Origin of the sequence: Micromonospora sp. WMMD975 (assembly GCF_029581215.1) — a bacterium.
Lineage (GTDB): Bacteria > Actinomycetota > Actinomycetes > Mycobacteriales > Micromonosporaceae > Micromonospora.
Genome location: NZ_CP120739.1, coordinates 6,744,104 through 6,793,026 on the forward strand (window position 1 = coordinate 6,744,104; position 48,923 = coordinate 6,793,026).

42 protein-coding genes and 2 pseudogenes (1 of these 44 cut by a window edge) are annotated in these 48,923 nt (G+C 71.9%); 21 read left to right on the forward strand and 23 right to left on the reverse strand.

Going from position 1 to position 48,923, the window contains the following annotated elements:
- From O7613_RS30505 to O7613_RS30530, 6 genes and pseudogenes are all read right to left on the reverse strand, one after another.
- On the reverse strand, positions 1-449 hold the 5' portion of the coding sequence (locus tag O7613_RS30505) for a GNAT family N-acetyltransferase (protein ID WP_282291262.1). Its footprint begins 61 nt before the window's first position; only the first 449 of its 510 coding nucleotides appear in the window; the start codon lies at positions 447-449; the stop codon falls past the left edge of the window.
- On the reverse strand, positions 446-1,375 hold the full coding sequence (locus O7613_RS30510; RefSeq protein ID WP_282291263.1) for a ribonuclease Z: 930 nt from the start codon (positions 1,373-1,375) through the stop codon (positions 446-448). The genes O7613_RS30505 and O7613_RS30510 overlap by 4 nt, the downstream gene beginning before the upstream one ends.
- 303 nt (positions 1,376-1,678) lie before the next feature.
- Positions 1,679-2,863 carry an osmoprotectant NAGGN system M42 family peptidase gene (locus O7613_RS30515; RefSeq protein ID WP_282291265.1) on the reverse strand — a complete coding sequence of 395 codons (1,185 nt, stop codon included), beginning with the start codon at positions 2,861-2,863 and terminating at the stop codon, positions 1,679-1,681.
- Positions 2,860-4,698 carry an N-acetylglutaminylglutamine synthetase gene (gene ngg / locus O7613_RS30520; RefSeq protein ID WP_281584895.1) on the reverse strand — a complete coding sequence of 613 codons (1,839 nt, stop codon included), beginning with the start codon at positions 4,696-4,698 and terminating at the stop codon, positions 2,860-2,862. Before ngg ends, O7613_RS30515 begins: the two co-directional genes overlap by 4 nt.
- Positions 4,699-4,700: 2 nt before the next feature.
- The gene (locus tag O7613_RS30525; protein ID WP_282291266.1) at positions 4,701-6,491 is read right to left on the reverse strand and encodes an N-acetylglutaminylglutamine amidotransferase; all 1,791 of its coding nucleotides are present in this window, start codon (positions 6,489-6,491) and stop codon (positions 4,701-4,703) included.
- A 363-nt stretch (positions 6,492-6,854) separates the two neighbouring features.
- Positions 6,855-7,107 (reverse strand): annotated as a pseudogene (locus O7613_RS30530) (IS1380 family transposase); the annotation flags it as partial.
- Positions 7,108-7,308: 201 nt separating this feature from the next.
- Here O7613_RS30530 and O7613_RS30535 point away from each other — a divergent pair.
- Positions 7,309-7,962, forward strand: coding sequence for an SLATT domain-containing protein (locus O7613_RS30535; protein ID WP_282291269.1), 654 nt, complete (start codon positions 7,309-7,311; stop codon positions 7,960-7,962).
- A 218-nt stretch (positions 7,963-8,180) separates the two neighbouring features.
- Positions 8,181-9,677, forward strand: coding sequence for a reverse transcriptase domain-containing protein (locus O7613_RS30540; protein WP_282291271.1), 1,497 nt, complete (start codon positions 8,181-8,183; stop codon positions 9,675-9,677).
- 328 nt (positions 9,678-10,005) lie between these two features.
- Here O7613_RS30540 and O7613_RS30545 read toward each other — a convergent pair whose 3' ends face one another.
- The 5 genes from O7613_RS30545 to O7613_RS30565 all read right to left on the reverse strand — a co-directional run bounded on the left by O7613_RS30545 (position 10,006) and on the right by O7613_RS30565 (position 13,014).
- Entirely contained in the window at positions 10,006-10,599 is a 594-nt protein-coding gene (locus tag O7613_RS30545; RefSeq protein WP_282291275.1) for a hypothetical protein, read from the reverse strand.
- 111 nt (positions 10,600-10,710) lie between these two features.
- Positions 10,711-11,370 carry a peptide-methionine (S)-S-oxide reductase MsrA gene (gene msrA / locus O7613_RS30550; protein ID WP_282291276.1) on the reverse strand — a complete coding sequence of 220 codons (660 nt, stop codon included), beginning with the start codon at positions 11,368-11,370 and terminating at the stop codon, positions 10,711-10,713.
- Between the two features lie 76 nt (positions 11,371-11,446).
- Positions 11,447-11,860 carry an HIT family protein gene (locus tag O7613_RS30555; protein WP_282291277.1) on the reverse strand — a complete coding sequence of 138 codons (414 nt, stop codon included), beginning with the start codon at positions 11,858-11,860 and terminating at the stop codon, positions 11,447-11,449.
- A 132-nt stretch (positions 11,861-11,992) separates the two neighbouring features.
- The gene (locus tag O7613_RS30560) at positions 11,993-12,685 is read right to left on the reverse strand and encodes a nucleotidyl transferase AbiEii/AbiGii toxin family protein (RefSeq protein ID WP_282291279.1); all 693 of its coding nucleotides are present in this window, start codon (positions 12,683-12,685) and stop codon (positions 11,993-11,995) included.
- Positions 12,686-12,687: 2 nt separating this feature from the next.
- Positions 12,688-13,014, reverse strand: a complete 327-nt coding sequence (locus tag O7613_RS30565; protein ID WP_282291282.1) for a hypothetical protein — start codon at positions 13,012-13,014, stop codon at positions 12,688-12,690.
- 94 nt (positions 13,015-13,108) lie between these two features.
- On the opposite strand from O7613_RS30565, the gene O7613_RS30570 reads away from it, so the two are divergent.
- The 3 genes from O7613_RS30570 (at position 13,109) to ilvA (ending at position 16,957) form a co-directional block, all read left to right on the forward strand.
- Positions 13,109-14,251 (forward strand): cystathionine gamma-synthase, encoded by a 1,143-nt coding sequence (locus O7613_RS30570; protein WP_281584889.1) that lies wholly within the window; start codon positions 13,109-13,111, stop codon positions 14,249-14,251.
- Positions 14,252-14,268: 17 nt separating this feature from the next.
- Positions 14,269-15,675, forward strand: coding sequence for an amidase (locus O7613_RS30575; RefSeq protein WP_281584888.1), 1,407 nt, complete (start codon positions 14,269-14,271; stop codon positions 15,673-15,675).
- 61 nt (positions 15,676-15,736) lie between these two features.
- A complete protein-coding gene (ilvA, locus tag O7613_RS30580) occupies positions 15,737-16,957 on the forward strand; it encodes a threonine ammonia-lyase (RefSeq protein ID WP_281584887.1) in 1,221 nt (406 codons plus the stop codon).
- A gap of 133 nt (positions 16,958-17,090) precedes the next feature.
- On the opposite strand, the gene greA is transcribed toward ilvA, so the two are convergent.
- Both greA and O7613_RS30590 read right to left on the reverse strand, forming a co-directional pair.
- Complete coding sequence (greA, locus tag O7613_RS30585; protein ID WP_278107678.1) at positions 17,091-17,591, reverse strand: transcription elongation factor GreA; 501 nt, start codon at positions 17,589-17,591, stop codon at positions 17,091-17,093.
- A gap of 145 nt (positions 17,592-17,736) precedes the next feature.
- Complete coding sequence (locus O7613_RS30590; RefSeq protein WP_281584886.1) at positions 17,737-18,171, reverse strand: DUF4307 domain-containing protein; 435 nt, start codon at positions 18,169-18,171, stop codon at positions 17,737-17,739.
- A gap of 240 nt (positions 18,172-18,411) precedes the next feature.
- Here O7613_RS30590 and mca point away from each other — a divergent pair, with 240 nt between their 5' ends.
- The 3 genes from mca to O7613_RS30605 all read left to right on the forward strand — a co-directional run bounded on the left by mca (position 18,412) and on the right by O7613_RS30605 (position 22,337).
- Complete coding sequence (gene mca / locus O7613_RS30595; protein ID WP_281584885.1) at positions 18,412-19,293, forward strand: mycothiol conjugate amidase Mca; 882 nt, start codon at positions 18,412-18,414, stop codon at positions 19,291-19,293.
- Between the two features lie 48 nt (positions 19,294-19,341).
- Entirely contained in the window at positions 19,342-19,626 is a 285-nt protein-coding gene (locus tag O7613_RS30600; protein WP_281584884.1) for a hypothetical protein, read from the forward strand.
- Between the two features lie 221 nt (positions 19,627-19,847).
- Positions 19,848-22,337, forward strand: a complete 2,490-nt coding sequence (locus O7613_RS30605; RefSeq protein ID WP_281590492.1) for a bifunctional diguanylate cyclase/phosphodiesterase — start codon at positions 19,848-19,850, stop codon at positions 22,335-22,337.
- A gap of 229 nt (positions 22,338-22,566) precedes the next feature.
- Here the strand turns inward: O7613_RS30605 and O7613_RS30610 are convergent, their stop codons facing one another.
- Together O7613_RS30610 and O7613_RS30615 are read right to left on the reverse strand one after the other, a co-directional pair.
- Complete coding sequence (locus O7613_RS30610; RefSeq protein WP_281590490.1) at positions 22,567-22,764, reverse strand: DUF397 domain-containing protein; 198 nt, start codon at positions 22,762-22,764, stop codon at positions 22,567-22,569.
- A gap of 17 nt (positions 22,765-22,781) precedes the next feature.
- Complete coding sequence (locus O7613_RS30615) at positions 22,782-23,504, reverse strand: DUF5753 domain-containing protein (protein ID WP_282291285.1); 723 nt, start codon at positions 23,502-23,504, stop codon at positions 22,782-22,784.
- 70 nt (positions 23,505-23,574) lie between these two features.
- On the opposite strand from O7613_RS30615, the gene O7613_RS30620 reads away from it, so the two are divergent.
- From O7613_RS30620 to O7613_RS30630, 3 genes and pseudogenes are all read left to right on the forward strand, one after another.
- On the forward strand, positions 23,575-23,874 hold the full coding sequence (locus O7613_RS30620; protein WP_281590645.1) for a hypothetical protein: 300 nt from the start codon (positions 23,575-23,577) through the stop codon (positions 23,872-23,874).
- A gap of 68 nt (positions 23,875-23,942) precedes the next feature.
- Positions 23,943-24,092 (forward strand): annotated as a pseudogene (locus O7613_RS30625) (hypothetical protein); the annotation flags it as partial.
- A 62-nt stretch (positions 24,093-24,154) separates the two neighbouring features.
- The gene (locus tag O7613_RS30630; protein WP_282294659.1) at positions 24,155-24,313 is read left to right on the forward strand and encodes a type I restriction enzyme endonuclease domain-containing protein; all 159 of its coding nucleotides are present in this window, start codon (positions 24,155-24,157) and stop codon (positions 24,311-24,313) included.
- Positions 24,314-24,358: 45 nt separating this feature from the next.
- Here the strand turns inward: O7613_RS30630 and O7613_RS30635 are convergent, their stop codons facing one another.
- Positions 24,359-25,384, reverse strand: a complete 1,026-nt coding sequence (locus O7613_RS30635) for a phosphatidylinositol-specific phospholipase C domain-containing protein (RefSeq protein ID WP_282291286.1) — start codon at positions 25,382-25,384, stop codon at positions 24,359-24,361.
- Positions 25,385-25,525: 141 nt separating this feature from the next.
- Here O7613_RS30635 and O7613_RS30640 point away from each other — a divergent pair, with 141 nt between their 5' ends.
- The 3 genes from O7613_RS30640 to purE all read left to right on the forward strand — a co-directional run bounded on the left by O7613_RS30640 (position 25,526) and on the right by purE (position 29,331).
- On the forward strand, positions 25,526-27,562 hold the full coding sequence (locus O7613_RS30640) for a thioredoxin domain-containing protein (RefSeq protein ID WP_282291288.1): 2,037 nt from the start codon (positions 25,526-25,528) through the stop codon (positions 27,560-27,562).
- A gap of 64 nt (positions 27,563-27,626) precedes the next feature.
- Entirely contained in the window at positions 27,627-28,787 is a 1,161-nt protein-coding gene (locus O7613_RS30645; RefSeq protein ID WP_282291290.1) for a 5-(carboxyamino)imidazole ribonucleotide synthase, read from the forward strand.
- 52 nt (positions 28,788-28,839) lie between these two features.
- A complete protein-coding gene (gene purE, locus O7613_RS30650; RefSeq protein WP_281584878.1) occupies positions 28,840-29,331 on the forward strand; it encodes a 5-(carboxyamino)imidazole ribonucleotide mutase in 492 nt (163 codons plus the stop codon).
- Between the two features lie 16 nt (positions 29,332-29,347).
- Here the strand turns inward: purE and O7613_RS30655 are convergent, their stop codons facing one another.
- Both O7613_RS30655 and O7613_RS30660 read right to left on the reverse strand, forming a co-directional pair.
- Positions 29,348-34,255: a permease gene (locus O7613_RS30655; RefSeq protein ID WP_282291292.1), complete on the reverse strand. Its 4,908-nt coding sequence runs from the start codon at positions 34,253-34,255 to the stop codon at positions 29,348-29,350.
- A 160-nt stretch (positions 34,256-34,415) separates the two neighbouring features.
- Positions 34,416-35,843 carry a UDP-glucose/GDP-mannose dehydrogenase family protein gene (locus O7613_RS30660; protein ID WP_281584876.1) on the reverse strand — a complete coding sequence of 476 codons (1,428 nt, stop codon included), beginning with the start codon at positions 35,841-35,843 and terminating at the stop codon, positions 34,416-34,418.
- Positions 35,844-36,085: 242 nt separating this feature from the next.
- Between O7613_RS30660 and O7613_RS30665 the strand changes: the two genes are divergently transcribed.
- Positions 36,086-37,249, forward strand: a complete 1,164-nt coding sequence (locus tag O7613_RS30665; RefSeq protein ID WP_282291294.1) for an acyl-CoA dehydrogenase family protein — start codon at positions 36,086-36,088, stop codon at positions 37,247-37,249.
- Positions 37,250-37,345: 96 nt separating this feature from the next.
- On the opposite strand, the gene O7613_RS30670 is transcribed toward O7613_RS30665, so the two are convergent.
- On the reverse strand, positions 37,346-38,008 hold the full coding sequence (locus O7613_RS30670; protein ID WP_282291295.1) for a hypothetical protein: 663 nt from the start codon (positions 38,006-38,008) through the stop codon (positions 37,346-37,348).
- Between the two features lie 23 nt (positions 38,009-38,031).
- Here O7613_RS30670 and O7613_RS30675 point away from each other — a divergent pair, with 23 nt between their 5' ends.
- Positions 38,032-38,547, forward strand: a complete 516-nt coding sequence (locus O7613_RS30675) for an acyl-CoA thioesterase (protein ID WP_282291296.1) — start codon at positions 38,032-38,034, stop codon at positions 38,545-38,547.
- A gap of 171 nt (positions 38,548-38,718) precedes the next feature.
- A complete protein-coding gene (locus tag O7613_RS30680) occupies positions 38,719-40,689 on the forward strand; it encodes an acetoacetate--CoA ligase (protein ID WP_282291297.1) in 1,971 nt (656 codons plus the stop codon).
- 1 nt (position 40,690) lies between these two features.
- Here O7613_RS30680 and O7613_RS30685 read toward each other — a convergent pair whose 3' ends face one another.
- The gene (locus O7613_RS30685; protein ID WP_282291299.1) at positions 40,691-41,380 is read right to left on the reverse strand and encodes a TIGR03089 family protein; all 690 of its coding nucleotides are present in this window, start codon (positions 41,378-41,380) and stop codon (positions 40,691-40,693) included.
- 150 nt (positions 41,381-41,530) lie between these two features.
- On the opposite strand from O7613_RS30685, the gene O7613_RS30690 reads away from it, so the two are divergent.
- Together O7613_RS30690 and O7613_RS30695 are read left to right on the forward strand one after the other, a co-directional pair.
- Entirely contained in the window at positions 41,531-42,676 is a 1,146-nt protein-coding gene (locus O7613_RS30690; protein WP_281584868.1) for a glycosyltransferase family 1 protein, read from the forward strand.
- Between the two features lie 63 nt (positions 42,677-42,739).
- The gene (locus O7613_RS30695) at positions 42,740-43,831 is read left to right on the forward strand and encodes a sugar phosphate nucleotidyltransferase (RefSeq protein ID WP_281584867.1); all 1,092 of its coding nucleotides are present in this window, start codon (positions 42,740-42,742) and stop codon (positions 43,829-43,831) included.
- 36 nt (positions 43,832-43,867) lie between these two features.
- Here O7613_RS30695 and O7613_RS30700 read toward each other — a convergent pair whose 3' ends face one another.
- Entirely contained in the window at positions 43,868-44,440 is a 573-nt protein-coding gene (locus O7613_RS30700) for an NUDIX hydrolase (protein ID WP_282291301.1), read from the reverse strand.
- A gap of 39 nt (positions 44,441-44,479) precedes the next feature.
- Between O7613_RS30700 and O7613_RS30705 the strand changes: the two genes are divergently transcribed.
- Both O7613_RS30705 and O7613_RS30710 read left to right on the forward strand, forming a co-directional pair.
- Positions 44,480-45,523 (forward strand): hypothetical protein, encoded by a 1,044-nt coding sequence (locus O7613_RS30705; protein ID WP_282291303.1) that lies wholly within the window; start codon positions 44,480-44,482, stop codon positions 45,521-45,523.
- 242 nt (positions 45,524-45,765) lie between these two features.
- Complete coding sequence (locus O7613_RS30710) at positions 45,766-46,764, forward strand: winged helix-turn-helix domain-containing protein (RefSeq protein WP_281584864.1); 999 nt, start codon at positions 45,766-45,768, stop codon at positions 46,762-46,764.
- A gap of 50 nt (positions 46,765-46,814) precedes the next feature.
- Here O7613_RS30710 and O7613_RS30715 read toward each other — a convergent pair whose 3' ends face one another.
- Both O7613_RS30715 and cofD read right to left on the reverse strand, forming a co-directional pair.
- Positions 46,815-47,900, reverse strand: a complete 1,086-nt coding sequence (locus O7613_RS30715; protein WP_281584863.1) for a coenzyme F420-0:L-glutamate ligase — start codon at positions 47,898-47,900, stop codon at positions 46,815-46,817.
- The gene (gene cofD, locus O7613_RS30720; RefSeq protein WP_281584862.1) at positions 47,897-48,844 is read right to left on the reverse strand and encodes a 2-phospho-L-lactate transferase; all 948 of its coding nucleotides are present in this window, start codon (positions 48,842-48,844) and stop codon (positions 47,897-47,899) included. The genes O7613_RS30715 and cofD overlap by 4 nt, the downstream gene beginning before the upstream one ends.
- Between the last annotated feature and the right edge of the window lie 79 nt (positions 48,845-48,923).

Genomic DNA, 48,923 nt, shown 5'->3' on the forward strand with positions numbered 1-48,923 from the left:
TGGCCGCCGGTGGCGTGCCAGCCGCCGCGCTCGTAGAAGCGGCGTGCGGCGGCGTTGTCCCGCAGCACCCACAGCGCGGCCCGGGTCCAACCACGGGCCCGGATCGCGTCCAGGGCGTCCACCATCAGCGCCCGGCCGGTGCCCCGGCCCCGCTCGTCCGGCTCCAGGTGGATGGCGTGGAGCAGCCCGGTCGCCGGGTCGCCCTCGTCGTCCGGGCCCAGATAGCTGAAGCCCACCAGCCGCCCGTCCCGCTCGGCCACGGTCATCCGGTGGTCCACGCCCTCCCAGGTGAGCCGTTCCACCCAGTATCGGCCCATCGCCTCCGGGGTCGGGTCGGCAAGCGCCTCCGGCGGCAGGAACGACGAGTACGCCGCCACCCGGGAACGCTGGTGCAGAGCGCCGACCGCCATCAGGTCGGCCTCGGTAGCGGGGCGTAGGGAGAGCGTCACCCGGGCGACGGTACCCGTCGGGGTGGCACCGGCACCGTGCCCAGGTCCTCGGCGATCACCAACTCCCCGGTGAAGTGTCGCCGGGCCTCGTCGTGGAACCGGCGCGGGTCGGCGTACCGCTGGGAGAAGTGGGTGAGCACGAGCGTGCGTACCCCCGACTCGGCCGCCACCCGCGCGGCCTGGCCGGCGGTGAGGTGGCCGACCTCGGCGGCGAGCGCGGCCTCCGACTCGCAGAACGTCGACTCGATGACCAGCAGGTCGGCGTGTTCGGCGAGGGCGTACACCCCGTCGCAGAGCCCGGTGTCCATCACGAACGCGAATCGCTGCCCCGGTCGGGTGACGCTCACCTCGTCGCGGCTGACGCGACGCCCGTCGAGGTCCAGGTGGCCCGCGCGGAGCAGCTCGCCCACGGCCGGACCGGCGATGCCGTACGCGGACAGCCGCTCCGGGAGCAGCCGGCAGCCGTCCGGCTCGACCAGGCGGTAGCCGTACGTCTCGACGGGGTGCCGCAGCCGGCGGGCCTCAAGCGTGCCGACGCCGAGCGCGATCTCCTGCCCGTCGGCGTGGATCGGCTCGACGGCCAGCTCGGCGGTCTCGTGGAAGCTCGACGCGTGGCGCAGCCGGGCGAAGTATTCCGCGCCGCCGGCCGGGAAGTGGACGGCCACCGGGTGTGGCACCCGGTCCAGGGAGAGCCGTTGGATCATGCCGGGCAGCCCGAGGCAGTGATCGCCGTGGAAGTGGGTGACGCAGATCCGGGTCAGGTCGGTGGCGGTGACGCCGGTGTGCAGCATCTGACGCTGGCTGCCCTCGCCCGGGTCGAAGAGGATCACCTCGTCGTCCCAGCGCAGCAGGTAGCCGTTGTGGTTGCGGGCCCGGGTCGGGGCCTGGCTGGCCGTGCCCAGGACCACCAGTTCACGCATGGACAAGGCCGCCTCCGGACATGAAGCGACCCCCGGGGCTTCCGCGCTCGCGCGCGGGCCGGCTGGACTGTGGCCGGCACCCCGGGGGTCGGGTGGCTGTCGTGGTTTCGCCGCACCGCTGCCACACGGTCTCGACGATCGTGCTGTGCCCGCCTCGCGGCGGACGATGGTCACTGTCGAGGACAGCGGCTAGCGGACAGCCACCTCACGAGTCCGATTGCTATACAAGTCTGGACCACCTCCTTTCCCGTGTACCGCCACGCTATCCACTTCCCGGCGGCCTCGGCAACGGATTTCGATCACAGACGCCTACTCCACGCCGATCGGGCCCTCGCGCGGGCCGTCGACGTGGGCGGGCTGCACCGCCAGCGACGGGAAGTCGGCCAGGTCGCCCTCCGGCTCGGCGTCCCACTCCGGGAACACCAGCGGGCTCTGCAGATAGAGGCAGAGCAGTTGGGTGAGGTGGTGCAGGCCGTCCAGGTGGGTGCGCTCGTGGCCGTGGGTGGCGTCCACGCCGAAGCCGAGCAACGCCACCCGGGCGTGCGCCCCGGCCTCGACCGCCGACGCCGCGTCCGAGCGGTAGTAGTCGAACACGTCCCGGACCAGGTCGACGCCGTGCTCCTTGGCGATCGAGGCCAGGTTGCGGGTCAGGTGGTAGTCGAACGGCCCCACCCCGTCGCCCATGGCCAGGGTGGCGGCGTTCTCCCGGGACTGCTGGCCGGGCGCGACCACCGCCGCGTCCACCGAGACGATCTCCGCCACGTCCGGGTCCAGCCCGTGGCTGGCGCCGTGGCCGATCTCCTCGGTGACGGTGACCAGCAGGTGCGCGCTGACCGCCGGGGTGACACCGGCGTCGACCATCGCCTTGAACGCGGTGAGCACCGCGGCCACGCCGGCCTTGTCGTCCAGGTGCCGGGACTTGACGTACCCGCTGGGGGTGATGGACGGGTTGGGCAGCAGCGCGACGAAGTCTCCGGTGTCGATGCCGAGCGCCCGCAGGCCGGCCTCGTCGGTCACCGGTTCGTCCACCCGGACCTCCACCAGCTCCCAGCCGACGCCCTGGAGATCGACCGCCTCGTTGTAGCGGTGCCCGCTCGCCTTCAGCGGAAGGATCTGGCCGGTGACCACCCGGTCCAGGTCGTCGGTGAAGACCCGCACGTGCGCGCCCTCGGCGAAGCGGGCACTGTGCGTGCCGATCGGGTTGATCTCCAGCCGGCCGTTCTCCTTGAGCCGCTTGACCATGCCGCCGATGGTGTCGGTGTGCACCACGACGGCCCGGTCCGCCCCGGTCGACCGGGGCCCGGGCAGGCAGGCGCTCAGCGCCCCGCGCCGGGTCAGCGTGGAGCTGATCCCGAGCGCGGAGAGCCGTTCGCCCACGTACTGCTGGATGTGGTCGGTACGCCCGGACGGGCTGGGGATCTCCAGCAGTTCCACCAGCACCTGGCGCAGGTATTCGAGGTCGAGCTTGAGCGGTTCGGGTTTCCGTGCGGTCATGCCCCAGAGCCTGCCGCACCGGCCGGCGACCAGAGTCGCTGCGGTGCCCGCGTGCCCGGGAAGAGCAGGTCGACGAACCGTTCGGCGGTCGGCTGCGGCTCATGGTTGGCCAGACCCGGCCGTTCGTTCGCCTCGATGAAGACGTGTTCCGGCGCGTCCGGGGCGGGCACCAGCAGATCCAGCCCGGTGACCGGGATGTCGAGCGCCCGGCTGGCCGTCACGCATGCCTCCGCGATCGCCGGGTGCAACTCGGCGGTCACGTCGTGGATGGTGCCGCCGGTGTGCAGGTTCGCCGTCCGCCGGACCGCCAGCACCTGCCCCTCGGGGAGCACGTCGTGCATCCGGTAGCCGGCCTCGGACACCACCTCGCGGGTCATGCCGTCGATCGGGATCCGGGACTCGCCGCCGGTGGCGGCGGCCCGGCGGCGGCTCTGCCGTTCGATCAGCTCGGTGACGTCGTGGACCCCGTCGCCGGTGATCTGCGCCGGCCGGCGCACCGCGGCGGCCACCACCTCGTGGTCGATCACCACCACCCGCAGGTCCTCGCCCGCGCGCAACTCCTCGATCAACACGTCCGGGCAGAACCGCCGGGCCAGCTCGACGGCCGCGGTCAGCGCCTCCGGCGTCCGCACGCCGACGGTGATCCCGTTGCCCTGCTCACCCCGCGCCGGCTTGACAACCACCGGGCCGACGTCGGCCAGGAACGCCACGTCGTCGGGCTCGCCGGTGGCGGTGCGCCCGCGCGGCACGGACAGCCCCGCCTCGGTGAGGATGCGCCGGGTGACCCGCTTGTCGTCGCAGCGGCTCATCGCCACCGCCGAGGTCAGCTCGGACAGCGACTCGCGGGTGTGGATGGTCCGGCCGCCGCTCGTCAGCTTCAGCTCACCCCAGTGCGGGTCGGTCACCTCCACCCGGATGCCGCGCCGCATCGCCTCGTCCGCGACGATCTTCGCGTACGGGTTCAGCTCGTCGTACCCCTCCGGCATGGCGGGCAGGAAGAGCCGCTCGTTGATCGGGTTCTTCCGCTTGACGCAGAGCGTGCCGGTGCGGTGGAAGCCGAGCCGCTCGTAGAGCCGGATCGCGCCGGAGTTCTCCGCCAGCACGGACAGGTCCACGTACGCCCGGCCGCGCGCGTCGAGCCGGTCGGCGAGCGCGGTGAGCAGCGCCTGGCCGGTGCCGGGCGGCGCGGTGTTGAAGTCCACCGTCAGGCACCAGAGGCTGGCGCCGTTCTCCGCGTCGGCGAAGACCGCCACGTGGTCCACGCCGGTGATGGTGCCGACCACCTCGCCTGTCGCGTCCTCGGCGACCAGGTGCAGGAACCGGTCGGTGGCGGCGTTCTCCACCAGCACCTCGACCGGGGCGGTGACCATGCCGTTGCGGGCGTAGATCCGGTTCACCGCGTCCGCGTCGGCCGCGTCGCGCAGCGGCCGGATCGCCAGCCCGGGGATGTCCTCGCCCTCGGTGGCCGCCGGCCGGCGCTCGCCGAGCGGCAGCCGGTAGGTGAGCGACGGGTCGATGAACAGCTCGTCCGGCAGCCGGGAGACAAGCACGTGCGGGTCGCGCAGGTAGATGCAGATGTCCCGGGCGCCGTTGGCCTCGGAGCGCAGCACGTCGGCCACGTGGAGCTGGTCGGTGAAGGTCTGACCGAAGACCAGCCGGCCCCAACCGCAGTCGAGCACCACGCCGGAGGCGTCCGCGGACTCGGGCGACGGCCGGCGCGGCTCCGGCGTACCGGGGGCGACCGGGTCGCCGCCGGGGCCGGTGCGTTCCCGGCGCCGGCCCAGCACCCGTTCCCGGTCGGTGCGTGCCGTGCCGGTGGCGAGGGTGTCGGTCACGGTCAGTCGATTCCGTGGCTCTGGAGCCACATTTCCAGGAGTCCCAGTTGCCACAGCTTGTTTCCGTTCAACGGGGTCAGTTCGGCATTCGGGTCGGCGAGCAGCGCGTCGACGTAGTCGGCGCGGAACAGGTCGCGACGGCGCGCCTCCGGGGCGCTGAGCGCGTCGCGTACCCGGTCGAGCAGCTTGCCCTCCAGGTGGGTGAGTCCGGGTACGGGGAAGTAGCCCTTGGGCCGGTCGATGACGTCGTGCGGCAGGACCCGCCGGCCGATCTCCTTGAGCACGCCCTTGCCGCCCTGGGCCAGCTTCAGCTCCGGCGGGCAGCTCGCGGCCAGCTCGACGAACTCGTGGTCGAGGAACGGCACCCGGGCCTCCAACCCGTGCGCCATGGTCATGTTGTCGACCCGCTTCACCGGGTCGTCGGTGAGCATGACCTGGGTGTCGATCCGCAGGCCGGCGTCGACGGCGGTCTGCGCGCCGGCCCGGCCCAGGTGCGCGGCCACGAACTCACGCGCCGGGTCGCCGTCGGCCAGCCACGCCGGGTTGAGCACCCGGGCCAGTCCGGCCGCGTCGCGGTCGAAGAACGCCTTGGCGTACGTGTCGAGCGCCGCCTCCCGGTCCACCCCGGCCAGCGGCGGGTACCAGTGGTAGCCGCCCAGGATCTCGTCCGCGCCCTGGCCCGACTGGACCACCTTCACGTGCCGGGCGACCTCCTGGCTGAGCAGCCAGAACGCCACGCAGTCGTGGCTGACCATGGGCTCGCTCATGGCCGAGACGGCGGCCTCCAGCGGCGGCAGCAGGTCGCCGGTGGGCACCCGGATCTGGTGATGGTCGGTGCCGAACGTCTTCGCCACCAGGTCGGAGTAGACGAACTCGTCGCCCTCCCGGCCGCCCACCGCGTCGAAGCCGATGGAGAACGTGGCCAGGCCGGAGCGGCCCTGCCCCTCGCCGGCGAGCAACGCGACCACCAGGCTGGAGTCGAGGCCGCCGGAGAGCAGCACGCCCACCGGCACGTCGGCCACCATCCGGCGGCGCACGGCGGTGGTCAGCGAGTCGAGCAGCGCGTCCTGCCAGTCCCGCTCGGACCAGCCGGACCGCTCGTCGGCCCGGCCGAACGACGGGTCCCAGTAGACCCGCTCCCGGCTGGTGCCGTCCGCCTCGTACACCTTGACGGTGGCGGGCGGCAGCTTGGTGACGCCGCGCAGGATGGTGCGCGGCGGCGGCACGATGCTGTGGAAGCTGAGGTAGTGGGCGAGCGCCACCCGGTCGATGGTGGTGTCGACGCCGCCGCCGGCCAGCAGCGCCGGCAGGGTGGAGGCGAAGCGCACCACACCGGGGCTCTCGGCCAGGTAGAGCGGCTTGATGCCGAGCCGGTCCCGGGCCAGCACCAGACGGCCGGTGTCGCGCTCGCTGATCGCCACCGCGAACATGCCGATCAGGTGGTCGACGAAGTCGAGGCCCCACTCGGCGTACGCCTTGACCACGACCTCGCTGTCGCCGGCGGAGAAGAAGCGGTGGCCCTTCGCCTGAAGCTCCGCGCGCAGCTCGCGGTAGTTGTAGATGCAGCCGTTGAAGACCCCGGTGAGGCCCGAGCCCGCATCCACGATCGGTTGGCCGCTCGCCGCCGACAAGTCGATGATCTTGAGGCGCCGGTGTCCCAGCGCGGTCGGGCCCTGCGACCAGACGCCGCTGTCGTCGGGCCCTCGGTCACTCATCGTGGCCGCCATCCGCTCCACGGCCGAAACGTCGGCACGTGAACCGTCACGGCGGAACTCTCCCGCAAGTCCGCACATACGAGCCAATGCTGCCAGAGCTTGTTGCAGTTCGCCTGTTGAGACGATGACGAACGTGTGACAGCTTGCTACAGTGCGCCGTCACCGAGGGTGGTTGCCCGTCACGCCTTCGATTCCTGCCCTGCTGTCTCGGATGCCGGAAACGCGCCGGGCCCACGGTGTGACGAACACCGCAGGCCCGGGGTCCGCCAGCCTAGCTTCCGGTACGGGCCACGCCGACCGGGCAGCTCAACCCGTTCGGAACGGGCTGGCTATATGTGACCCTTCAACTCGGCCGCACCAGCCTCGCATAGCTCTCCTGCGAGGCCTCTTGTCTAGCGGCTCCCGCCGTTAGACAAGCGTGGCCCGTCGGCGCCGGAGCGGCGCTTCGCCGCCATCGGCGATCATCACCGGCAGGTCCACCGCGGCCCGGCTCGTGGCCGCTCTGCCGTTGCCTCAATGCGGCCAGGGCCTCGCCGAACGTGCCGGTCAAACCGGTCACATCAGGAACATCGGCCAGCAGCCAGACGGCGGCGTGTCCGACCACGCCGCGTCCCTCCGCGCTCACAGTGATCTTAGGACGGGTTCCGGTAGCCTTAACCTGGCAAGTGCCTTCCGTGACGGGCGATCTCGACAAACCGAATCATCTCGGATCAGAAGGTACTTCCTCATTCTCGATCATGAAACCAGGAAGCCTTTAACGAAGGGCCCAGGTTAGCTGCATCCTCATCTGCTGGAGCTGACTGATCAACTGGATCGGGACGTACGAGGGTGTGGGATGCACTCAGTGGTCAAGCACTTCGCGTACAGTGATGGCACGATTGGCTAGGATCCGTGATTGGGCGCGCGCCGTGCTGATTTAGTGAAAGTCAATTCCTCTGGGGAGGATATGAGTAATGCTGGCACCTGGGATCAACGCCTGGCCCAGTTGGAAGACCGAGCATATAGGACATACAAGGCTCGACTTGAGGCGTGTAAGCGCCTTGAGTCAAGATCGCGAGCGATAAATGGCCTTGTCGTGGCGCTATCGCTTTCGAGCCTTATCGCGGCCAGTGGCATGATCGCCGATAGCAACATTTACGGGCCTCATGGTGATGTCCTTTGGCTGTTCATCGCAATTCTAACTTTCGCTGGTTCGCTGACATCATCAGCCATGGGCTATGCCGCTAGAAGTCGTAACATGTTTCAGAACTATCGCAAGATACAACGTCTATCAGTCCGGGTGGAAAGCGCTAAAGGTGACCCTGCTCAGTTCACGAAGGAAATTTTCGAGAAGCTGAGTTCTGAGTATGACGATCTACTCGATGAGAGCGAGAATCACACTACCGCTGACTTTTTGCGCGCTCGATCGCAGTTTGCGCCGGCAACTAAGCCGAAGAAGTCTGAGCGCTTGCACGTTCTTGCATCCGGGACTCTTACTGGGATGCCTTGGCTCGCAGCCCTCGCCCCCGCGGCACTTGTGGTGCCGGCCATTAAAGCTTTTTGGCCCTAAGCCTGTACAAGCCCTGGACCTTACGTCTCTGCTCCGCTAGAATACTCTGCATCGTTCAAGAGAACGTAGGCTTTGACCCGGAGCTGGACGGCGCAACCGTCCTTTTGGATCATTGGTGAACGCCACCTGTGATCTGCATGCGAATGCAACTCTTTCAGGGTTCGACCAGCCGCACAGGACCCGCCTTGAGCGGGTCCTGTTGTTTCGAGGGGGTAACCGTGGAAGATTTCGCGACCACTATGACTCGTATAGCTCAGGCACGTATTCGTCGCTTCGAGCGTGCCGCAAAGCGGCACTACGATGAAATGGAGCGCGAAGCTCGCCGAGTGAATGCGGGTATTTCGAGAACCTCTTACTCTAAGCCTAAGTCGTGGTCGTTCAGGAAAGATTTTGATCCCTTTATTGTGAGAGCCCGCGCAGGTATTTATGCTCACGGGATCGGGCAATCCTTGAAGAACAAGACCTATACAGTGGGCGCGCCGTATGTTTTTAATGTCATGAAACCGCAAGGCGGTTCAAGAATGATTACATCATTTGGTATACCTGACGAAGCTCTTTCGAGGCGGACGTACAGGTCGCTGATGAGTAAGAATATGGGCGCACTCAGTGGTAGATCTTACGCCTACAGGGCCGACATCAATGTTTTCGATGCTATTACTTATATTTCAAGCGAGTGGCGCGATCATCCTCGCCTGTTTGTGGCAGAATATGACTTACAAGATTACTTTGGATCGGTAGATCATCGATACCTGTTCCGGCAGATGGAGATGCTAAATCTGCGTATGACCCCGCGTGAACGACTAATAATGGAGGCGTTTCTGCGGGTGCCTAACACTGATCGCTCAAGTGGCTTCCCGCAAGGAACCTCTATTAGCCTATTTCTGTCAGGCATTGCACTGTCGCCGCTAGACCGCTCTCTTGAGCGACTTAACGTGGGATTTGCAAGGTTTTCCGACGACATCTTGCTTTGGGGTGCCGACTACGCGGCAGTTAGAGCAGGGGTGGACATGCTCTTCGAGTGGTCAAATGAATCTGGAGTTGGCATCAGCAAGTCTAAGAGTCGAGGGCTCCAGATCCTTTCTCCAGCCGGCGTAATCGGCGGGTCGGAAATCCGAGACGTGGACTCAGTTGAGTTCTTGAGTCACAAGATATCACTGCGAAGCGTAGGGCTCGCAAAGCGGCCAGAACGCGATATTCGGCAAAGGATTTCGAGGCTCATCTATGCAAATCTTTTGCGGCAGCCGCTCGCTAAGACGCAGAACTTGGCACGACTTTCTAATGGAGTGGACCGCGACTATCTAACGTTGCTCTCACAGTTGCGGCGTCTTTTGTACGGTGGTCTAAGTGAACACCAGGTTCTCAGGTTCTCCTGTTCAGGTTATGTGCCACTCACCCATTTGACGGGATTCGTTGCTCGGCACCCGGTTGTAACTGAGGAAGGTAACTGGCGCGATTTGGACAGATGGCTTCGGCGGCAGATTTGGTTAGCTTTGAGGCGTCGCACCTCGCTTCTTCGGGAGGCTGGCTTTGCGGGATCATGTATCCCTTGGGGCGTTTCCGTTCATATGCTCAGTATTCAATCTTATCGCTCCAAGCGTACGTCTTCCCTTTTGAGTATGAGGGTTCCAAGCACTACACGGATGGCGCGCGTGGTTCGTAAAGCGACAGAATTGCATGGAACGAGGGTCACTGAACGACCGCGCGGAATTTATTAGTGGGCACCGAGTCTGTATGCTGAGCCATTTTCATCGTGACGGCGCAGGTCATGGGCGGTGCGGGAGGCGGGTGTCTAGTGCTCCAGCGGAGACGAACCTGGCTGCCGCTTCCGGTAAGACAGCAGGATTAGTGCCCCAACCGGGAGCCCGACAGCTATAGAAGCATCTCAATGTAACCGCATATTTGCGTCAGGTATCCCGGCCTGGCCGGGTCAATCTGACAGGGTGCGGCTGACGAAAGTAGATGTGTGTCTGCCTCTCCTGGGGCATGTATTGCCTGTCGCCCGTGGTTTTGCGATCTTGGCGAACGGGTTAGTGCTTCTCCGGCTCACGCGATGAATTTCGGGTCCGTGTAGCCCATCTGGCGCATCTTCGAGGCCGTGAACGCGACCACGATCTCGTCCCCCGGAATGAATACCCTTTGCGGGTCCGGGAACTGCGGCATACCGGCGACGAACCACACTGGGCCACCGTCGAAGTCCAACCGCAGAGCGGTGGGGACGTCTACGTCATGCGGTCGGCCGGTCACTTGACCGTTCGCCCGCATGACGGGCCCGATGGTGAAACGTTCCCACGACACCTGTGCATCGCGTACCGGCTGTCCCAGCACCGCTGTCCAGCGCGAATTGGGACTCGGGCCGACCCGTTCCGTCCCGTCCCGGTTAACATGGCGGTCAATCGGTTGCAGGAAGACCTCGACGCCGTACGGATAGAAGGTTGCAGTCCACGTCACCGTCACCGGACCGGCATCGGTTGCCAACTGGACGCCCATCACGGCGTGGTGCCAGTCGCCGAAGTCCCACTCGGTGTTCGGCCCCATGCCGCTCAGATCCCAATATCCGACAGAAAGGACGCGGCGGCCCCGCAGCGAGCCGACCCGGCGGTCGAAGTTGGCGCGCACCTCGGAATCTTGGACGGTCATGGGCTGCAGGATCTCCCCGCAAGTCTGGGCGCGACAACACCGTTTACGACCGGTGACGCGAGGGCCGCCGGTCGGGAATCCGGCGGCCCTGCGACGGTGGGACCAGAAGGATCAGGCAGTCTTGGCTACACCAACTGGACAAGTCATGCCATTAGGGCCATGATTACAATAACCACCCGGATTTTTGGTCGGGGCCAGGTACTGCTGGTGGTAGTCCTCGGCGAAGTAGTAGTCGCCAAGCGGGGCGATCTCCGTGGTGATCTCACCCTTGCCGGCCCGCGCCACGATCGGAGCGAACGCCTCCCGGGACGCCTCCGCCGCGGCGCGCTGCTCGTCCGTGGTGGTGTAGATCGCGGAGCGGTACTGCGTGCCCACGTCGTTGCCCTGGCGCATGCCCTGGGTCGGGTCGTGGTTCTCCCAGAAGACCTTGAGCAGGTCCTCGTAGGCGATCTTCGACGGGTCGTAGACCACCTGGACCACCTCGGCGTGCCCGGTCATGCCCGAGCAGACCTCCTCGTACGTCGGGTTGGTGGTGAAACCGCCCGCGTAACCGGCCGACGTGGTGATCACGCCGGGAAGGGTCCAGAACAGGCGCTCGGCGCCCCAGAAGCAGCCCATGCCGAAGACGGCGACCTGCGCGCCCTCGGGGAAGGGGCCCTTCAGCGAGGCGGGCAGCACCTCGTGCCGGTCGGCGACCGGCATGGCGAGCGGGCGGCCCGGCAGGGCCTGGTCAGGAGCGATCATCTCGGCCTTCATGCGGCGGAGGAACACGGTGGGACTCCTCTCGTGGCTTTCCCAGCGTGTGCAACAGCGCCGGTCCCCGGTTCCTTACCCGCCCGTCCCGCGCTCAGGCCAGCGCGGCCGAGATCCGTTGCGCGTAGCCGGTGGCCTCGTCGTCGTCGGCGTAGCGGGTGCGGGGCCAGAAGAAGCCGCGCAGCCCGTCACCCTTCGTCCGGGGCACCACGTGGGTGTGCAGGTGCGGGACGGATTGAGACACCTTATTGTTCATCGCCACGAACGTTCCACCGGAGCCGAGACCGGTCTCCACCGCCGCCGCGATCCGCTGCACCAGCCGGAAGTAGCCGGGCAGGGCGTCGGCCGGCAGGTCGGTCAGCGCCACCAGGTGGGTACGGGGCACCACAAGGACGTGCCCCTTGAACACCGGCCGGGTGTCGAGAAACGCCACCCCGTCCGCCTCGTCCGTCACCGTGAAGCTCGGCACCGCACCGCCCACGATCCCACAGAACACGCACCCGCCCATCCGCTCAGGCTAGCCCGAACCCCCTCCACGTTGCCCTCCTCCACCAAGCCCCGTCGATCATGAAGTTGGCAGCGAAAATTGGGACGCCAGCCGCCGTCAACTTCATGATCGAGGGCAGAGCAGATGGGGTTCTCAGAGGGCGTCCAGGTAGGTGTCCCAGTCGTCGTCGGGGATGCCCGGCGGGCCGGGTTCGCCGTTGGCGAGACGCGCCCGGATGTCGGCTTCCCACCGCCGCGCCCAGTGCCGCAGTTCTGCGATGTCGTCCTCACCGAGGCCGTAGGCCGCGAACGTCTCCACGTCGAGTTCGTCCACCCCGCCGAGCCGGTCGGCGAGTTCGTGAAGCGAGAATTCGGCGGTGTGCCGGGCGGCCAACGTTTCCAGTTCGGTGCATGCCAACAACGTGTTGGCGGCCCTGGCGTCGATGTAGTCGCGATGTGCGGCGCGATCGTGCAATGCCCTGATCTTGAGACCCACCGCGTCCTCTAATGCCAGCACCGGCCCGACGTGCAGCGCGGCCGGCGGACCGATCGCCTCCTTGAGCAGGTCGACCTCACAGTCGCCGGACGAACTGCTGACCAGCAGCCGGGCCATCCGCGGCGTCGCCTCGACCACACGGCATTCGAAGCCCGCGGCCCGGTACGCCGCCGCCAGGCGCCCCGCCACGAGAGGCAGCGGTAGGGCGGTGGCGGTGGCAAAGTCGATGTCGCGCGAGGGGCGGTGAACAAGATCATGTGCGACGAGAGCATAGCCGCCCGCGAGGACCAAGCCGAGCTCGTCCCCGGCGCGGAACCCGATGCTTAACAGGTGCGCGTGCAGATCGTCCACGGCTACGCGGTCAATCCCGGCATCCTGCTCTCCCACAGGGCGATGACACGCCGAGCGGTCAGCCGGCGGATGCGGGCCCAATCGCCGCGCAGGAGGACAGGGTTGACGAATCTGGCGATGTCCTCGCGCTGTCCGCAGTCCATCAGAGTGCGGTACAAGGTCAGTCGCTGCCCACTGTCCTCGATATCGAAAGTGGTCAGCCCGGTCCAGGCGAGTCTGATCGGCAAGCTGACCCGGCCGCGTTCGGGCCCCTTCAGCTCGTCGATGGACGTGGGGATCCGCTCGGCGACGCCGTGCAGGCGGGAGGGCAGCGCTTCGGTCGAACTCACCGGCCCAGTATGGCCGACCGGCCGACAACCTCGCGGTTGTGACCCGCGCCGGGTTCTCCGCGCCGCAGCGGACCGGCGGACTAACGTCTCGGTAATGAGTCACGGCTTCGAGACGCTCGCCATCCACGCCGGCCAGGACCCCGAGGCCCGCACCGGCGCGGTGATCCCCCCGATCTACCAGACCAGCACGTACGCCCAGGACGCCGTCGGCGCGCCCCGCGAGGGCTACGAGTACAGCCGCTCCGGCAACCCCACCCGGGACGCCCTGCAGGAGTGCCTGGCCGCGCTGGAGGGCGGTCCGGTGGGGCTCGCCTTCGCCAGTGGCCTGGCCGCCGAGGACACGCTGCTGCGGACCGTCTGCAAGCCCGGCGACCACGTCGTGATCCCGGACGACGCGTACGGCGGCACCTACCGGCTGTTCGCGAAGGTGGCCGAGCGGTGGGGCCTGGCGTACACCCCGGCGAAGGTCTCCGACCCGGACGCGGTCCGGGCCGCGGTCCGGCCCGGCGCCACCCGGATCGTGTGGGTGGAGACGCCGACGAACCCGCTGCTCGGCATCGCCGACATCGCCGCCCTGGCCGCCGTGGCGCACGACGCCGGCGCGCTGCTGGTGGTCGACAACACGTTCGCCTCGCCGTACCTGCAACAGCCGATCGCGTTCGGCGCGGACGTGGTGGTGCACTCCACCACGAAGTACGTCGGCGGTCACTCCGACGTGGTCGGTGGCGCGCTTGTCGCCGCCGACCGGGCGCTCGGCGAGGAGTTGCGCTACCACCAGAACGCGATGGGCGCCGTCAACGGCCCGTTCGACGCCTGGCTCACCCTGCGCGGTCTCAAGACCCTCGGGGTACGGATGGACCGGCACTGCGACAACGCCGAGCGGATCGCCGCCTGGCTGGACGGCAACGCGAAGGTCGCCCAGGTCCTCTACCCGGGCCTGCCGTCGCACCCGGGTCACGAGGTGGCGGCCAAGCAGATGCGTCGTTTCGGCGGCATGATCTCGTTCCGCGCGGCGGGCGGCGAGGAGCACGCCGTCGAGATCTGCAACCGGGCCCGGCTGTTCGTCCTCGCCGAGTCGCTGGGCGGGGTGGAGTCCCTGATCGAGCATCCGGGCCGGATGACACACGCGAGCGCCGCCGGCTCGCCGCTTGAAGTTCCCGCCGATCTCGTGCGACTGTCTGTCGGCATCGAGACGGTCGACGACCTGCTCGCCGATCTGGAGCAGGCACTGGGCTGACCGCTGGACGACGGAGGGTGGCAGTGCCGGACATCTTGCCGACGACCTGGGTCGGGGCGACCGCGAAGCAGATCGCCCGCGCGGTACGCCGCGGCGACGTCTCCGCCACCCAGGTGGTGGCCGACCACCTCGACCACGTGTCCCGGGCCGACGCCGAGCTCGCCGCGTTCCGCACGGTACGCGGCGGCGAGGCGATCACCGAGGCGGAGAAGGTCGACGAGCAGGAGGAGTTGGCCGACCTGCCGCTGGCCGGGGTGCCGGTGGCGGTCAAGGAGAACACGCCGGTGGCCGGCCTGCCCACCTGGAACGGGTCGGCCGCGATGCGTACCGGCGTGGCGGAGGCCGACCACGAGGTGGTCCGCCGGTTACGCGGCGCGGGCGCGGTGATCCTCGGTGTGACCCGGATGCCGGAGCTGGGCCTGTGGGCCCTCACCGACGACGACAGCGGGGTGACCCGCAACCCGTGGGACCCGGCGCGTACCCCCGGCGGCTCCTCCGGCGGCGCCGCCGCCGCGGTGGCCGCCGGGATGGTGCCGATGGCGCACGGCAACGACGGGTTCGGCTCGATCCGGATCCCGGCGGCCTGCTGCGGCCTGGTCGGGCTCAAACCCGGCCGGGGCGTGGTGCCCTGCCAGCTCGGCGCGGACGACTGGTTCGGCCTCACCGAGCACGGCATGCTCACCGGGACGGTGGCCGACGCGGTGGTCGGCTTCTCGGTGCTGGCCGGGCGCCGACCGGCCACGCTGGTGCCGCCGCCGCGGCTGCGGGTGGGCGTCTCGCTGCGTTCCCCGGTGCGCGGCGTCTCCGCGGACGCGGCGAACCGGGACGCGGTCGCCGCCGCCGGCCGGCTGCTGGCCGGCGCCGGGCACGACACCGTCCCCGCCGACCCGGTCTACCCCACCCGGCTCGGCCTCCAGGGCATCGCCACCTGGTTCGCCGCCGCCGCCGCGGACGTGCGGGCCGCCGGCGTGGCCCCGCGCCGGCTCCAGCGGCGCAGCCGCCGGCACGTCGCGCTCGGCGAGTGGGCGCAGCGCCGCGGGTACGTCCGGGAGGCCGACCGGGCCGCCTGGCGCGAGCGGTCGGTGCACTTCTTCGCCGACCACTCGGTCGACCTGCTGCTCACCCCGGCGCTGGCCGGGCCGCCGCCGGAGGCCGCCGGCTGGTCCGGCCGCTCCTGGCTGGCGAACATGACGACGAACATCAGGTACGCCCCGTACGCCGCGCCGTGGAACATCGCCGGGCTGCCGGCGATCACGATCCCGGTCGGCCGTCGCCCGGACGGGCTGCCGGCCGCCGTGCAGTTCGTCGGGCCGCCCGGCTCGGAGCTGCTGCTGCTCGGCGTGGCCGGCCAGTTCGAGATGCAGGCGCCGTGGGCGCGGCACGCACCCGGCTATCCCCGCGTCGGGACGCCGGCCGCCGCCTGAACGCGGCTGTGGGTCCGACGTCGGCGCAGGTCCCGCCGGGGGCGAATGGCACGATCGGGGCATGACGGAACTGGTCGGTCTCGCCGACGTACAGGCCGCGCGGGAACTGCTCGCCGGCGTCACCCGCACCACCCCGCTGGAGCCGTCCCGGCCACTCAGCGCCGAACTCGGCGGGCCGGTCTGGCTCAAGTGCGAGAACGTGCAGCGCGCCGGGTCGTACAAGGTGCGGGGCGCGTACGTGCGGATCTCCCGGCTCTCCGCGGCGGAGCGGGCCCGCGGCGTGGTGGCGGCCAGCGCCGGCAACCACGCCCAGGGGGTGGCGCTCGCCGCCGACCTGGTCGGCACGCACGCCACCGTCTTCATGCCGGTGAACGCGCCGCTGCCGAAGGTCGCCGCGACGAAGGGGTACGGCGCCCGGATCGAACTCGTCGGCAACACGGTGGACGAGTCGCTCGTCGCGGCGCAGACCTTCGCGGAGCGCACCGGCGCGGTGTTCATCCACCCGTTCGACCACGCGGACGTCATCGCCGGCCAGGGCACGGTGGCGCTGGAGATCCTGGAGCAGTGCCCGGACGTGCGCACCATCGTGACCGGGGTGGGTGGTGGCGGGCTCGTCTCGGGCATCGCGGTGGCGGCCAAGGCGCTGCGCCCGGACGTACGGGTGATCGGGGTGCAGGCGGCGAGCGCGGCGGCCTTCCCACCCTCGCTTGTGGCCGGCGAGCCGGTCCGGCTGCCCTCCTTCGGCACGATCGCCGACGGCATCGCCGTCGGCCGCCCCGGCGAGCTGACCTTCACCCACGTCCGCAAGCTCGTCGACGACGTCGTCACGGTCACCGAGGAGGACATCTCCCGGGCGTTGCTGATGCTCCTGGAGCGCGGCAAGCAGGTGGTGGAGCCGGCCGGCGCGGTAGGCGTGGCGGCGCTGATGGCCGGTGCGGTGGAGGTGTCCACGCCCGTGGTGGCGGTGCTCTCCGGCGGCAACATCGACCCGCTGCTGATGCTCCGGGTGATCGAACACGGCCTGGCCGCGGCGGGGCGTTTCCTGCGCGTCACGGTGCGCTGCACCGACCGGCCGGGACAGCTCGCCTCGCTGCTCAGCGAGATCGCCGAGCACCGGGCGAACGTGGTGGACGTGGTGCACCAGCGGGCCAACCCGCACCTGCGGCTCGGCGAGGTGGAGGTGGCGCTCTCCGTGGAGACCCGCGGGGTGGCGCACTCGGACACACTGATCAGCGCGTTGCGCGCCAGCGGCTACCAGGTGGTCTTCGCGGGCGAGGGGTGACGGTCGGCCATGACCGCGAACGCCCCGACCGGAGGAACCGGTCGGGGCGTTCGGCGGTGTGGCTCGGGTCCGAGGAGCCTGTCAGCCTCGGTCGGGTCGGACCCGAGCCGGCCGGCGCGGGTCCGCCGGCGGGTCAGCCCGAGTAGGGCTCGAAGGAGACCACGGTCACCTTGATGTCGGCGCCGCTGGGCGCGGTGTAGGTGCAGGTCTGGCCCGCCTTGCCGCCGAGGATCGCCTTGCCGAGCGCGGACTCGGGGCTGTAGACGGTGAGGTCGGTGGTGGAGGCGATCTCGCGGGAGCCGAGCAGGAACGTCTCGGTGTCGTCGGCGTCGTCGTCGAAGTAGATGGTGACGACCATGCCGGGCGACACCGCGTCGGCGTCCGGCGCCTCACCGACCTTGGCGGTGCGCAGCAGCTCCTTGAGGTAGAGGATGCGCCCTTCCGCCTTGCCCTGCTCCTCGCGGGCGGCGTGGTAGCCACCGTTCTCCCGCAGGTCGCCCTCCTCGCGCCGGGCGTTGATCTCGGCGGCGATGACCGGCCGGTTGGCGATCAGCTCGTCGAGCTCGGCCTGGAGGCGGTCGTGAGCGTCCTGGGACAGCCAGGTGGCGGGCGCCTCGTTTCCGTTTGTGGACACAGGCGATCTCCTCGGTTGGTGCGAACTGGCTGACAGGTGAAACCACCAAGTTACCAGTGCCGCACCCGTCCGGGTGTGGTCCAGCGCCCCGGGTGCCGGCGATGGGACCCGGGGTGTGGGTGCCGGCGGCTCGCCGGCGTCCGGCTCAGCCGGCCGGTCGGCAGCGCAACACCTCGCCGATGAACGGTCGCGCGCTCGTCGGCACCTCCTGCCGGGCGCGGACGTGTCGTCGACCCGGTTCGGCGGTCACGGTGGCCTCGACGTGGCCCACCTCGGCGCCGTCGTGGGAACGGGCCCGCAGCAGGCAGGTGGCGGCCCCGCCCGGTGGCACGGTGACCCGGAAGTCGACCACGACCCGGGAGTCGGTGATCCCGGTGTAACTGATCATCTCGCCCCGGTAGTCGGGGTCGCCGTACTGCTGGTAGAGCTTCAGCGCGCCCAGCCCGAGGAGGGCCAGCACGGCCGTCACCGCCAGGGCGAGCGCGAGCGGCCGGCGGCGACCCGGCTCCCGGCGACGGCCGTAACGGCCCGGCGGGAAGACCGGCGCTTCCGGTGCGACTGTGGCGTGCGTCTCGCTCACCGGCGGGCATCTCCTGGCGTTGTTGTCGGCGGCATCGGCAAGAATGGCAGGGTCCATCTTCCCAGCCCGGTGCTGAGTCAAGGATGGCAGGTCGGCCCCGACGGGTCCGGGTGGTCCTCGCCACCCCGGCGGCGGTCCCGACCGGCCAACACGGGGGCTTTCGCGGGCGCGGGGGGAGATTCCGGCAGGTCAGCCGGCCGACGCATGTCGGTCGGCGGGCACAGACGAGGAGCGCCGAAGGTGGCAGAGCAGCTGCGTCTCATGGCGGTGCACGCCCATCCCGACGACGAGTCGAGCAAGGGCGCCGCCACCATGGCGAAATATGTCGCCGAGGGGGTGGATGTCCTGGTCGTCACGTGCACCGGCGGTGAGCGGGGCAGCGTGCTCAACCCCAAGATGGACCGACCGGACGTGTGGGCCAACATCGGCGACATCCGCCGGGCCGAGATGGACGCCGCGCGCGCCGTCCTCGGCGTCGAGCAGGCATGGCTCGGCTTCGTCGACTCCGGGCTGCCCGAGGGCGACCCGCTGCCGCCGCTGCCCGAGGGCTGCTTCGCGCTCCAGGAGGTGGAGGTTGCCGCCGCGCCGCTGGTCCGGCTGATGCGACAGTTCCGCCCGCACGTGGTCACCACGTACGACGAGGAGGGCGGCTACCCGCACCCGGACCACATCATGACCCACAAGGTCACCGTGGCGGCCTTCGCGGCGGCCGGCGACCCCGACCGCCACCCGGAGCTGGGCGAGCCGTGGCAGCCGCTGAAGCTCTACTACGACGTGGGCTTCTCCCGCGCCAAGATTCTCAGCCTGCATGAGGCGATGCTCGCCGCCGGCTTCGAGTCGCCGTACGGCGAGTGGATGAAGCGGTGGGAGGAGCGCCCCGACAAGGGGGAGCGGATCACCACCCGGGTCGACTGCGCGCCCTACTTCCCGGTCCGCGACGACGCGCTGCGCGCCCACGCCACCCAGATCGACCCGGACGGGTTCTGGTTCCAGGTGCCGATGGACCTGCAGCAGCGCGCCTGGCCGACGGAGGACTTCCAACTCGCCCGCTCGCTCGTCGACAGCCCGCTCCCGGAGTCCGATCTCTTCGCCGGGGTGCGCGAGACGTGCCGTGCCGGCTGACACCCCCGAGGGCTACCCTGGTGGCCAGCCGCACATCGGAGGAACACCATGCTGACCACCGCCCAGGTGCTCGCGGAGAACAACTTCGGTGACACCCGCACGGGTGGTCTGGCCGGCCCGATGGGCCTCTTCCTCATCATCGCGCTGGCCACCGTCACCGTTCTGCTCATCCGCAACATGAACGCCCGGCTGCGCCGCCTGCCGGACCGCTTTCCGCGCCAGGCCGAGCCCGGCCGGGCCGAGGCGGCAGTCGTCGATCCGACAGATGGACCCGACGGGCAGGATTCACCGACGAATGCTCCCACCGGCCCCCAGCAGCGCCGCAACAGCTGAACACCGCATGAATCACGCCCAGACCGGTCCTCGACCCCTGTTGCGGCCACCGGGTTTGGCTTAGCCTTCCGCCGGGGGGACCGTCAGGCCCCGGACCCTGCGTGGAAGGGGGCGCCGATGTCGAAGGCAGCAACGGCCCCCGACCGTGCCCCGATTCCGCGTCCCACCGGGGCGGGGCCGTGACCTCCGAGCCGGCCGACCGTCCCCCCGACCGGCTCGGCCTGCGCGGCACGCCGCTGAGCGTCGTGCTGCTGACCGCCGCGGTCGCGGTCACCGCGTTGCTGGCCGCGGTGCTCGGTCTCGCCGCACCGGCGCACCTGCCGGCCGGGGACCCGCTGCCCGGCCCGGCCCGCTTCGGCCTCGCGGCGGTCGCGTTCGCCGTCGCCCAGCTCGCGCGGCTGCGCTTCCGCACCGCGGCGGGCATGGTGAGCATCACCTGGGGTGAGGCCGCGCTCGTGGTCTGCCTCTGGCTGGTGCCCGCCGGCTGGCTTCCGGCCGCGGCGCTGCTCGGCGCCGGCACCGCCTGGACCGCCATGTCCCTGGCCGCCGACCGCCGCCCGGCGCTGGAACTGGTGCGCATCACCACCTCACTCACCGCCGCCACGGCGCTGGCCGGGGCGGTCGCGAGCGCGCTCGGCCGGCCGCTGCTCGCCGCGCCCACCCCGGAGCTGGCCCTCGCCCTGAGCGTCGGCGCCGTGACCTACCTGCTCACCACCGCCTGGCTGGGCGCCGCCACGATCGCGCTGCGGCACGACATCCCGATCGGGCCGCCGCTGCTGGCCGCGCTCCGCGGCAAGCTGCTCATGTTCGTCGGCAACGTCGCGGTCGGCCTGGTGGTGGTCACGCTGCTGGAACTCGACCCGCGCTGGCTGCTGCTCCTGCCGCCGCCACTGTGGCTGCTCCAACAGACCTACCGGCACCGGCTCCGGGCCGAGGAGGAACGGCGGACCTGGCGGGCGTTCGCCGAGGCCACCGCCGCGCTCAACCAGCTCGACGAACGCGGCGTGGCGACCTCCGCCGTGTCCGGCGCCCTCGCCCTGTTCGGAGCCGAGCTGGTCGAGGTGGACGTGGCGCGCGGGGACGGGCGCTGGCGTCGCTACCGGGCCGACCTCGGCGGGCAGGTGCGCGACTGCGAGGTGACACCCGCGGCGGGCGACGGGTCGGGCGAGCACGAGCTGGTCCGGCGGCTCGCCGTGGGCGCCGTCGAGGTGGGACGGTTGCGGGTGCGCTTCGCCCGGTCCGCACCGCCCAGCCAGCGCGAGCACGACGGCGTGGCCGCCTTCGGCGACGCCCTGGCCGCCGCCCTGCACGACGCCGCGACCCACCGCGAGCTGCGGCTGGTCACCGCCCGATCGTCGTACGACGCGGTGCACGACCAACTCACCGGGCTGCTCAACCGGGCGGCGTTGCTGACCCGCGGCGACCAGGCACTGCGGCAGCGCCCGCACGACCATCCGGTGGCGCTGCTGCTGCTGGACGTGAACCAGTTCAAGGAAGTCAACGACACGCTCGGGCACGCGGCCGGCGACCAGCTGCTGCGGCTGACCGCCAACCGGTTGGCCGTGCTGACCCGGCCCGGCGACCTGCTCGGGCGGCTCGGCGGCGACGAGTTCGCGCTGCTGCTGACCTCGGTCCCGGTGGTCGAGGACCGGACGGCACCGCTCGCGTACGCGCTACGCCAGGCCCGCGAGGTGGCCGAACGGCTCGCCGCCCCGACCGAGGTGGCCGGCGTGCGGATGTCCGTCGAGGTGGCGGTCGGCGTGGTGGTGGCCGACGCGGGCGCCGCCGACCTGACCGAGCTGCTGCGCCGAGCCGACATCGCGATGTACCAGGCGAAGGCGGGCGGGGGCAGCGTCGCCGCGTACGACAGCTCCCGGGACGCGGCGAGCACCGATCACCTGGCGTTGCTCGCGGAGCTGCGGGAGGCCCTGGCCGCCGACGACCAGTTGGTGTTGGCGTTGCAACCGGCGGTCGACCTGGCCACCGGCGCTCCGACCGGGGTGGAGGCGCTGATCCGGTGGCGGCACCCGCGCCGCGGCTGGCTCGGCCCGGCCGACTTCATCCGTCCGGTGGAGAACAGCGAGCAACTCGGCAGTTTCACCCGCTACGTGCTGAACAAGGCGCTGGAGGTGGCCGCCGGGTGGGCGCGGGACGGGCTCGACGTGCCCATCTCGGTGAACCTGTCGGCCCGCAGCCTGCTCGACCCGCGGCTGCCCACCGAGATCGAGGAGGCGCTGCGCCGGCACCAGGTCCCGCCGCACCGGCTGGTCCTGGAAATCACCGAGACGGTGGTGATGAGCGAGCTGGAGATCATCGACGAGGTGTTGGCGACGCTGCGGGCGATGGGCGTGCAGCTCGCCGTGGACGACTTCGGCACCGGCTTCTCCTCGTTGACGTTCCTCACCCGGATCGCGGTGGACGAGTTGAAGGTGGACCGCTCCTTCGTCATCCGGATGGCCGACTCGCCGGAGGCGGCGGCGATCGTGCGTACCACCGTCGGGCTCGCCCACGAGCTGGGCCTGCGGGTGGTGGCCGAGGGCGTGGAGACGGCCGAGCAGCGCACCGCGCTTGCCGAGTTGGGCTGCACGGCCGCCCAGGGTTACCACTTCTTCAAGCCGATGCCGGCGGACAAGATCGGCGCCGTGCTCGGCTCCCTGCGCGACACCGCCCGCGCCAACGTCTTCCCCCTGCGCGCCGACGGCGCCTCCTGAGACTGCAACGGTGATCCAGAAGCGTTCACCGGATAACCTGGCAGCCGCGATGCGATCGAGTTCCAGAAAATGGCTTACCCCGGGGGGCTTGAACCAGAGGCCACACCCGGGGTGTACAGACCGAGAGTAACGCACGAAGAGTTCTGGTAGAGCTAAGGATGTGCTGCTGTCGAAGCTGCTCCCGGGAGAAGCACGAGTGGGAAGCTCGATTCAGAAGCACATTTCTCAATTAGACCCTGTCTTGCCGATTGTTGCCGAGGGAGGCGACAAATTTCGTCCAGGCGGCGGTGCTCAGAGCGAGGGAGGTTCCTTCTCGGTCCTTGCTGTCACGGACCTCAATCCGACCGTCAAGGTAGCGAACTTCAACGCACTGGCCTTGGGTGCCGCTGCGGGTGCTGGTGCGCCACGTCGCGCCGAACGATGCCATGGCTTGTTCCTCCACGCTCAATCAATCGCGCGCGCCGAATGCCGCAGCAACTCGATCGAATCCCTCTTGCTGAGGGCGGCGGCGCGCAACTCGTTGAAGATGATCGTACAGCGAGCGGCCTCCTCCGCCTCCCCGTGCACCGCGCCCGTCAACCCTTCCGAGAAGACGATGCTGGTGTCCGGGGCTGGGAACTCCATGAGAGTGAACGAGGCGATCATGCCGGGGAAGATCGCCTGGCGATGAGGAAGCACCTGGAGCGAGACATGCGGCATCTTGTCGGCGGCGGTGGCCAGATGCAAAAGTTGGTCCCGCATCACGGACGGGCCGCCAAAGGGCCGCCGCAGCACCGCCTCGTCGAGGATGACCCACAGCTCTGGCGGATTCTCACCCGTCAGACGTTGCTGCCGGTTCAGCTTGATCTGGATCTGTCGATCCGCGTCCTCGCTCGCCTGCACAGAAGTCGCTCGGTCATTCAAAGCCCGGGCGTACGCCTCGGTTTGAAGTAGGCCGTTGACAACGATCGTCTCGTAGCACAGCAGAGCCGTTGCCTCGTGTTCAAAGCTGATGAAGCTGGCGTACGGGCCGGTGATGGTCTGGCCGTAACGATTCCACCAGCCGTGTTGCTTGCTCTCCCGGGCGAGTTGCATCAGCTCCGCGCGGGTCTCCTCGCTGGCCACTTCCAAGGCGTCCAGCAGTTCGCCGAGGTCACGGCTTCGTAGCCCGACGCGCCCGCGCTCCACCCGGCTGACCCAGGAAGCGGAGCGCTCGATCCGCAGCCGTCAGTAAACGAGGTCGCGTAGAGGAGATTCGATGGCCCAGCCCTACGACCTGAGGAGCGCGGGTGTTCGACCGTTCGCGCCGGACCATCCCGCCTGGTGTGCGACGCATCGCGACGGGATCCACTACTCAAGCGAGATCCCGCCGTGGGGCAACGACCGGGTCATCTACGCGGCGAGCAGCCTGTTTCGGATGGATGGCCTGCCAGTGCCGCTGGTCGGGGTCAACCTGCGGCTCTACGCGGCCGACCTGGTCGAGGACTATCCGCTCGACCTCGATCAGGCCCGTATCCTCGCCTGGTCGCTGCGGCGGTTGGTGCGGCGGGCGACCTGATATCGAGACCAACTCCGCGATCGACCTATCGGCGGGATCCTCCGTTCACCACCCTCCAGAAGTTCGGTCTGACCGACGCGGAGCGGGCTGCCGACCGTGGCCGCCCGAGGCTCTCCGAGCGGCGCAACGTCGTGGTGATGGTCGACGAGGCGCACCGCAGCCACTACGACTTCTTGGACGGCTACGCCCGGCACCTGCACGACGCCCTGCCGCACACCGCCTTCAGCGGCACGCCGATCAAGGACATGCACAAGAACACTGGGGCGGTGTTCGGCGCGAGATCGACACGTACGACTCGGATCGAGAGCAGGTGCAGGCGCGGATCAGGAGCAAGATCAAGCAGCTGCTGGCCCGTTACGGCAATCCGCCCGACGAGGAGCCACGGCCGATCGAACTGGTGCTGGCACAGGTGAATACGTTCGCGGGAGAGTGGAGCTGATGGCATGCCACGCCCCTGCTGAGGGACGCGGACATCGGCTGACTGTCAGCCGCGCGGCAGCACGTCGTCGAGGACCGACGGCAGCGTCGACCAGTCGGCGGAGGCGATGCTGGCATGCGCGGCGGCCAACTGGGCGACCCGGGCCGCCGCCGCGTCGGCGTCGCCGGCGCCCACCGCGGGCGGGACGCTCTGCGCGTCGGTCATCACCAGCAGGTAGTGGTTCGCGTCGTACCAGGCGGTGTCGATGCCGCCGGTGACGTACCCGGTGGCGTCGCCGTCGAAGAGCACGAACCACTGCCGCAGTGTGGCGTCGGCGTACCGGGATCGGGGGTCGCCGGCCTGGGCCCGGTGCACGGCCGGGAACGCCCGGGCGGTGCCAAGCGTGCCGGCCGCCGCCAGGCCGGCCAGGTGGCGGGCGTACTCCACGTCGGTCCAGAGGGTGTCGGTCGGGTTGCCCTCCTCGACGGTGCCGGGGATCAGCTCCACGAGCACCCTGCCGGCGAGCTGCGCCCGGGTCGGCCAGGCGTCCGCGCGGGCGGCGGTGTCAAGCGTGGGGTGGCCGCCGAGCAGGTCGGCCGGGCCGAACACCCGGTCGCCGAGCCGCGCGGCGAGCACCGCGTCGAGTTGGGCCGGCCCCTGCCCGGTACGGCCGCTGAACCCGGTCTTCAGCTCCAGCTTGAGGATCAGCGGGCCGGCGTCGGGGTGCGCGCCGAGCCAGAGCCGGATGTCGTCGAGGCAGTGTTCCAGGTTCTTGTTCCGGGTGCCGGTGTAGAGCTGCGCGGCGCTTGTGGCGGCCACGCAGTTGTTGTCGTTGCCGAGCGGGTTGCCGTGGCTGACCCGCCACTGCCGGGTGAGCACGTCCGGCCAGACGTCCAGCTCGATCAGCGCGGGGCGGGCGTCGAGCGCCTGGGCCAGATAGGTGTAGGTGCCGCGCTCGTACGTGTTGTGGATCCCGACGCCCGTGGTGGCGGACCACCGGGTCTGCGGTGGCACTGCGGCGGACGCGGCGCCGGGGGCCAGGGCCGGGCCGGCGAGGGCGGCGAGAGCGAGCAGGGCGGGGATTCTGCGCATGACCGTCTCCTTCGGACGTGCCGGCGGGGGGTACGCCGGGCATGCGCCGATTCAAATAGACGAAAGTGAATAGCGGAAGGACGGTCCGTGGCTCCGACCGGTCCGGCGGCGGTGCCACCGGACGGCGGATAGGGTCGGGTGGTGAATCGACTCGCCGAGGCCACCTCGCCCTACCTGCTCCAGCACGCCGACAACCCGGTCGACTGGTGGCCCTGGTGCGCGGAGGCGTTCGACGAGGCGAAGCGGCGCGACGTGCCGGTGCTCATCTCCGTCGGCTACGCGGCGTGCCACTGGTGCCACGTGATGGCCCACGAGTCGTTCGAGAACGAGGCCGTGGCTCGGCTGATGAACGACGACTTCGTCTGCGTGAAGGTCGACCGGGAGGAGCGCCCCGACGTCGACGCCGTCTACATGACCGCCACCCAGGCGATGACCGGCCAGGGCGGCTGGCCGATGACGGTCTTCGCCACCCCGGACGGCACCCCGTTCTTCTGCGGCACCTACTTCCCGCGCGCCAACTTCGTCCGGCTGCTCGACTCGGTCGCCACCGCCTGGCGGGACCAGCGCGAGGCGGTGCTGCGCCAGGGCGCCGCCGTGGTCGAGGCGATCGGCGGCGCCCAGGCCGTCGGCGGCGTGACCGCCCCGCTCACCGCCGAGCTGCTCGACGCCGCCGCCGCCCAGCTCGCCAAGGAGTACGACGAGACGAACGGTGGGTTCGGCGGCGCGCCGAAGTTCCCGCCGCACATGAACCTGCTCTTCCTGCTCCGGCACCACCGGCGCACCGGGTCGGCGCGCAGCCTGGAGATCGTCCGGCACACCGCCGAGGCGATGGCACGTGGCGGCCTGAACGACCAGCTCGCCGGCGGCTTCGCCCGCTATTCGGTGGACGGCCACTGGACCGTGCCGCACTTCGAGAAGATGCTCTACGACAACGCGTTGCTGCTGCGCGTCTACACCCAGCTCTGGCGGCTCACCGGCGACCGGCTGGCCCGCCGGGTGGCCCGCGACACCGCCCGGTTCCTCGCCGACGAGATGCACCGGGCCGGGGAGGGCTTCGCCTCGGCGCTCGACGCGGACACCGCGGGCGTCGAGGGGCTGACCTACGTCTGGACGCCCGCCCAGCTCGTCGAGGTGCTGGGGGAGGACGACGGCCGCTTCGCCGCCGACCTGTTCACCGTCACCGAGGAGGGCACCTTCGAGGAAGGCGCGAGCGTGTTGAAGCTCGCCCGGGACGTCGACGACGCCGACCCGGCGGTCCGGGCCCGCTGGCGGGACGTGGTGGGCCGGCTGCTCGCCGCCCGGGACACCCGTCCCCAGCCGGCCCGCGATGACAAGGTGGTGGCCGCCTGGAACGGGCTGGCGATCACCGCGTTCGCGGAGTTCCAGCAGGTCGCCGCGCTCTACGCGGACCCGGCGGACGAGGACGCCAACCTGATGGAGGGCGTGGTCATCGTCGCCGACGGCGCGATGCGCGACGCCGCCGAGCACCTGGCCGCCGTGCACCTGGTGGACGGCCGGCTGCGCCGGGTGTCCCGGGACCGGGTGGTCGGCGATCCCGCCGGGGTGCTCGAGGACTACGGCTGCGTCGCGGAGGCGTTCTGCGCGGTGCACCAGCTCACCGGCGAGGGCCGGTGGCTGACCCTGGCCGGTGAGCTGCTCGACGTGGCGTTGGCCCGGTTCGCGGCGCCCGACGGCGCCTTCTACGACACCGCCGACGACGCCGAGCGCCTGGTCACCCGCCCCGCCGACCCGACCGACAACGCGACACCGTCCGGCCGTTCGGCGATCGTCGCGGCGCTCGTCGCGTACGCGGCGTTGACCGGGGAGACCCGCTACCGGGAGGCGGCGGAGGTCACCCTGTCCACCGTCGCGCCGATCGTCGACCGGCACGCCCGGTTCACCGGCTACGCCGCCACGGTCGGCGAGGCGCTGCTCTCCGGGCCGTACGAGATCGCGGTGGCGACCGACGACCCGGTGGGCGATCCGCTGCTGGCCGCCGCGCACCGGCACGCCCCGCCCGGCGCGGTGGTGGTCGCCGGCGCCCCGGACCAACCAGGTGTGCCGCTGCTGGCCGGTCGGCCACTCGTCGACGGGCGACCCACCGCGTACGTCTGCCGGGGTTTCGTCTGCCAACGGCCGGTGACCTCGGTCGAGGAGCTGGTCGCCCAGCTCGGCTGAGCCGCCCGCGGCGGGCCGCCCTCGCGGTCGGGCCGGTCGCCGCCCCGGCTAGGCTGGCGGCGCTATGGACTCCCGTACCGGACTCCCCGTCGTCGGCATGGTGGGCGGCGGCCAACTGGCCCGGATGACCCACCAGGCCGCCATCGCCCTCGGCCAGTCGCTGCGCGTGCTGGCGCTCGCCCCCGACGACGGCGCGGCGCTCGTCGCCGCCGACGTCCAGTACGGCGACCACACCGACCTGGCCGCGCTGCGCACGTTCGCGAAGGGCTGCGACGTGGTCACCTTCGACCACGAGCACGTGCCCAACGCCCACATCCGCGCGCTTGCCGACGAGGGCGTGAAGCTCTTCCCACCGGCCGAGGCGCTCGTGCACGCGCAGGACAAGCGGGTGATGCGGGAACGGCTCGGCGAGCTGGGCGCGCCGAACCCGGCCTGGCGTCCGCTGGAGGCCCCGGCCGACCTGGTCGCGTTCGGCGACGAGACCGGCTGGCCGGTGGTGCTCAAGGCCGCCCGGGGCGGCTACGACGGCCGGGGCGTCTGGATGGTGGACGACGCCGACCAGGCCGCCGAGCTGGCCGCGACGCTGCTCGCCGGCGGCACGCCGCTGCTCGTCGAGGAGCGGGTGGCGCTGCGCCGGGAGCTTGCCGTGCAGGTGGCCCGCTCGCCGTTCGGGCAGGTCGCCGCGTACCCGGTGGTGGAGACGGTGCAGTCCGACGGCATCTGCGTCGAGGTGTTGGCGCCCGCGCCCGACCTGCCCGAGGAGCAGGCGGTCGCCGCCCAGCAGCTCGCCATCGACCTGGCCACCGCGCTCGGTGTGGTCGGGCTGCTCGCGGTGGAGCTGTTCGACACGCCCACCGGGCTGGTCGTCAACGAGCTGGCCATGCGCCCGCACAACTCGGGGCACTGGACCATCGAGGGCGCCCGCACGTCGCAGTTCGAGCAGCACCTGCGGGCGGTGCTCGACTATCCGATGGGGGACACGTCGCTCACCGCGCCGGTCGTGGTGATGGCGAACGTGCTCGGCGGGGAGCCGGGCGGGACGTCGATCGACGAGCGACTGCACCACCTGTTCGCCGCCGAGCCCGGCGCCAAGGTCCACCTGTACGGCAAGCAGGTGCGGCCGGGCCGCAAGATCGGGCATGTCACCGTGCTCGGGACCGATCTCACAGACGTACGGGCCCGGGCGGCGCGGGCCGCCCGTTGGCTGCACGAGGGAGCGCCGTGAGCGCGAGGAGTGAGCTTGCGAGCCCCGCAGTCGCGAACGAAAGGCGAGCACCGTGAGCACCGTCGGGCTGATCATGGGCAGTGACTCGGACTGGCCGACCATGCGGGCCGCCGCCGAGGCGCTCGACGAGTTCGGCGTACCGCACGAGGTGGGTGTGGTCTCGGCGCACCGCACCCCGCTCAAGATGATCGAGTACGGCCGGGAGGCCGCCGGTCGCGGCGTCCGTGTGATCATCGCCGGGGCGGGCGGCGCGGCCCACCTGCCCGGGATGGTCGCGTCGGTCACCCCGCTGCCGGTGATCGGCGTGCCGGTGCCGCTGAAACACCTGGACGGAATGGACTCGCTGCTGTCCATCGTGCAGATGCCGGCCGGCGTGCCGGTCGCCACCGTGTCGATCGGCAACGCCCGCAACGCCGGGCTGCTCGCCGTCCGCATCCTGGGCGCGTCCGACCCGGCGCTGCGCGACCGGATGGTCGCCTACCAGGCGAGCCTGGAGGACCTGGTGGCCGAGAAGGAAGCCGCGCTCCGCGCCTCGCTGGGCTGACCCGGCCGCCCACGGCTCACTGCATGCCGCGCAGCGCGGTCTGGAGACGCTCCTGGGCGCGGCGCCGGCGCTCGTTGCTGGCGCCGAGCACCAGCAGGACCAGGCCGACCGGGAGCAGCACCAGCCACGGGCCGAGGCTGAACAGCGCGTGCACGGCGGCCACGGCGGTCACCGTCGCGCCCACGATCACCGGCGCCTGCTGCCGGCTCGTCGAGCCGAAGATCAGCACCGCCACGGCACCCAACAGCAGCAGCACCTGGCGCAGCATGGTGGAGTCGGTCGCCAGCACGATCGCCAACGTGGGCAGGAACGCGGTCACCAGCGCCGGCCCGTACGCCACCCAGCTCGACAGGTCGGGCCGCTGGCGCAGTTGCAGCACCCCGACCAGCAGGGCCAGCGCCGCGAACGGCAGCGTGTACGCCTCGGGCAGCGCCACGTCGGACACCCGCATCAGGATCCACCAGGCGGTGATCTCGCACGCCACCACCGCCCAGAACAGCAGGTTCCGCTCCATCGGCCGCCGCCCCGGGCGGCTGGCCGCCACCCCGAGCACCGCGCCCCAGGCGGCCAGCAGCGCGGCGATGTGCCGGGGCGAGTCGTACGCCAGGGCCAGCGCGATCAGCGCCGACCCGTAGCCGCTCCACTCGACCGTGGCCGCCTCCCGGTACGCCTCGGGCCGGCGCAGCCGGGGCAGGGTGGCGGCGAAGACCTGCAACGCCGCGCCCACCGCGAGCACCCCGAACGCCGACCACACCGCGGCGAGCCCCGCCACCAGCCCCAGCGTGAGCACGAAGAGCTGAGCCATCAGCGAGGCGAACAGCCAGCCGAGGATGCGGGCCCGCTGGGTGGTGCCGAAGAACGCGGCGATCGCTCCCACACCCACCGCGCTACCCAACGTGATCAGGGTGAGCTGACGGGTGGCGAGGGCGCCGGCGAGCCCGGCGCCGCCGGCGGCCAGCCCGATGGCGAAGACGAGCACCCGGGCGACCCGGATCGAGCGGCCCGGCTCCGCCAGTGCCGGCGGCGGGGTCAACGCCAGCCCCAGCGTCGAGATGGTGAACACCACCAGCCCGGCCTGCGCGGTCACCGGCCAGCCCTGGCCGAGCGCCACCGGCGTGATCAGCAGCGTGAGGGCCGCGCCGGGCAGGACCACCGGCACCGCCCGGGAGCGGCGACCGCCGCTGAAACCGGTCGCGGCCAGCGCCGCAGTCGCGGTGAGCAGCAGCGCGGTGAGCACGTGGGTGGGGTTCACCGCCTCCGGCGGCGGGGTGAGCAACTCCGGCGGCGGTCCCTGCCACACCCGACCCAGCACCGCGAACGTCGAGAACAACGCCACCACGAGCGACGGCGCCAAAGTGACGAGCGCCAGCGCGGTGGGCAGCGCCGCCGCGGCCAGCGCCCCAGCGGCCGGGCTGACCCGCCACCGCAGCTCCGTGCCGGCGTCCGGGTCCCGGCGCAGCGCCCCGTTCAGCAGCACCGACCAGCGGCGGACCGGACGGGCCGAACCGGCCGGCGGGACGGTGGCCGCCCGTACCAGCTCGGCGAGCACGCCGAGCAGCGCCGCGGCGGCGGCGAACACGCCTGCGGGCAGGTGGACGAGGAGGGCGGCGGCGGCCGTGACGGTGGCTCCGCCGACCACCGCCACGCTTGCGTACGGCAGATATTGCGGCACCTGCCGGCGGACCGCCGCGATCACGGCGAGGCCGATGCTGGCGGCGGCCAGCGCGGCGGTGAGCACCACCTGCGCCGGGCGGCCGAACTCGGCGGACAGCGCGGCCACCGCTCCGGGCAGCGCCAGCAGGGCCGACCCGGCCGCCGCGCCGCCCACCTGCACCAGGTGCGGCGGCATGCCCTCGGTGCGGAAGTCGTCCACGAGCGCCGGCGCGAGCGTCCGGGCCAGGACCGCCACCGTCACCCCGATCAACGCGACGCTGCTGAGCGCCAGCGCGGTGGTCCAGGGCCGGACCAGCCCGGCGCCGGTGGCGTGCAGCGCCACCACCCCGGCCACGGTGGCCCGGGACAGCGCCGCCCGCGGGTCCGCCGCAGCCGCCGCGGCCATCCCGTAGACCGTGGCCACCATGCAGCCGACAAGCACCGGCGACCACCAGGGCAGGTCGAACGCGGCCGGCGCGCCCACGGTGGCCAGCACCGCGGCCACACCCGAGACGTCGTACTTCCACGGCGGCGGCAGCAGGACGGCGGCGGTCACCGCCAGCAGCGCCAACGCGACGGGCGCCTGCCACGCCGCCCCGCCGGTGGGTGCGGCCGGCCAGCCGCTCAGGTCACCCGCCCAGATCGGCCCCGGGGTGGCCAGCACCCCGAACCCACCGCGCAGCGCGCTCCAGGCCGCGACCAGACCGATCAACGTGCCACCGGCCGCGATGCCGAGGACGGGCCCGCGCCGCCACTCCTCCGGCAGCGCCCGCGCCGCGACGGCCACCACGAGCACCAGCGCGGCGGCCACCACCAGCTGGCCGCCCGGCGCGAGCACCGCGGCGATCCGGGCCAGCGTGGCGACAAGCGCCACGGTGGTGGCGGCGAGGGCCAGGTCCGACCCGTCGAACGACATGTCGGCGCGGCTCCGGGCGTCGATCCGCGGGGCCAGCGCCAGCATGGCGGCGGCGATCAGCAGGAGACCGCCCACCCAGGCGTCCGCCGAGGTCGCGCCGGGCGCGCCGAACGCGGCGGCGACGACGGCCACCGCGCCGAACACCGTCCCGAGCGCGTGCGGCATGCTCAGTTGCCGCTGCGCCACCTGGACCAGGGCGGCGTAGGCGAGCGTCACGCAGACGCCGAGGAAACTCGCGGCGAGGATCGGGACGGTGATCTCGCGCAGGTTGGCCGGGGTGGATATCGGCGGCGTCGGCACGCTTGCGGCGACGAACGCGGCCACCGCGCCAGGCAGGGCGAACGCGGCGCCGCCGGCGGCCCAGGCGCAGACCGTGTCCGTCGCGGCGGCGGCGAGGCGGACCCGGGGCGCGAGCGAGACCAACGCCCCGGCCAGGAAGAGCAGGGTCAGCGCGGCGGCGGTGAGCGCGGGCCGGGCCAGCGCGGCCCCGGCCCCGGCCAGCCCCAGCACGGCCGCGGTCACCGCGTGCGCCACGGCGGCGCGTTCCGTGCCGGTGCTGAGCCCGAGCACCCCGATCGCGACGGCGGTCAGCAGCATCGGCCAGCAGGCCGCCGCCCAGCCCAGCCCGAGGGAGGCCGGCACGGCGAGCGCGGTGAGCGCCGCGCCGACCACCGCGAACTCGCGTCGGATCTCGGGGGGCAGCGCGACCACGGCGGCGACAGTGAGCAGCAGGGCGCTGGCGGCGAGCTGCCAGCCGGTCGACCCGACCGCCCGGGCCAGCTCGGCGTGCCACCCGCTCAGGTCCGCCGACCAGGCCGGCAGCGCCGCCCGGACCGGCGCCAGCCCGGCGCGCAGCGCGCCGCCGGCGACCACCAGGCCGCTCACCGTCAACGCCACCGCGGAGGCGAGCTGCGGGCCCCGGCGGGTCACCTCCGGCATGCCCCGCACGGCGACGCCGGTGAGCGCGATGACGGCGGCGATCAACAGCAGGGACCGGCCGGGCAGGGCCACCGAGGCCACCCGGCCGAGCGCGCCGATGACCGCGAGGGTGACGATGCCGGCGCCCAGGTCCGGCAGGGGCGGCCGGCGCAGCACGAGCGTGCCGGCCAGCGCGGTCAGCGCGGCCAGCAGCAGCACCGTGCCCGCGCCGGCGGCGGCTGCGACGGTGGAGGCGCGCAGCAGGGCGGTGACCGCGTACGCCAGGGCGAGCGCGACCGCCACGCCGTGCAGCAGCCAGGTCGCCTCGCGCAACCACGGCACCGGACGGGCCGGCGCGGCGCTGGCGCCGGCGGGCGGGTCGCCGCCGAGCACCTCGGCGGACTCCTCCGGCGCCGACTCGGGCCGGTCGTCGTCGGCGCCCTGACGACGCGGGACCGTGGCCCTCGGCGTGGTGGGGGGCAGGTCCGACCGGACCGGCCGTTCCAGCATCACCGCGGACCGCGCCAGCGCCAGGTCCAGCACGGCCACCACGGTGAGCACCAGGGCCCAACCGGCGGGGCCGGTGATCCGCTCGTACGCCAGCAGCGGCAGCACCGGTTGGGCGGCGAGCACGGTGGCGAAGCGGGGCGCGCGCAGCCCGGTGCCGTACGCGTACCCGACCGCGACCACGGTGGTGACCAGGAAGATCGCTCCGGCGAACGCGGCGCCGGACGTACCGCCCCCGATCCGGTCGACGGTCCAGGCCGCGTACCCGGCGAGCGGCACCAGCAGCAGCCCGACGGCGGCGATGGTCTCGGCGGTCGAGGTCAGCCCGCGGCGGGCCAGCACCGGCGGGGCGAGCAGCATCAGCACGGTCGCGACGAGCAGCACGGCGAGCCGGGCCAGCGCGTCCATCGAGCTGGTGGCGACCGCCGCGAAGACGACCGCCGCGACGCCGAGCAGCAGCCCGGCGAGCCCGAGCGGGATGTTCTGCACCTCGCGGGAGGACGCCTCGGGCGGGTGCTCCGGGTCGTCCGCGTCGAGCCACTGCGGGCGACCGCGGGGCGGCGACGGGGGAAGGTCCTCCGGAGTGGGCGGCGTGCCCTGCCGGGGCACCCGGGGCGGCGCGCCGGTCGCGGCGGTGGGCGGCCGGCGCCCGGGACGCTTGCGCAGCACCTTACGCGGCCGGGTGGCCTGTTTGATCCGCTCCTCGCCGGCGTGCGCCAGGATGTCGCGCTGGAAGAGCGCGGCCTGCATCTTGGCGGCGATCTGGCGCTGCTCACGGGCGATCTCGGCGTCACGTGCCTTCATCTCGGCGATCGAGCGCTCGATGTCGGCCAGGTGTTCGGCCCACTGGGGCTGCTCCGCGCCGCAGTGCGGGCAGACGGCGGCGGGCTTGATCTCCCGCCCGCACGACGCGCACCTGAAGCTCTCCACGGCAGTCTCCCGTCCGCCCACGCCCCGCACTGTGGACCTCTCAGTGGCAGCATGCCCTGACCGGGCCGGGATTTCGACAGTTGCGGGCGCGTTCCGGACAACAAAAAGAGCCGGCCGGCCGGGTACCTGGTCCCCGGCCGGCCGGCCCGACGTCGATCGGTCAGGGGCGGCCCAGGCCGCGGTACTCCCAGCCGGCCTGCGTCCACAGTGTGGAGTCGAGGCAGTTGCGCCCGTCGACGACCTTGCGACCGTTGGCCAGCTCACCCAGCGCCACCGGGTCGGCGTTGCGGAACTCGGCCCACTCGGTCAGCACGCAGACCAGGTCGGCGCCCTGGACGGCGTCGGTCATGGTCTCCTCGTAGGCCAGGTGGGGCACCGCGCGGCGCGCGTTCTCGATCCCCTGCGGATCGAAGACGTGCACGTCGGCGCCGGCCTTGCCGAGCAGCGCGGCCACCGCGAGGGCGGGCGCGTCGCGTACGTCGTCGGTGTTGGGCTTGAAGGTGGCGCCCAGCACCGCGATCCGGGTGCCGGAGAGGTCCGGGCCGGCAGGCCCGGAGCGGCGGCCGAGCAGTTCGGCGGCGAGCTGCACCACCCGGGTACGCCGGCGCAGGTTGATCAGGTCGACCTCGTGCAGGAAACGCAGCGCCTCACCGGCGCCCAGCTCCTGGGCGCGGGCCTGGAAGGCGCGGATGTCCTTGGGCAGGCACGCGCCGCCGAAGCCGAGCCCGGCCTGGAGGAAGCGGTTGCCGATCCGCGGGTCGTACCCGATGGAACGGGCGAGTTGGGTGACGTCGCCGCCGGCGGCCTCGCAGACCTCGGCCATCGCGTTGATGAAGGAGATCTTGGTGGCCAGGAACGCGTTCGCGGCGACCTTGACCAGCTCGGCGGTGGCGAAGTCGGTGACCACGAGCGGCACCTCGCGGTCCTCGGTCGCGGCCAGGTCGAAGACGCCCTTGTGGGCGGCGAAGAGCATGCCGTTGGCCCACTCGCTCTTGACCCCGACCACGATCCGGTTGGGCCGCAGCACGTCGTCGACGGCGAAGCCCTCCTGGAGGAACTCCGGGCTCCAGGCCACCTCGACCCCGAGGTCGTCCGGGCTGTGCTTGCCGACCAGCTGCTCCACCCACTCGGCGGTGCCCACCGGAACGGTGGACTTGCCGACGATCAGCGCCTTGCGGGTCAGGTGCTGGGCCAGGCTGGTCACCGACGCCTCGACGTACGACAGGTCGGCGCCCATGCCGTCGGCCCGCTGCGGGGTGCCGACGCAGATGAAGTGCACGTCGCCGAAGTCGGCGGTCTCCTGCATGTCGGTGCTGAACCGCAGCCGGCCGGCGGCCAGGTTGCGCCGCAGCAGCTCGTCCAGGCCGGGCTCGTGGATCGGCACCTCACCGGCGTTCAGCTTGGCGATCTTGTCGGCGTCGACGTCGAAGCCGAGCACCTCGTAGCCCAGCTCGGCGTAGCAGATGGCGTACGTCGCACCGAGGTAACCGGTGCCGAGGAAGGTCACCCGGGGTCGGGCCGCGCCGGAGGGCGGGGTCACCGCGGCGATGGCGGGCATCGGCTGGGAGTTCGGGTACGGGATCGTCACGCCTGTCTTCTCCGCTCGCACTGGCGGCGCATCCTCGCGTCGCATTCTGCTGGGGCGCCTGGGCCGGGCACCGAGGGGAACTGATTCTGGTGTGAGGGTAGTGGGTCGGGTGGGCGACGCTCGGGCGCGATCCTACCCGCCGGTAGCTCCGGTCGAAGCCCGGTCGCTATCCTTCAGTCTGCGGCAGTCGGCGGCCCCCGGGCAGCACAGACTGCGCATGATAGCCGTGAAAGGGGGCCGATGTGGCCGCAGAGCAGTCGTTCGACGTCTACCGGTTGCCGGAGGAGCACGAGGCGATCCGGGATGCGGTCCGTGAGGTCTGTGCGGCCAAGGTGGCCCCGCACGCCGCGGAGGCGGACGAGACAAGCGAGTTTCCCAAGGCGTCCTACGACGCCCTGCGCGCGGCCGACTTCCACGCACCGCACGTCCCGGTCGAGTACGGCGGCGCCGGCGCGGACGCGCTTGCCACGGCCATCGTGATCGAGGAGGTGGCCCGCGCCTGCGCCTCGTCGTCGCTGATCCCGGCGGTGAACAAGCTGGGCACCATGCCGCTGCTGCTGGCCGGCTCCGAGGAGCTGAAGCGCAGATACCTGACCCCGGTGGCGGCCGGCGACGCGATGTTCTCCTACTGCCTCTCCGAGCCGGAGGCGGGCAGCGACGCGGCCTCGATGACCACCAGGGCGGTACGCGACGGCGACCACTGGGTGCTCAACGGCGTGAAACGGTGGATCACCAACGCGGGCGTCTCGGAGTACTACACCGTCTTCGCTGTGACCGACCCCACAGCCCGCTCGAAGGGCATCTCCGCCTTCGTGGTGGAGAAGTCCGACCCGGGCGTGAGCTTCGGCGCGCCGGAGAAGAAGCTCGGCATCAAGGGCTCCCCGACCCGCGAGGTCTACCTCGACAACGTCCGCATCCCGGCCGACCGCATCATCGGCGCCGAGGGCAGCGGCTTCGCCACCGCCATGCGGACGCTCGACCACACCCGGGTCACCATCGCCGCCCAGGCGATCGGCATCGCCCAGGGCGCGCTCGACTACGCCAAGGGGTACGTCCAGGAGCGCAAGCAGTTCGGCAAGGCGATCGCCGATTTCCAGGGCATCCAGTTCATGCTCGCCGACATGGGCATGAAGCTGGAGGCGGCGCGGCAGCTCACGTACGCCGCCGCCGGCAAGTCCGAGCGGGGCGACGCGGACCTGACCTACTTCGGCGCGGCGGCCAAGTGCTTCGCCTCGGACGCCGCCATGGAGATCACCACCGACGCGGTCCAACTGCTCGGCGGCTACGGCTACACCCGTGACTACCCGCTCGAGCGGATGATGCGGGACGCCAAGATCACCCAGATCTACGAGGGTACGAACCAGGTGCAGCGGATCGTGATGGCCCGGCAGTTGCTGAAGGGCTGACCGGGCTGTTTTGGGCGGGCGGGCCGGGATTCCCCCGCCCGCCCGGTCGGTTTGTTATGGCGGGCGGGCTGGGATCCCCCCGCCCGCCCGCGCCGGTCAACGAGGGTCGGTGGGGCCGTCCGCTCGGGCGCCGCCGCGCGGGGGAGCGGACCACGGCGACTCGCCGCCGGTCCGGCGAGGCAGGGGTTCGGTGGGGGTGTCCGGATAGGCGAGCGTGAGCGGGGCCGTGTCCGGATCCCTCGGCGGCGCCGGCGGCGGGGACCAGTCGCTTGACGCGGGCGTCGGCTCGACCGGCGCAACGGCCGGGGTCAGCTCCGCCCCGTCCGGCTGCGCTACGGGTCGACTCCGCCACCGCTGGCCGCTGAACACGGCCATCAGCAACAGCATGCCGATCAGGAACAGCGTGCCGTTGTCGAGTGGCTGGCGCAGCGGCAACGGATCACCGAGCAGCTTCAGGTCGCCGGGCACCCGGTCCCGCACGGTGAAGGGCGCGACGAACAGCCAGAGGTAGGGGACCGCGAGCAGCAGCCCCGCCACGAGCGGGCCGAGCGGCGAGAAGCGCAGCGTGCCGAGCAGGCCGAGCAGGATGCCGGCCACGCCGAGATAGACGGCCGGCTCGATCAGGTTAGGGGTGCTGTACGTACCGATCTCCACCCAGCGGTTGACGGTCCGCCCAGATCCGTCCTGACCGAGGGTGACGAGCACCCAGGTGACCGGCGCCACCACCAACCCGGCGAGGAAGCTCCAGAGATGTCGCATCCGCGCACCGTACCGTTTCCGGCATGACAGATCATCCCGCGGTCCCGTCGGGTAAGCCGACCTCGTACTCCCGCGTCACGCTGAGTCGCATCATGACTGCTGTCGATGTCAATCTGTACGGGACCGTGCACGGTGGGGTGCTGATGAAGTTCGTCGACGACGTGGCCGGCGCGTCGGCCGCCCGGCACAGCGGCGGCACCGCGGTCACCGCGTCCATCGACGAGATCGTCTTCTCCGAGCCGGTCCGGGTGGGCGAATTGGTGCACGCACACGCCCAGGTCAACTGGACCGGCAACACGTCGATGGAGGTCGGGGTGCGGGTGGTCGCCGAGCGCTGGGACTCGGCCGAGGACGAGCCGGTGCGGGTCGCCACCGCGTACCTCGTCTTCGTGGGTGTGGACGTCGGTGGCGCGCCCCGCGCGGTGCGCCCGGTGCTGCCGGAGTCACCGGACGACGAGCGCCGCTTCCGGGAGGCGGAGATCCGGCGCGCCCACCGGCTGGCCCGCCGCCGCGCCATCCAGGCCCACCGCGCCGCCTGAGGTGTAAGGCGGGGCCCCCGCCTTACACCCACATGGGGAGGGGGTGGGGGGTGTGGGGTGGGCACGCCCCGCAGGCGGGGGCCGGTGCGGAGAATGGCGGCACCGGGTAGGGCAAGATGGCGCCACGGCCCATGCACAGTGTCGTGCCGGGCCTCAGGGGAGGTTGGAACAGTGGGTGACGTGCTGTGGACGCCGACGGCGGACGTGCGCGAACGGTCCCGGATCGGTGACTATCTGCGCTGGCTGGCCGCGCACCGGGGGCTGGAGTTCGCCGACTACGACGCGCTGTGGCAGTGGTCGGTCACCGACCTGGACGGGTTCTGGTCCTCGATCTGGGACTACTTCCAGGTGCTCGCACACACGCCCCCGACCGCAACGCTGGCCGGGAGGTCCATGCCCGGCGCCCGCTGGTTCCCCGGCGCGACGCTCAACTACGCCGAGAACGTGCTGCGCATGCCGGGTCTCGGCGACGACGACCCGGCGGTGATCGCGCACGGGCAGACCCGCGCGCCGGAGACGCTCACCGCGGCGCAGCTGCGCGAGCGGGTCCGCCGGGTGGCCGCCGGCCTGCGCCGGCTCGGCGTCGGCCCGGGCGACCGGGTCGCCGCGTACGCGCCGAACATCCCGGAGACGTACGTCCTGCTGCTCGCCACCGCCAGCCTGGGCGCGATCTTCTCCTCCTGCGCGCCGGAGTTCGGCACCCGCAGCGTCACCGACCGCTGGCAGCAGATCGAGCCGACGGTGCTGGTCGCGGTCGACGGCTACCGCTACGGTGACAAGCCGGTCGACAGGCGCGCCGAGGTGGCCGCCATCCGGGCCGCGCTGCCGTCGCTGCGGCACACCGTCGGCATCGCGTACCTCGATCCGGACGGCCCGGCCCCCGACGGCGCGCTCGCCTGGGCGGACCTGGCGGCGGAGACCGACGAGCCGTTGGCCTTCACGCCGGTGCCGTTCGACCACCCGCTGTACGTGCTCTACTCCTCCGGCACCACCGGCCTACCGAAGCCGATCGTGCACGGCCACGGCGGCATCCTGCTCGAACACCTGAAGATGCTGGCGTTGCACCACGACCTGGGGCCGGCGGACCGGTTCTTCTGGTTCACCACCACCGGCTGGATGATGTGGAACTTCCTGGTCTCCGGGCCGGCGGTGGGCGCGGCGATCGTGCTGTTCGACGGCAACCCGGGCCACCCGGACCTGGGCGCGTTGTGGCGGCTGGCGGCGGAGACCGGCACCACCTATTTCGGCACGTCGGCCCCGTTCCTGCTGGCGTGCCGCAAGGCCGGGCTGGTGCCGCGGGAGTTCGCCGACCTGTCCGCGCTGCGCGGTCTCGGCTCGACCGGCGCGCCGCTGCCCGCCGAGGGCTTCACCTGGGTGTACGGGAACGTCGGCGACCGTCTCCAACTCCAGTCGCTCTCCGGCGGCACGGATGTCTGCACCGGGTTCGTCGGTGGGGTGCCGCTGCTGCCGGTGCACGCCGGTGAGATCGCCTGCCGGGCGCTGGGCGCGAAGGTGGAGGCCCGCGCCGCCGACGGTTCGGCGGTCATCGGCCAGCTCGGCGAGCTGGTGATCACCGAGCCGATGCCGAGCATGCCGGTGGGGTTCTGGAACGACCCGGACGGCGCCCGCTACCGGGAGGCGTACTTCGAGGTCTATCCCGGGGTGTGGCGGCACGGCGACTGGATCACGGTGAACGAGCGCGGCGGCTGCGTCATCACCGGCCGGTCCGACGCCACGCTGAACCGGGGTGGGGTGCGGCTCGGCACCGCCGAGTTCTACTCCGTGGTGGAGGGCCTCGACGAGGTGGTCGACTCGGTGGTGGTGCACCTGGAGGACGACGAGGGCGGCGCGGGGGAGCTGCTGCTGTTCGTGGTGCTCGCCGACGGCCTGGAGCTGGACGACGAGATGCGGAAGAAGATCTGCCGCGAGCTGCGTACCGCCCTGTCGCCCCGGCACGTGCCGGACGAGATCCACCAGGTCCGCGCCGTGCCGCGCACGCTGAGCGCGAAGAAGCTGGAGGTGCCGGTCAAGAAGATCCTCACCGGCACCCCGGTCGACCGCGCCGCCGCGAAGGGCGCCCTGGCCAACCCGGAGTCCCTCACGGCCTTCGCCACGTTCGCCGAGCGCCGCGCCGCCCCCTGACCTAGGCCAGGGTGTGGGTGGCCTTCTCGGTCGCGGCGCGGGCGTCCAGTCGGGCGCGGTCGAGGTGGGCGCAGGGGACGACGCTGGCGGCGGCGGTCAGTGGGGTCAACAGCCAGTCGACCGGGTCGGGGTGCCGGGTCACGTCGACCAGGAGGCGGTCGCCGGCGGTGAGACCCAGCTCCGCGGCGCGGGCCTCCGCGCGGGCCAGCAGCGCCGCGTCCGCCGCACCACCCGAGGGGTACGGGGTGAAGTGGTCGCCGTGCCCGCGTACCGCCGCGACGAAGTCGGTGCAGCCGGCCGGCACCTGCCGCATCGGCAGCGCGAACGGGTCGAGCGCCAGGGCGTACCGCTCGCCGGCCGGCCACCGGCTCGCCTCGTCGACCCGGTCGACGGCGGTGAACAGCACCTCCACCGGGCCCGGGGTGTCGATCATGGTCAGTTTCGCCGACCAGCAGCCGAGCAGCACCGCGGCGGTCTGCCAGTGCGGCGGCAGCAGCACCCCGGCCGGGTCGCCGGGCGCACAGCCGGCCTCGTCGACGAGCAGATTGGCGGTCTTGGCGACCCAGTTCGCAAGCGTCGCGCCGGAAAGTTCGGTGCGTTCGCCGGTGGCGTCGTCGTACCAGGTCAGCAGCGGTCGGGTGGGGTCGGTCGCGATCGCGTCGGCGAACACCCGGGCAATGTTGTCGGCCATCGGCGCGAACGATACGCGCCCCGGGTACGTACTCGATGACAACGACAAGTCGGCGTACCGTCGGGTCGCAGTCAGCGTGGGACACCCCGTCCGGCGTAGGCTTGCCGACAGTGTTGTTCCCCACAAACGCGCCACCTGAGGAGTCGCCCCGTGACCGCCGGTCGCCCGCCCCGCGTTCTCATCGACGCCACGAGTGTCCCCGCCGATCGCGGCGGCGTCGGTAGATACGTCGACGGCCTGCTCGGCGCGCTCGGCCGGGTCTGCGGCGACGGCGTCGACCTGGCCGTGGTGAGCCTCCGCACCGACCTGGAGCGCTACACCCGGATGCTGCCCGGCGCCGAGATCATCCCCGCGCCGGCGGCGGTGGCGCACCGACCGGCCCGGCTCGCCTGGGAGCAGACCGGCCTGCCGCTGCTGGCCCAGCAGGTCAACGCGGAGGTGCTGCACTCGCCGTTCTACACCTGCCCACTGCGGGCCGGGTGTCCGGTGACGGTCACCGTGCACGACGCGACGTTCTTCACCGAGCCGGAGCACTACGACAAGTCGCGCCGGACGTTCTTCCGCAGCGCGATCAAGACCTCGCTGCGTCGCGCGGCCCGGGTGATCGTGCCGAGCAAGGCCACCCGGGACGAGCTGATCCGGCTGCTGGACGCCGACCCGACCCGGATCGACGTGGCCTATCACGGCGTCGACCAGGCAGCCTTCCACGCGCCGGGCGACGAGGAGAAGGCCCGCGTCCGGGCCCGGCTGGGGCTCGGCGACAACAGCTACGTCGCGTTCCTCGGGGCCAAGGAGCCGCGCAAGAACGTGCCCAACCTGATCCGCGGCTGGGCCCGGGCGGTGGCCGACCGGCCGAACCCGCCGGTGCTCGTGGTGGCCGGCGGCCAGGGGCACGACGACGACATCGATCGCGCGGTGGCCGAGGTCCCGTCGCACCTGCGGCTGCTCCGCCCGGGCTACCTGCGCTACGCCGACCTGCCCGGCTTCCTCGGCGGTGCGCTCGTCGCCGCCTACCCGTCGTACGGCGAGGGCTTCGGGCTGCCGATCCTGGAGGCGATGGCGTGCGCCGCGCCGGTGCTCACCACGCCCCGGCTCTCCCTGCCCGAGGTGGGTGGCGACGCGGTGGCGTACACAAGCGAGGACCCGGACCAGATCGCCACCGACCTGGGCGCCCTGCTCGACGACGAGCAGCGACGGCTCTCCCTGGCGAAGGCCGGGTTCGACCGGGCCAAGGAGTTCACCTGGGAGTCCAGCGCGGAAGTGCACATCGCCGCCTGGCGGCGGGCGCGTTCCTGAGCGTCCGCTGCGGATCCCCGGCGACGGCCGTGGCGGCTCGCCCGCTTCGGGCATGATGTGCTGATGTTCTACGCCGTCATCCCGGCGGGCGGCAGCGGCACAAGGTTGTGGCCGCTGTCCCGCGCGGGCCATCCCAAGTTTCTCCACCCGCTGACCGGCACCACCGCCTCGCTGTTGCAGGCCACGGTCGACCGGTTGGCGCCGTTGACCACACCGGAGCGCACGCTCGTGGTCACCGGGGCCGCGCACGCCGCGGCGGTGGCCCGGCAACTGGCTGGCCTGCCGGAGGAGAACGTCCTGGTGGAGCCGTCGCCGCGGGATTCCTGCGCGGCCATCGCGCTGGCAGCCGCGGTGATCGCCCAGCGTGCCCCGGCCGGGGTGATGGGCTCGTTCGCCGCCGACCACCTGATCGGTGACCCGACCCGTTGGGCCGAGGTGGTGCGGCAGGCGATCCGCGGCGCCGAGCAGGGGCTGCTGATGACGGTGGGCATCACCCCGACCCGGCCGGAGACCGGCTACGGCTACCTGGAGACCGGCGACCCGGTGGACGGCGGGCCGCTGCGTCCGGTACGCGAGTTCAAGGAGAAGCCCGCCGCCGAGGTGGCGGAGGTCTACGTCCGCTCCGGCCGGCATCTCTGGAACGCCGGCATGTTCGTGTGGCGGGTGGACGTCTTCCTGGCCGAGCTGGCCCGTCAGCAACCGGCACTGCACGCCGGGATCACCGCCATCGCGGCGGCCTGGGGCACCCCGGAACAGGACGACGTGCTCGGCACGGTGTGGCCGACGCTGCCGAAGATCTCGGTCGACTACGCGGTGATGGAGGGCGCGGCGACCGCCGGCCGGGTGGCCACCGTGCCGGGCGACTTCGGCTGGAACGACGTCGGCGACTTCCACACCCTCGGTGAGGTGCTGCCGACCGACGACGACGGCAACGTGGTGCTCGGCGGCGACGCGAAGCCGGGCGTGCTGCTGCACGACACCTCCGGGACGGTGGTGGTGCCGCACTCCGGCCGCCTCGTCGCCACGGTCGGCGTGCACGACCTGATCGTGGTGGACACTCCGGATGCCGTGTTCGTCTGTCCCCGGGACCGGGCGCAGGACGTGAAGAAGATCGTCGATCAGCTCAAGGAGCGCGGCGAGGAGGGCCTGATCTGAGGGCCGGTTTCGGCCCGTCGGCCGCCGGTGTGCGACTCAGCCGGCGGCCCGGCGGGCCAGGGCGGACAACGCCGGTGCCACCAGCTGGGCGGTCGCGTCGGCGAGCGGCTCGGGCAGCTCGTCCGGCGGGAACCAACCAAGCGCCTCGGACTCGTCACTGACCCGCTCCGTCGCTCCCGCCGGGGCGAAGACCGCGTACCGGACGTCGTAGTGCAGCGAGCCGCCCTGGCAGGCGACCGGATGGATGTCGACGTCGATCGGGTCGGGATCGAGCGTCAGGCCGGCGATCCCGGACTCCTCGGTGGCCTCGCGCAAGGCGGCTGCCGCAAGCGTCCGGTCGCCGGGCTCGCAGTGCCCGCCGAGCTGCACCCATCGCCGGAACTTGCCGTGCAGGCAGAGCAGCACCCGGTCGCCTGTGGAATCGAGGACCAGCGCGCTCGCGGTGACGTGCCCCGGCCGGTGCGCGCGGCCCATCGCCATCGGCCCGGCGGCCAGCAGCGTCAGGGTCCGGTCCCGGTGCGCGGCGGCGGCCGGGCTGGTCGCCGTCCAGCGGCTCAGCGCCGCGACGGCGTCGGCGTGCAGGTCGGCGTACGCGGTGAGATCAGACACCCCGACACTGTACGAGCGTCGTCTCCGTACCCTGACCCGGTGACCCTGCGACTCGTCGAGTTCCTGGTGGCTGGCAACGAGGCAAGTGACCTGCTGCCGGTCCGTTCGCCGGCGTTGCTGCGGGCCTACGGCGCGCGGCGTGGGTTCTGGACCGTGCTGGACGAGGGGCCGGTGGAGCAGTGCCTGGCGCTGCTGCTGGAGCGCGACGACGGCGAGTGGCTGGAGTACCACGTGCCGGCCGACGCGGGCCGGGAGAACGGCCGCACCGAGGACGGCGAGGCGCTCGCCCACCACGACGGCTGGGTGTACGTCTTCGGCTCGCACTTCGGGTCGAAGGCCGGGCCGCTGCGGCCCCGTCGCGCCTTCGTGGCCCGGTTCCGGGAGGACGACGCGGTGGCCGGGTCGCTCGCCGTGCATGTGGTCCGCAACCGCTTCCGGCTGCACCGGGCGATCAACGACGCGCTCGTCGCCGCCCCGCTGACCCCGCTGCCGCCCGGCGACCGGGTCCGGCAACGGTTCGTGGTGGAGACCGTGGCCCGGGGCGTCGCGCGGGCCAAGGGTTGGGTGAGCCGGCTGGCGGAGGACGACCTGCCCCTCAACGTCGAGGCGGCGGCGTTCACCCCGGCCGGGACGGTGCTGCTCGGGCTGCGTTTCCCGGTGACCGCCGCGGGCGAGCCGATCTACGTCGAGCTGGCCGGGGTGGCGGGGATGTTCGACGACGCCGACGTGGCGAGCTGGCCGCGGGCGCTCGGGGCGTACGCGCTGACCGGGGTGACGCCGGCCGGCGCGTTGGCCGGGTTCCGCGCGATCACGCCGACCGACGACGGCGGCTACGCGGCCGTGATCGGTTCGATCGACGCGCTGGGCAAGGGTTCGGTGCTGCTCGACGACCACCCGCACGGCGGTGAGGTGACGTCCCGGCACGTGCGGTTCCGGCACAGCTGGGGCGCGGACGCCCGGGTGGGCGCCGAGCTGGTGGCGGAGTTGGCGCCGTTCCATCACGTGGAAGGGCTGGCCGAGGTGGCGGGACGCTGCTATTACGTGACCGACGATGACCACCGGGTGGCGCTCTGGATCGGATGAGCGACGGCCGGACGGCACCCCTGCGGAGCGATCCGCAGACCCTCGTGGTGCCGTCCGGCCACGCCCGTCGACCGGCGACCGGGTCGGCATCGCGCCCCGGCGTCGGCGGGCAAGGGAGAGTTTGCCGAACCGGTACGCCCAACGTCGAGGTCTTTCACGTCTCGCTTAAAAATGGAGATTAGTGCCGGCGGGTAAAGTGCGAGGGGTGGCGGGCACCTCCGCCGTCCACCCGGGAGCGATCCATGTTGAAGATCATTTTCTCGCGCGAGGACATCCTGCGGACCCGGGTCGCCCCGGCCGCGGACCCGCTGTGGGAACTGGTTCTCAGCCTGCACCTGCTCCAGGGGCGCAGCCGTGACCCGCTGTCCACGACGTGGCGACGCGGCGTGGCGCGCGGTCTGCGGACCGACACCGGGGCCGAACGCTACCGGCTGCTCCTCGCGCTCAACCCGCCCCGTGGCTACTTTCCCGACTTCCTCACCCCGTCCGCCAGCCGGGACGGTTTCGAGGCCGGGCTGGAAGCGGTCCGCGGCACCCCGCTCGGCATGCTGCGCCGCGACCTGACCGTCCTGGCCGGAGAGACCTCGCTGCCGTCCTCGGCGACCGCGCTCGCCCGGGGTGAGCCCGAGGCGTTGCAGGACCTCACCGACACCATGGCGCGCTACCAGGCGCTCGCGGTCACCCCGTACTGGGCGCGGGTCCAGGCCGCCGTCGAGGCGGACCGGTCACGGCGCGCGCGGGCCATGCTCGACGGTGGCGCCGAGGGGCTGTTGGCCAGCCTGCGACCCACCATGCGGTGGGCCGACGGCGTGCTCGAGGTGCTCGACTACCCGGACACCCGGGAGCTGCACCTGGACGGCCGGGGCCTGCTGCTCGTACCGTCATTCTTCTGCACCGGCAACCCGGTGGCGCTGCTCGACCCGAGCCTGCCCCCGGTGCTGGTCTACCCGGTCGACCGGCTCGGCGGCCTCACCTCCGACACCGGCGGCAGCCGGGACGACGCCGCCGCCCAGCGCGAGGCGCTCGCCGCGCTGCTGGGTCGCACCCGCGCGGCGGTGCTCCAGGTCGCCGACGAGGGCTGCACGACCGGCGAGATGGCCCGGCGGCTGCGCATCTCCGCCGCCGCGGCCAGCCAACACACCTCGGTGCTGCGCAACGCCGGGCTGCTGGTCAGCCACCGGGACCGCAACACCGTGCTGCACACGCTGACGCCGCTGGGCCGCGCCGTCCTCGACGCCTGACCGACGCCGCTCGGCGGGTCACGCGGTCCGGGCGGTTCGCGCTCGGGCGGTCAGAGCGCCAGCGTGGCGCTGGCCGTGCTTCCCGCCGGGGGCGGCAGCAGGACCGACCCGACGCCCTCGGCGGCCAGCGCGGTGCGCAGGCGTTGCAGGTCGGCGCCGAACCGGACCAGGTCCGCCCGGTCGACCGGGGTCGGCGCCGCACCGAGCACCAGGCCGGTGGCGGTGGCCGGCCAGCCGGACACGGTGGCGGTGAATCCGGCGCGTACCTCCTCGTCGGTGACGTGGGTGAAGACGGTGCCGGGGGCGACCGCGTCGGCGACCACGGCGATCGCCCGGTCCACCGCGGCCGGGTCGGCCGGGGCCGGACCGGTCACGTCCGGCAGGGTGGCCGCCGCCCGCAGGCCGGCGGCCCGCGCCTCGGCCGTGCCGAGCGAGAAGAGGTCAAGCGAAGCGTCCCGCACGAGGGTCCGGGCGCCCTCGTCGTCGTCCCGGGTCGCGGTGAGGTAACCACGGACGACGGCGACCGGCACCTGATCGCACTTGCCCTTGATCAGCTCGCCGGCGCCGGCGAGTTCGTCGACCACGGCCATCTGGGTGAGATGGAGCTCGTTGCCGTACGGGTCGACCTCGCCTCGGTGGTCGCGGATCGCCGGCATCCCGGCCACCCCGAGCGCCACGTCGGTGAGCCCGTTGCGCCACGGGCGGCCCATGGTGTCGCTGACGACGACTGCGACGTCGAGGCCGTACCGCTCGCGCAGTGCCGCCCGCAACGCGCGGGCCGAGGCGTCCGGATCCACCGGGAGCAGCACCAGCCGGGTCTTGTCCACGTTCGAGGCGTCGATGCCGGCGGAGGCCATCACGAACCCGTGGTGGGTCTGCACGATCCGGGTCCCGCCCCGGGTGGCGACCACCCGGGCGGTCTCGGTGGCCAGCACGCGGTCCCGCTCGGCGAGGCGTTCCGGGCCGTCCGCCGGCACGTCCACCAGCCGGCCCTCCGCCTTGGAGACGATCTTGCTGGTGACCACCAGCACGTCGCCGTCGCGCAGCCAGGGCGCCGCACCGGCGATCAGCGCCGCCAGATCGTCGCCCTCGGTCACGTGGCCGATGCCCGGCACCGGCAGGATCTCCAGCTTCACATCAACTCCAGCGCGGCGCGCACCATCGCGGCGGTCGCCGCCTCGTCGGTCATCCGCAGCGGCGCCGAGCGGACCACCACGCCCGGCACCGCGGCGCCCTCGTCCTCCTCGGCGACCAGCCAGCCGTCGAGCAGGCCCCCGGCGGAGCGGGCGCCGTAGAGGCCACCCACGCCGGTCGCGCTGCACTCGACCCCGAGCACGGCCAGGCAACGGTCGGCCATCCCGCGTACCGGCGCGCCGCCGATGATCGGCGACACCCCGATCACCGGCGCGGGGCCGCCGACCACCGCGTCACGCAGGCCCGGCACGGCCAGTACCGGCGCGACGCTCACCACCGGGTTGCTCGGCGCGATCAGCACCACGTCCGCGGCGGCGAGCGCCTCGACCACGCCCGGCGCCGGCTTCGCCGCCTCCGCGCCCACGAACACGAACCGCTGCGTCGGTACGTCGGCGCGGTGGCGCACCCACCACTCCTGGAAGTGGATCGCCCGCTGCCCCTGCCCGTCGGAGATGACGGCGTGGGTCTCCAGGCGCTCGTCGGTCGCCGGCAGCAGGCGTACGCCCGGCTGCCAGCGGCTGGCCAGCGCCTCGGTGACCTGGGACAGCGGGTAGCCGGCGTTGAGCATCGTGGTGCGGACCAGATGGGTGGCGAGATCCTTGTCGCCGAGGCCGAACCAGCTCGGCTCCGCGCCGTACGCGGCCAGCTCGGCCTTGACCGTCCAGGTCTCACCCGCCCGGCCCCAGCCACGCTCCGGGTCGGCGCCGCCACCGAGCGTGTAGAGCACACTGTCCAGATCCGGGCAGACCTTCAACCCGTGCAGCAGGAGATCGTCGCCCACGTTGACCACGGCGGTCACCTCGGCGCCCACCTCCCGGGCGTACGCCCGGACGCCGAGCAGGAAGCGGGCGCCCCCGATGCCGCCGGTCAGTACCACGATGCGCATGCCGTCCATCCTTCCGCACGTGCCGCCGTCGATCGCCCGGTGGCCGGAGAGACTAGGCTCACTTCGCCAACTGTCCGCT

What these genes read in the sequence shown, in the direction of transcription:
- O7613_RS30515 (WP_282291265.1), bottom strand. Translation starts at nt 2,863, where the DNA reads ATGACCGCACGGAAACCCGAACCGCTCAAGCTCGACCTCGAATACCTG.
- O7613_RS30525 (WP_282291266.1), bottom strand. Translation starts at nt 6,491, where the DNA reads ATGTGCGGACTTGCGGGAGAGTTCCGCCGTGACGGTTCACGTGCCGAC.
- O7613_RS30545 (WP_282291275.1), bottom strand. Translation starts at nt 10,599, where the DNA reads ATGACCGTCCAAGATTCCGAGGTGCGCGCCAACTTCGACCGCCGGGTC.
- O7613_RS30555 (WP_282291277.1), bottom strand. Translation starts at nt 11,860, where the DNA reads ATGGGCGGGTGCGTGTTCTGTGGGATCGTGGGCGGTGCGGTGCCGAGC.
- O7613_RS30570 (WP_281584889.1), top strand. Translation starts at nt 13,109, where the DNA reads ATGAGTCACGGCTTCGAGACGCTCGCCATCCACGCCGGCCAGGACCCC.
- ilvA (WP_281584887.1), top strand. Translation starts at nt 15,737, where the DNA reads ATGACGGAACTGGTCGGTCTCGCCGACGTACAGGCCGCGCGGGAACTG.
- O7613_RS30600 (WP_281584884.1), top strand. Translation starts at nt 19,342, where the DNA reads ATGCTGACCACCGCCCAGGTGCTCGCGGAGAACAACTTCGGTGACACC.
- O7613_RS30610 (WP_281590490.1), bottom strand. Translation starts at nt 22,764, where the DNA reads ATGGCATCGTTCGGCGCGACGTGGCGCACCAGCACCCGCAGCGGCACC.
- O7613_RS30620 (WP_281590645.1), top strand. Translation starts at nt 23,575, where the DNA reads ATGGCCCAGCCCTACGACCTGAGGAGCGCGGGTGTTCGACCGTTCGCG.
- O7613_RS30635 (WP_282291286.1), bottom strand. Translation starts at nt 25,384, where the DNA reads ATGCGCAGAATCCCCGCCCTGCTCGCTCTCGCCGCCCTCGCCGGCCCG.
- O7613_RS30645 (WP_282291290.1), top strand. Translation starts at nt 27,627, where the DNA reads ATGGACTCCCGTACCGGACTCCCCGTCGTCGGCATGGTGGGCGGCGGC.
- O7613_RS30670 (WP_282291295.1), bottom strand. Translation starts at nt 38,008, where the DNA reads ATGCGACATCTCTGGAGCTTCCTCGCCGGGTTGGTGGTGGCGCCGGTC.
- O7613_RS30675 (WP_282291296.1), top strand. Translation starts at nt 38,032, where the DNA reads ATGACAGATCATCCCGCGGTCCCGTCGGGTAAGCCGACCTCGTACTCC.
- O7613_RS30685 (WP_282291299.1), bottom strand. Translation starts at nt 41,380, where the DNA reads ATGGCCGACAACATTGCCCGGGTGTTCGCCGACGCGATCGCGACCGAC.
- O7613_RS30695 (WP_281584867.1), top strand. Translation starts at nt 42,740, where the DNA reads ATGTTCTACGCCGTCATCCCGGCGGGCGGCAGCGGCACAAGGTTGTGG.
- O7613_RS30710 (WP_281584864.1), top strand. Translation starts at nt 45,766, where the DNA reads ATGTTGAAGATCATTTTCTCGCGCGAGGACATCCTGCGGACCCGGGTC.
- cofD (WP_281584862.1), bottom strand. Translation starts at nt 48,844, where the DNA reads ATGCGCATCGTGGTACTGACCGGCGGCATCGGGGGCGCCCGCTTCCTG.